Source organism: Bradyrhizobium sp., assembly GCF_016219575.1.
In the GTDB taxonomy this organism is placed as follows: Bacteria; Pseudomonadota; Alphaproteobacteria; order Rhizobiales; family Xanthobacteraceae; genus Bradyrhizobium.
Map to the genome: position 1 here is coordinate 1,240,321 of NZ_JACRMG010000009.1, position 47,937 is coordinate 1,288,257.

Sequence of the window (47,937 nt, forward strand, 5' to 3'; positions counted from 1 at the left end):
GCCGAGCTCTTCCAGCAGCCACAGGATTCGCTGCGAGCGGGAATCATTAAGATGATGGAGCGTGAGCATGGCGTTTCTTCCCCGGTCATTGTTGTCATTACCGCAGACTTAGCAGCCATAAGCACAGCCGTCATCGCCCGCGAAAGCGGGCGATCCAGTATTCCAGAGCAGTCGTGATTGACAGAGCGGCCGCGGCGTACTGGATGCCCCGCCTTCGCGGGGCATGACAAGTCGCGGCGAATGCGGTTACAGCCCCGTATACCCCGCCTTCACGGGATCGTTGCTGCCGTCGAGCTGGCGCAGATAGGTCAAGCCGCACACGGCGAGCCGGTGCTCGTCCTTCTCACCGGCGTCGAACAGGGTCTTGACGTACTCCGTCACCTTCGCGCGCGCCTCGGCGCTGGCGGCAGCGGTCTGGTTCACCAGCAGGCCGTAGGTCTGCATGATGCGGTCGATGGCGGCGTCCATGGATGGCTCCGTTGCGAGATCGGGCATGGCAGCGTCAGGCAATCAGCGTCTCGGCCTCGAATTTCGCGATCGCCTTGTTGGCCAGCCTGATCTTGTTGAACTCGCCGCGCTGGAACAGCTGCACGACGATGCCGAGCAGGCGTTCATTGGTAGCGATGGTGTCGGCGATCGCGCCGGTCCGGCGCAGATAGTTGGACGCGATGGCGTAGGCTTCGCCCACCGCCTCGACATTCATCACCTGCAAACCGCGTTCGACCAGCATGTTCGAGTCCTCCGCTTCGGACGGATAAAGCGGAGCGCACAAATTGGTTCCAAATCGGGACGCCGGGAATTTTCCACACAATAAACACAGGAGCGCACCGGGCCGGAAAAACCGGGTCCCGATGCGCTTTTTGGGAAGTATCGCCTGGTTTTGACGGCTGCCGGTCTTCTTTGCGGCCGGCTTGGCCGTCAATTCTCAGAGCCGATAGAGGATCTGGTCGGTCCAGAACCGCTCGAGGCGGTGCAGCGACTTGTTCAGCGTGGCGAACTCCTCGCTGGAGATGCCGCCGACCTGTTCCACGGTCTTGACGTGCTTCTGGTAGAGCGTGTCGACGATCTTGCGGATTTCCTGGCCCTGCGCGGTCAGACGGATGCGGACCGAGCGGCGATCCACGCGCGAGCGCTGATGATCGAGGAAGCCGAGCTCGACGAGCTTCTTCAAATTGTAGGAGACGTTGGAGCCGAGATAGTAGCCGCGCGTGCGCAGCTCACCGGCGGTCAGTTCCTTGTCGCCGATGTTGTAGAGCAGCAGAGCCTGCACCGAGTTGATGTCGGCGCGGCCGCGGCGGTCGAATTCGTCCTTGATGACGTCGAGCAGGCGGCGATGCAGCCGCTCCACCAGAGTCAGAGCTTCGAGATAGAGCGGCTGCACCCCAGACTGGCCTGCAGCGCGGTCAGCGGTCTCCACCGCCGTCGCAACGGCTTTCATCATGACACTTCCCCTGTTGTCGTTTTTTTTCGACACTTATTCGACGAAACTTTTGTCCCGTCTGATAGCTGCAACTTAGGGGGGCCGTTTGAAGATCAGCTTAAACAAGACAATAAAGAGATCATGAATTTAAGACAGTGAATCGCAGATTAAGCCTGTGCCAGAAGGGCTTTTCGCAATTTCTCGTTCACGCTGCGACGCACCTGTTCACGCTTCGTCTGCCCTCTTGCGTGCGCGCCTGTCGCGTTCCAGAACAGCCTTGCGCAGTTTCGAAACGACTGCGTAACAGGTGTGAGGGAACCCTTTAGGGTGACCGGAAAGTTACCGGCAAATTTCGCGAAAATCCGCTGCAATCGCGGTGAAGATTCCGTTCGCAGGCAGGTTGCGCATCCGCAACCGGGTTGCGCGCTCGCAACCGGGTTGCGCTACGGCGGGCGCTCGCGCGCGGCCATCCAGGCCAGCACGAGATAACCGGCCAGCATCAGCGCATCGATGACGACCACCAGGAGGCTGCCGCCATAGATGCCGGGAAACATCAGTTCGATCACCGCCATCGAGACCACGGTGGTGAGCCACACCACCGCTCCCCAGGGCGTGGCGAGCCACAGGCCCACGGCAGCGACGAGTTCGATCACGGCGAAATAGATCGTCGCGGTCTGCCAGGCCATGGTCTGGTTTTCGAAGGCCTCCTCCTCGCCGCCGACGAAGCCCGTCACCTGCGCCCAGTGATAGAGGCCCTTCAGGATCGAGAGCACCGCCATGACGCGCAGGAACAGCACCAGCCGCCGCGTCCACGCATTCTCGTCCGGCTCGATGCGCTCGGACGACAGCGCCGCCGCCGTCAGGGCGTCCCGCGATGGATCGCGCGTGGAGGTATCGGACATCGGGTTGGGCGCTCGTGGTGCTCGTTTCGGGAGGAATCCCCTCCCCGCGGGGGCAGTCTTGGCCCGGCCGATCGTTAAAATCAATTGGCGTTGCGTTGGATCAAGCGGCCGTGACGCCCCCGAGGCAAGCTGCTAGAATTGGTCCAATTCCAATCAGCCCGCCGTTAAGGAGCGTTCCATGGCGATCAAGTTCGGCCGTCCGATCGAAATGCGCGATGCGCCGCGCCGCCAGGCCGCCCTCTCCGCGCCTTCGCTCGATCTCGTGGTACGCCCGCGCCGCAACCGCAAGTCGGAATGGGCACGGCGGATGGTGCGCGAGAATGTCCTCACGACCGACGACCTGATCTGGCCGATGTTCGTGGTCGACGGCAACAACACCCGCACGCCGGTGGCCTCGATGCCCGGCGTCGACCGTCTCACCGTCGACCAGGTGGTGCGCGACGCCGAACGCGCCGCCAAGCTCGATATCCCCTGCATCGCGCTGTTCCCCTATACCGAGCCGTCGCTTCGCGACGAGCAGGGTTCGGAAGCGCTCAATCCCGACAACCTCGTCTGCCAGTCGGTGCGCGCGATCAAGAAGGAATTCCCCGACATCGGCGTGCTCTGCGACGTCGCGCTCGATCCCTTCACCAGCCACGGCCATGACGGGCTGATCGCCGACGGCAGGATCCTCAACGACGAGACGGTTGCGGTGCTGGTCAAGCAGGCGCTGACCCAGGCCGAGGCCGGCTGCGACATCATCGCGCCTTCCGACATGATGGACGGCCGCGTCGGCTCGATCCGCGAGGCGCTGGACGATTCCGGCTTCATCGACGTGCAGATCATGTCCTATGCGGCGAAATATGCCTCGGCCTTCTACGGCCCGTTCCGCGATGCCATCGGCTCGGCCAAGACGCTGACCGGTGACAAGCGCACCTATCAGATGGACAGCGCAAATTCCGACGAGGCGCTGCGCGAGGTCGAACTCGACATCGCCGAGGGCGCCGACATGGTGATGGTCAAGCCCGGCATGCCCTATCTCGACATCGTCCGCCGCGTGAAGGACACCTTTGCGATGCCGACCTTCGTCTACCAGGTGTCCGGCGAATACGCGATGATCGCGGGCGCGGCGCGCAACGGCTGGATCGACGGCGATCGCGCGATGATGGAAGCCCTGCTCGGCTTCAAGCGCGCCGGTGCCGACGGCATCCTGACCTACTTCGCGGCGCAGGCGGCCGAGAAGATCAAGGCGCAGCGCTAGGCTGTCGCCCGCGCTGCCGGTTTCGGACCGCACAACGGCCGCAGCGCCTCGCGCTGCTCCTGGGACAGCACGGTGAGCGGATAGATCGGCTCGCGCGTCTTCAGATGGAAGAACGGATGCGGCCAGGCGCGCCCGCGCAGCCGCCAACCCAGCACCTTTGTTATGGCGCGCAACAGCAGCGTCAAATTGATGCCGGTCGAGCCAGCCGGCGCCGGGCCGATGGCGTATTTGCCGAGGATGGCGCCAAGCGGGGCGCCGAACACGCTGTCTGCGGTTCGCGTGCCGCCTTCGAAGGTCTGGGCCACCAAGCCGACGAAGGGGATCGCCGGCCCCAGCGTGTTGCCGACCGGCGTGTTGCAGCAGGTCGTGTGCCAGCGGAACAGGCCCTTGGGCGTCAGGCGCAGTCCGGCGATGCGGTTCTGCCCCTTGGTGAACGTCAGCGAGGCCGGCGCCACCTGGACGATGTCACTGCCACCCTGCGCGTTGAGGAGGTCGGCGCGGCCGAGCTGGTGCGCGAACGCCTGGCAGTCGTCGCAATAGCAGACCACCCGGTTGACCTTCTGCGGCGAGGCATTGCTGACGACACCCACGACCTCCCCGCAGCGGCAGCGAACCTGCACTTCCCTCGCCATCTGTCCCCTCTCCGTCCGTTATTTCCGGCGGATGTTCGCCGGGATGAGTTCGACTCACAAGCGGCCGAGGCGGCCCGGCCGTGGTTTTGCCGGAATATTTCCGCCAGTTAATGTGCCCGGAGGCCCTTGCAGCCGGACAGCCGGTTCCCATGTCCTGCTCGAAATGCACGGAGGGATTGACGATGACCTATGGCGGTTCGGGTGATACCGGCGGCGCCTGGCGCAACGACGGCGGGGTGCAGCCGCATGCCTTCGATCCCCTCACGCAGCCGGAGCTGTTCAGCGGCGTGCTGACCAAGCGGAGCCTGGCGTTCCTGATCGACCTGATCGTGATCGCGGTCCCCGTGGTGCTCGGCTATCTCTTCATTCTCCTGTTCGGAATCCTGACGCTCGGCCTAGGCTGGATGCTGTTCTGGCTGGCGTGGCCGGCGACGGTAGTCTGGGCGATCGTCTACTACGGCGCCACCATCGGCGGGCCGCGTTCGGCCACGATCGGCATGCGGGTGATGGATATCGAGCTGCGCACCTGGTACGGCGCGCCCGGATATTTCGTGCTTGGTGCAACGCACGCCGTGCTGTTCTGGGTGTCGATCTCGTTCCTGACGCCCTTCGTGGTCCTGGTCGGCCTGTTCAACGGCCGCCGCCGCCTGCTGCATGACATCGTGCTCGGAACCGTGGTTATCAACAGCTTCGGGCGCACCCAGCCGGCGCATCCGGCACGGACATACTGACCCCGTAGCCTATCCGATTGACGGTTGGCCTGCGCGGCGCGATGCTGGTCACGGCTGCTTCGGAGGCCTGACGACGTAACGTGACCCAGCATTCGCGTGACACCCCGCAATTCTACCTGACGGCGCCCTCGCCCTGTCCCTATTTGCCGGGCCGGCACGAGCGCAAGGTGTTCACGCATCTGGTCGGCGACAAGGCGGCCGACCTCAACGACCTCCTGACCCATGGCGGCTTCCGCCGCAGCCAGTCGATCGCCTACCGGCCGGCCTGCGACCAGTGCCGCGCCTGCGTCTCGGTGCGAGTGGTCGCCAACGAATTCCGTCCCTCGCGCGGCTTCCGCAAGGTGATGGCGCGCAATGCCGACATCATTGGCGAGCAGCGCAGCGCGGTACCGACCTCGGAGCAGTATTCCGTCTTCCGCGCCTATCTCGACAAGCGGCACCGCCACGGCGGCATGGCCGATATGACCGTGCTCGATTACGCGATGATGGTGGAGGACAGCCATGTCGAGACCCGCATCATCGAATACCGCCGGCGCGGTCCGGACAGCGGCATCACCGGCCGCGGCGACGAGCTGGTGGCGGTTGCGCTGACCGACGTGCTCAGCGACGGACTGTCGATGGTCTATTCCTTCTTCGAGCCGTCGGAGCGCGACCGCTCGCTCGGCACCTTCATGATCCTCGACCACATCGCCCGCGCCCGCCGGCTCGGGCTGCCATACGTCTATCTCGGCTACTGGATCGATGGCTCCAAGAAGATGGACTACAAGGGCCGCTTCCTGCCGCAACAGCGGCTCGCGCCGAGCGGCTGGCTGCGCGTCGAGGCGACCGGCGAGGTCTTGTCCGAGCCGCAGGACTAGGTCAGCCGCCGAAGAACGTATCGAACAGCAGCTTCAGATTCAAGATTACGATCACGCCCGCGACGAACCAGGCGAGTGCGGCAACTGCGGTTGGAATGACGAACTGGCCCATCTTGCGCCGGTCGGAGACGAAGCGCACCAGCGGGATCACCGCGAACGGCAGCTGCATCGACAGGATGACCTGGCTGAACACCAGCAGCCGCGCCGTGCCGCTCTCGCCATAGAAAGCGGTGACGACGACGACCGGCACGATGGCGACGCCGCGGGTGAGCAGCCGGCGGGCCCAGCTCGGCAGGCTCAGATTGAGGAAACCCTCCATCACGATCTGGCCGGCGAGCGTCGCCGTCACCGTCGAGTTGAGGCCGGAGGCGAGCAGCGCCACGGCGAACAGAGTCGAGGCGATGCCGAGGCCGAGCAGCGGTGACAGCAGTTCGAAGGCCTGGCTGATCTCGGCGACATCGCTGTGGCCGCTCTTGTGGAAGGTGGCAGCCGCAACCACCAGGATCGCGGCATTGATGAACAGCGCCAGCATCAGCGCGATCGTCGAGTCCGTCGTCGCCCATTTGATGGCGTCGCGACGGCCCTCGTCGGTACGCTCATAGGCGCGGGTCTGCACGATCGAGGAGTGCAGATAGAGATTATGCGGCATCACGGTCGCGCCGATGATGCCGATGGCGATGTAGAGCATCTCCGAATTGGTGAAGATCTCGCTCGAGGGCACGAAGCCCCTGAGCATCGCCGCGACCGGTGGTGCTGCGGCCGCGATCTGGACCGCAAAGCAGACGGCGATGACGATCAGCAGCGCGATCACGAACGCTTCGAGGAAGCGGAAGCCGCGGTTCATCAGCAGCAGCAGCAGGAAGGCGTCCAGTGCTGCGATCAACGCGCCGCCGATCAGGGGAATGCCGAACAGCAGCTTCAGCGCGATCGCGGTGCCAATCACCTCGGCGAGGTCGCAGGCGATGATGGCGGCTTCGCAGGCCAGCCACAGCAGGAAATTGACCGGACGCGAATAGCTGGCGCGGCAGGCCTGTGCGAGATCGCGGTCGGTGACGATGCCGAGCCGCGCGGCGAGTGCCTGCAGCAGGATCGCCATCAGGTTCGACAGCAGGATGACCGACAGCAGCGTGTAGCCGAACTTGGAGCCGCCCGCGAGGTCGGTTGCCCAGTTGCCGGGGTCCATGTAGCCGACGGAGACGAGATAGCCCGGTCCGGCAAAGGCCAGCAGGCGGCGCCACCACAGCCCGCCGATAGCAGGCACGGCGACCGTTGCGTTCACCTCGGCCAAGCTCTTCAGCTTGTTGGTATCGTTGCGCCAACCTCCGGGGCTGTGGAGGGCATCGGGCAGGGTTTCTGAGCTCAAACTGGGGGCCTTTGCGTCCATTTCCGGCATGATGGCCCATTCTTCTCTTTATTGCAACTCATTTGCAACTGCATCTAGACGCTCCCAGGATCGAGTTGTCGGGAAGCGGGTGGTTCGGGCGTCGTCGCCGCGAAATATGCCCCAAGCCAAGAACCCGGATTTGCGCCATGTCACCCTCGCCCGCGATCGACCTGCCACCGACTTTCAACCGGCTCGCCTGGTCCAACCTTGCCGCGCAATCGGCCGAGCAAATTGCGCTGGCCGCAGCACCCATCGTCGCCGTGCTGCTGCTCGGTGTCGGCGAAGGCCAGACCGGCGCGCTGCAGACCGCACTGACGCTGCCCTTCATCCTGTTTGCGATCCCGGCGGGCCTGCTCGCCGACCGCATGTCGCGGCGTTTCCTGATGGCCGGCTCGGAAGCCGTGCGCGCGGCCGCGCTTGCTGCCATCCTGCTGCTGATCTGGCTGGGAGCGCTCAACCTGCCGCTGCTCGCCCTGCTCGGCTTTGCCGCGGTGTGCGGAACCGTCGTCTACAGCGTCGCCGCGCCCGCCCTGGTGCCTTCGCTCGTCGCCTCCGTCCAATTGCCGGCGGCCAATGCCCGGATTGAACTCGCACGCACCGTCGCCTTCGCCGCCGGTCCCGCGCTCGGCGGCGTGCTGGTCGGCTGGGCCGGCGCTGCGCCCGCCTTCGGCTTTGCCGCGGCGCTGTCCGTGGTTGCCGTGGTGCTGCTCTCCGGCATCCATGAACCGGTGCGCCAGCCCACGCCGCGCCGGCATCCCCTGAAGGAGATCGGCGAAGGCGCCGGCTTCGTAATGCGGCACGCATTGCTGCGACCGGTATTCGTCACCCAGTTCATCTTCAACACCGCCTCGTTCCTGCTGCTGGCGGTGTTCGTGCCCTACGCCGTGCGCCGTCTTGGCCTCAGCGCAGCCGGCGTCGGCGCCACGCTCGCGATGTACGGCCTCGGCATGGTGGTCGGCGCGCTGCTGGCCACGCGCGTGATGCGCTGGCTCGCCTTCGGCACCGTGATCGGCCTCGGGCCTGTCACCGGCTTCATGGCCGCCGCGGTCATGGCGCTGACGACGCTGGTGCCCTCGCCGTGGCTCGCCGGCCTCAGCTTCTTCCTGCTCGGCGCCGGCCCGATCCTGTGGGTGATATCGACCACCACGCTGCGGCAATCGGTGACGCCGCCGAGCCTGCTTGGCCGCGTCTCCGCCATCAACATCATGAGCTATGGCGCCCGCCCGCTCGGCTCCGCGCTCGGCGCCGTCTTCGGCGGCCTCTACGGCGCGGAAATGTGCCTTTATTTGACGGCCGCGATCTTCGCCACGCAGGCGCTGGTGATCTGGCTCTCGCCCGCCGTGGCGCTGGCGCGACAGCCGGAGATGGTGGGCGAACCCGCGCGGTGTTGAAGTTAACGGTATCAAGCTCGATTACCCCGCCACATAGCGAGCGTATTTCCCGGCGACGACCTCGTCGGTCAGGATGTCCGGATCCAGCGTGTAGAGATCCTGTGCGCCGCCGATGCCGCGCAGCGCAAAGCGGCCGGTAGAGACGAGGTAGTTTCGCCCGGTCGCGTCCAGGCCGTTGCGGAAGGCGGACGAGGTCAGGAGATCGCGGTCGACGGAGCGGCACATCGAGGCGATGCGGCTGACTTCGTTGACGGCAGGCCCCACCACGGTGAAGTCGAGGCGGTCGTCACTGCCGATGTTGCCGTAAAAGACCTCGCCGATGTGCAGGCCGACATGCGCCGTCGTGGTTGGCCTGCCCTCGGCCGAACGGCGCGCGTTCAGCACGTCCATGTTGTGGCGGAAGCGGTGCTCTGCACGCAATGCGTTGCGCTTGGCGACCGACATGTCTTCGTTGGTGAACATGGCGAGCACGCCGTCGCCGATCAGCTTCAGCACCTCGCCGCCGGCATCGTGGATCGCATCGATCGAGGCCTGGGCATAATCGTTCAGGAACGGGATGATCTCGCCCGGCTCCATCTGCGCGCTGATGGATGTCGACGAGCGAAGGTCGGAGAACCACAGCACCGTCTTGATCCGCTCGGTGATGCCGCGCGACATCTTTCCGCGCAACACCTGCTCGGAGGTCTCGCGTCCGAGATAGACCCGTCCCAGCGTTCGCGCGATATCGGCTTGCGCCGCGGACTTGATGGCGAGCCCGAGCACCGGCACGAGATCGCGCAGCGCAGCCAGGCCTTCTTCACCAAACCCGTCATCCCGACGCGTCGTCCAGTTGGAGTAGACGCAATCCATCTGGCCCATCGTGCCGGCCTCGCCGAAGCGGTGCACGAAGGAGGTCACATGCTTGTGACCCTGGGCGGCGAACTCCTCGAACCGCGAATAGCGGCGCGAGGCCGTGTCGGACAGGTCGATCACGCGCTGCTCGTGGCCCTGTTCGAGCATGTCGTAGAAGATCGAGCGGCGCCAGCCGTCCGCCACTTCGCCCTCCTCGGTCGGGCCATATTCGAAACTGTCGGGCTGGTTGGTCTCGGTGTCGTGCCAGCGGAAGCCGCGGCCCTCGAAAATCGGATGCAGCGTATCGATCACGACGAGCCCATACGAAATCGCGATCCCCTCGGCACAGCAACGCTCGCAAAAGCCGCGGACCAGGTCGCTTTCGGGCAGGCCGGTGAGACCCTGGCTGACCAGCCAGTTCACCAGGCGGAGGCGTGGAACGGGTTGCATGGGAGCAATTATGCCGCGCAATCAGCCGTGACGAAAGCGTGGCCCAGCAATGCCCCAATCACCTTGACGGCATGATTGCGAGCGCGGCAAATGCGGCTGCGCTTCAAGGAGAACCGGATGCAGCCGGCAGGAATCGGACTCACGAGGAAATGAACCCGCCGCAGCTTCCGATCATCCTGGCGCTCGGCACGACGCAGACGCTGGCCTGGGCCTCGAGCTATTACCTGCCCGCGATTCTGGCCGACCCGATCGGCCGCGATCTCGGCGTCTCCTCGAACTGGATCTTTGCAGCCTTCTCGGCCTCGCTGGTGCTCTCGGCGATTCTCGGGCCGCGCGTCGGCCGGCAGATCGACCTCGTCGGCGGCCGCTCGGTGCTGTGCATCTCCAATCTGACGCTCGCCGCGGGACTCGCCCTGCTCGGCTTCACCTATTCCATCCCGGTCCTCGTGATTGCCTGGCTGCTGCTCGGCATCGGCATGGGCATGGGCCTTTATGACGCCGCGTTCGGCGCGCTCGGCCGCATCTATGGCGACGCGGCGCGGCGCTCGATCACCGGCATCACGCTGATCGCAGGCTTTGCCTCCACCGTCGGCTGGCCGCTGACGGCGCTCGGGCTCGAGCAGATCGGCTGGCGCAACACCTGCTTTGCCTGGGCGGCGGCGCATATCCTGCTCGGGCTGCCGATCAATTTCTTCATGCTGCCGGCGGTGCACGGCGCCAAGGCCGCGATCGCCAATGCCGTGAAGCCGCATGTCCCGATCGACCGGGCCATGATCGTGCTCGCCTTCGTGTTCGCGGCGGCCTGGAGCGTCACCAGCGCGATGGCGGCGCACTTCCCGCGCATCCTCGAAGCGGCTGGCGCGACCTCGGTGCAGGCGATTGCGGCCGGCGCCCTGATCGGACCCGCACAGGTCGCGGCGCGGGTCGTGGAGGCGAGCGTGCTCAGCCGTTACCATCCGCTGCTCTCGACGCGCCTCTCCTGTGTCACGCACCCGATCGGGGCCGCCATCGTCCTCTTGTTCGGCGGCGCCTTCGCGAGCGTGTTCGCCGTTTTTCATGGAACGGGCAACGGCATCCTGACCATTGCGCGCGGCACGCTTCCGCTCGCCATCTTCGGCTCGCAGAACTACGCCTATCGGCTCGGCCTGCTCGGCGCGCCCTCGCGGATGGCGCAGGCCGCGGCGCCGCTGGCGTTCGGCCTGCTGATCGACGTCATGGGCAGCAAGGTGCTGATCGTATCCTCGGTGTTCAGCCTCGCCGCGCTTGCAGCGCTGTTCCTGCTCAACGCGAGATCCGCATCGTCGAGGACTTGACCGAACCGGGTTGTTGTTTTCCATAGACGGCTCAATCACGCGGAACGGCATCATGGACAACGAGACCAATCCGGGCCGAAGCTGGTGGAAATGGGCAATCACACCGCCGCAATCCTATGCGGTCTATCTTGCGTGCCTCGCCCTGGTGTTCGTGCTTTCCTTCTATGCCGGCACGATGAAGCCGAAGGGATCGGCCGGCATGGGACCGCCGCCCGCGCCCGTCCCTGCGGCGCCGCGCAACTGAATCTCACGGCCTCTCCGGCGTCGCGATCAAATGATGTGGAAAGCAAGCGGCGCCAGGACCATACGCCCACGTCGCGGAGCGGCTAGCGGGGAATGACGCGTGGAGCGCGCGCAAGTCGTCACCGCCCTGCCTTTCCCACTACCTCGCCATCCTCCTTCACGAAGGACGCCACGGGCTTGTCGAGCAGGTCGAGCACCAGCTCGGACGGCCGGCATATCCGCACGCCCTTGTCCGTCACCACGATCGGACGCTGGATCAGGATCGGATGCGCCAGCATGAAGCCGATCAGCTCGTCATCGCTCCATTTGGGATCGGCGAGATCAAGTTCGGCATAGGGCGTGCCTTTCTCACGCAGCATTGCGCGGACGGGAACGCCCATCGCCCTGGCCAGTTCAAGCAACCGCTCGCGGCCTGGTGGCGTCTTCAGGTATTCGATCACCTCGGGCTCCTCGCCGCTCTGCCGGATCATGGCCAGCGTGTTGCGCGACGTGCCGCAGGCGGGGTTGTGATAGATGGTGACTTTCACGGGCACAGTTCCTCACACGGGTTGACCGTCACACGGGCTACACCACTTCGTCCGGCGCAAGCGCACATCGCGTATCCTCGCTGATCTCGATCTGGAGCGTGGCGTGACCGATGGAAAAGTCGTGCGCAAGCCGGTGCGCGGTTTCGATGAGGAATCGATCGCCGGGGTGGCCTGCCGGCATCACCACATGGCACGTCAAGGCGGTCTCGGTCGTGCTGATCGGCCAGATATGCAAGTCGTGAACCTGCGTCACGCCCGGCTGCTTTCGCAGGAATTCCTTCACCGCTTCCGCACTGATCCCGGCCGGCACGGCGTCGAGCGACATGCTGACCGAGCTGCGGAGCAGGCCATAGGTGCTCCAGAAAATGACAGCGCAGATCAAAAGGCTCATCAACGGGTCGATCCACATCTGGCCGGTCCAGAGGATCAGGCCGGCCGCGATCACGACGCCAAGGGAAACGGCCGCATCGGCGGCCATGTGCAGGAACGCGCCCTCGATGTTGATGTCGCTCTTGCGTCCCTTTGCGAACATCATGGCGGTTGCGGCGTTGATGACAATGCCGATCCCGGCCACGACCATCACGGTCATCCCCGATACCGGCTCCGGGTTGAAGAAGCGAAGGACGGATTCCCAGCCGATCGCACCCACCGCGACCAGCAGGAAGACCGCGTTGAACAGGGCGGCGAGAATCGAGGAGCCGCGGAAACCGTAGGTAAAGCGGCCGTCAGGCGCCCGCTTCGACAGCGATGCGGCGCCCCAGGCGACGAAGAGGCCAAGCACGTCGCTGAGATTATGGCCCGCGTCGGCAATCAGCGCCGTCGAATTGCCGAGCCAGCCGAACACCAGTTCAGCCACGATGAAGGCGGAGTTCAGCGCAATGCCGACGGCAAACGCCCTGCCAAAATCGGCCGGTGCGTGCGCGTGCCCGCCGCTATGATCATGGCCGTGGTGGCTGTGCGCCATCGGACGTCTCCGGCTGATATTGGCGAGCCCTGTACGAGTCGCACACGAAGTCAGCCCGATATAGCGCTTGGCGAAGCGAATACTATCACAGGCGATGCAATCGTAGGATGGGTAGAGCGCAGCGAAACCCATCATGCCTCGGCAACGGGAAAGCGATGGGTTTCGCGGAGCTTGTCATCGGGCGCGCGTTCGCGCGACCCGTTGGCTCAACCCATCCTACGAACTGAACGAGCGGCCTACCCCTGCTCTTCCGGCGGCTTGACGTGGCGGAACGTGTACAGCAGCGCGAGATCGTAAGCGATCTTCAGCGCGCCGCAGACCACCAGCGGCAGGCCAGAAAAGCTCGTCGTCAGCAGCACGCCGGCGATCGCCGGGCTGATGCTGGAAGCGAGGCTGCGCGGCACCGCGGTGACACTGGCCGCCGCCGGCCGCTCCGCCGGCGTCACCACGGCCATGACGTAGGAGGTGCGGGTCGGCACATCCATCTGCGACAAGGCCGAGCGCAACAGCAAGAGCGCCAGCGCGACGTAGAGATCGGGCGCGAAGGCGGCCCCGATCAGGAAGATACTGGAGGGGATATGCGTGAACACCATGGTGTTGACGAGCCCGATCCGCCGCGAAATCCAGGCTGCGACCGGATAGGAAAAGGCCGACAGCGTCGAGGCCCAGAAGAAGAACACGCCGGCCGCCGACAGCGACAGATCGAAGCGCTGGAACAGCCAGAGCACCAGCAGCGATTGCGCGACGAAGCCGCCGGCGAAGGCGTCGACGGAAAACAGCGCCGCGAGCTTGTAGACCGTGCCGCGCGACGGGCCGAGCGGCGCATGCGCCTTCTCCTCCGCGTGACCATGCGGCGCCTGGCGATAGAGCAGCGCGCAGATCACGCCGAGCGCGGCATAGGCGTAGAACATCAGCCGGAAGGCACCGAGCTGGGTGCCGCCGGAGGCGACGAGAAAATCCGGCAGCGAGGCCGCCAGCGAGCCGGCGGCGGCGCAGAGCGCGCCGATCAGGCTGTAGCGTGCGAACACCTGCGTGCGCCGCTCGTCGGAGGCGGTGCGCGCCAGCACCGCGTGCTCCAGCGGCACGGCGACGCCGAGATCGCCGCCGGAGGGATTGACGGTGCCGACGAAGGCGACCAGCGCGATCAGGGTGAGATGCTCGACGTTGGGGAATGCGAGACCCGTTGCCGTCATCAAGGCCGCCCCGAACAGCAGCAGCGCGCGCAGGTCGAAGCGCGGCGCGATCCAGCCGATCAGAAGCGTGAGCAGCGCCGTGCCGAGCAGCGAGGCGGTGGCGACGATGCCGACCGCCGCCGCGTCATAGCCGAGCGCGGTCATGTAGGCCGGCAGGATGATGATGGCAAAGCCGTCGCCGAAGCCGCGCAGCGCGCGGGCCGCGTAGAGCAGCGCGATCAGCGAGGATCCCGTGGCCGATTCCGGTTGATTAATGGTGCCTGCGTCCATGCGCAATCCTCGAGACATCGAGTGGTGCGCAGAGCTTGGACGGCGGGCCGTCTGACGGGGAGCCTGCCTTGTCCCCGTGGCCATAAAAGTAGGTCGAATTGCATCCGTGCGCAAGGCGCGCGCGACGATCAGGCGCCCACTTGGCCCGTCATTCCGGGGCGATGCGTAGCATCGAACCCGGAATCTCGAGGTTCCGGGTTCGCGCTTCGCGCGCCCCGGAACGACGGGACAAGCTCACAGCGTGTAGGATGGGTTGAGCGAAGCGAAACCCATCGATCTTGTTGTGACATGATGGGTTTCGCTTCGCTCAACCCATCCTGCAAATTCCGCATAGCTACGGCAGCGCCACCGCGATCAACTCTTCCGGCAATCCGCCGCCGCCGACGGGAAAGGCGATGAACTGCTTGCCCGCCACCATGTAGGTGATCGGCGATCCCGTCGCGTTGGACGGCAGGGCGATGTCGGCAAGCTTCTCGCCGGTCGCCTTGTCGTACACCCACAAATGCGGATCGAGGGCGAAGAGATTGCGGATCAGACGCCCGTAGCGGGCATCCCAGCGCGGGGCGCTGGAGACGCCCATCTGCACGACGATCATCACGGTCTTGGTCACCAGCGCCCAGCTCCGCGTCATCACGCCGAGATTGTCGGCTACCGGCACGCCGGCCTGCCGGAACAGCGGCAGCGCGCCGGTGCGCCCGACGGGAATGCGCCAGCGGTGCTCGCCCGAATTCATGTCGATGGCGACGATGCTGCCGAACGGCGGCTTGAGCAGCGGCAGGCCGCGCGGCCCCGGCAGCCAGGTTTGCGCGTTGCCGACATAGTCATAGGTTCCTTGCCACGGCTCGGGCTTGTCGATCTTGATCAGCGACGGAACGCGGTAGGTGCCGACATAGAGCATGCCGGTCTGGGGATCGACGGCAGCGCCCGACCAGCTGGCGCCGCCGGCATTGCCGGGAACGACGATGGTGCCGCGCTGTGTCGGCGGCGTGTACAAGCCACCGCGATCGAAGACATTGGCGATCTCGACCGCCTCCTTGTGAAGCTCCGGCGTGATGTCGAGCAGGTTCTCGTCGCGCGCGCCCTGCAGGTCAAACGGCGCCGGCTTCGAGGGAATCGGCTGCGTCTTCGAAGCTACTTCGCCCGGCACGGTCGATGCGGGGACCGGCTGCTCCTCGATCGGCCACACGGGCTTACCCGTGACGCGATCGAACACGTAGAGGAAAGCCTGCTTGGTCGGCTGCGCCACCGCCTTGATCTTCCTGCCGTCAACCGTGACGTCGATCAGGTTCGGCGCGGCAGGCGGATCGTAGTCCCACAGGCCGTGGTGCACGAGTTGGAAGTGCCAGACTTTCCTGCCGGTCACAGCCTCGATGCAAACCAGGCTTTCGCCATAGAGCCCGTCGCCGGGACGATGGCCGCCGTAATAGTCGTTGCTCGGCGTGGTGACCGGCAGATAGACGTAGCCGAGTTCCTCGTCGGCGCTCATCGGCGCCCAGACATTGGCGTTGCCGGTTTCCTTCCAGGAGCCTTTCTCCCAAGTCTCGACGCCGGGCTCCTCGCCCTGCGGCACGGTGTGGAAGGTCCAGAGCTGGCGTCCCGTCACGACGTCAAAGCCCCTGACGTCGCCGGGCGGGGCCGGCCGCTTGCCCCAGAAATCGAATACGGACGACCCCACCACGATGACCCCGCGCACGATCACCGGTGGCGAGGTCATGGTGTAGTAGACGGGATCGACGGGAATGCGCAGGCCCTGGGTGAGATCGACGCGGCCGTCCTTGCCGAAGCCCGCGACCGGCTTTCCCGTCTTCGCATCCAGCGCAATCATCTGCGAAAATGCCGTCAGCATGATGATGCGTTCGTCGTCGCCATTCTTCCACCAGGCGACGCCGCGGTGCAGCCAGCCATTATTGGCGGGCGCGCCAAGGCCGTTGTCGTAGATTTTGGGGTCGAACACCCATTTGGTCTCGCCCGTGGCGGCGTCGATGGCGGCGACCTGCGACAGCGAAGTCGAGGTGTAGAGCACGCCGCCAACCATCAGCGGCGTCGATTCATTGGCAAGGCTCGGCGCGATGGTTTCCGGCCGCGTCGCGCGCACCGCCATGTCAGGTGACTTCCAGCGCCAAGCGACGCGCAGGTTTTTCGCGTTGTCTTTCGTGATCTGCGCCAGCGGCGAGTAGCGCGCGGCGGCATAGGTGCCGGCATAGGCCGGCCATTCGCCGGCAGAGAGTGCTTTGGCCGATTCAGGCAATGCACCGGGGATGGTCTGGGCGTGGAGTGCAGACGGCAGCAGCGCCAGGGCTGCGCCGAGAATTGCGACACGAGCAATCATGTCATCCTCCCTGCCCCAGCCAGCCTAACGCCTTGGCCGGGCCGCAACCAGTATTGACTATCGAGTACTATTTGTCTAGTGTACTAGTTAATGCATACAGACTTGCTCAAAGCCCTCCGCCTCGAAAGCTCGGGCGTCCCGATCTACGTGCAACTGCGCGAGCAGATTTTGCGGCATCTCGGCGGCGGCCTGCTCGCGCCCGGCGAGCAGATGCCGACCATGCGCGAAGTCGCCGTCGCACTGAAGGTCGACCTCAATACGGTGCGGCATGCCTATGACGAGCTGGAGCGGCTCGGCGCCATCACGCTGGTGCGCGGGCGCGGCAGCTTCGTCGCCAAGCCGCCGCCCGCCATGGGCGCGCGGGCGCAACAAGCCCAGACCGACAGTCTGGCAAAACAGGTTCTCGCTACGGCCGCGACGATGGGCATCGATCCCCTCGCCGTTGCCGACCGAATCAAAACCCTCGCAAAGCAGAAGGAATAGTCGTCATGAACAACTATTTTAAAGCAAAGGGTGTCAATCAACCGGCGATCGTCCTCGCAGTCCTCGTTGCAGCCGCCGCGGCATGGTGCGCATGGCAGGGAGAGCAGAGCGGCGCGCGCAGCTACTATTGGATCGCAGGCGTCCTCGCCGTCATTGCCGCGCTCATTCCGCAATCCCTGATGATCGCCGACCAGTGGGAACGCGCCGTGGTGCTCCGGCTCGGCAAGCTCACCGCCATCCGCGGCCCCGGCATGTTCGCCATCATCCCCTTCATCGACAGCGTGGCGTCCTGGCTCGACCAGCGCATCCAGACCACCGAGATCAACGCCGAGACCGCGCTGAGCAAGGACACCGTGCCGGTCAATATCGACGCCGTGGTGTTCTGGCAGATCCACGATCCCGAGCGCGCGGCGCTGGAGATCTCCAACTACCGCCAGGCCATCATGCAGGTCGCGCAGACTTCGCTGCGCGAGATCGTCGGCTCCTCACTGCTGTCGACGCTGCTCGCCGACCGCAAGCAGGGCGACATTCAGTTGCGCGAGGAGATCGGGCGCAAGACCGCCGATTGGGGCATCTCGGTGCTGTCGGTCGAAATCCGCGACATCGGCGTGCCGCCTGCGCTACAGGATGCCATGAGCCGGCAGGCGCAGGCGGAACGCGAGCGGTTGGCACGCGTGCTGCTCGGCCAGGCGGAACAGGAGATCGCGCAGAAATTCGTCGAAGCAGCCGAACTCTATGCGCGCAGCCCGGGTGCGCTGCAGCTCCGCGCCATGAACATCATCTACGAGACCACCAAGGAGCGCGGCGCCACCATCCTGATCCCGACATCGATGGTCGACGCCATGAACCCAGCCAGCGCACTCGGCGTCGTCGCGGGCGCAGGGAAAACGCAGGGGTAAACTCAAAATCCTCATCTGAGGAGCGCGCAGAGCGCGTCTCGGCGAGCGTGTCGGCACCCGGATGACGACGGGAAACCATGAAGGGGAGGTTGGAATGAGTTCGCAGCGAGTGTCGGGAACCGCCCTGCAACGAACCATTGCCGTCCTGGGCTCGGCGGTTTTCTTCGTGGTCGCCCCATGTACGCTGGCGGGGCTCGTTCCATGGTCGATCACGGGTTGGCAACTCCGGCCGCCGTTCCTTGGTCTGGAGCTGACGCGCGGCATCGGCGCGATAATGATTCTCGCAGGCGTGCCTGGGCTCGTTGACGCATTTGCGCGTTTCGCGCTGCAGGGTCTCGGCACCCCCGCGCCCATCGCGCCGACAAGGAATCTCGTGGTGACCGGTCTGTACCGTCATGTGCGCAATCCAATATACGTCGCGGTCGTTGCCATCATCCTGGGTCAAGCGGTGCTGATGGGCGATTGGCGCCTCATCGTCTACGGCGCGCTGTTGTGGCTCGCCTTCCACGCCTTCGTCGTAGCGTACGAAGAACCCACGCTCGAGCAAACGTTTGGGGGAGAGTACGAGGAGTTCCGCGCCGCCGTCCCGCGCTGGATACCGCGGATGACCCCATGGCGGCACCATTGATGTCGCCTGCATAGATCCATCGGATGCCAAACCGCGCGATCAATTTGCCTACAAATAACTGAACGCTCGCTCCAGAGAGTTGATCGGGATCACGGACGACGATCTCGTGCAACTTCCGCACAAAGCACCCCTCAAGCGGTCTAAGCCGCCTCTACTCCACCCCGCGGTTGAACTTGTTCGACTTTGGCAGGCCATGCGCGAGGCGGCCGGCGTCGGCACGGTTGCCGCGCCAGTCGGACAGCTCCTTCATGGTCATGCTCTGCTCGCGGCCGGCGGAGTCCTTCCACACCAGGCCCGCCTTGGCGTCGAACACGGCGATATCAGATAGCCTGCCGCCGGAATATTTTTGCAGGCGCACGCCGCGGCCGCGCGCCATCTCCGGCACCTGCTCCAGCGGGAACAGCACCATCTTGTGGTTGGTGCCGATCACGGCGACGGTGTCGCCCGCGACCGCCGCAATCGCGCAGGCTTCCACGGGCATGTCGACATTCATCACCTGCTTGCCCTTGCGGGTGTTACCGACGCAATCGTCCTCGTTGACGACGAAGCCCTGCCCGTCGCTGTTGGCGACCAGGAACTTGCGGCCGCCCTTGTTGGCGAACAGCGAGACGATCGAGGCCTCCTGCTCCATGTCGATGAACATGCGGATCGGCTCGCCATGGCCGCGGCCGCCCGGCAGCTTTGCGACGTCGAGCGAATAGAACTTGCCGTTGGTGGCGAACGCCAGGAGTTTCGAGGTGCTCTCGGCGAAGAATGCGTGCTCGAGCTTGTCGTCGGTCTTGAACGACAGGCCGGAGAGATCCTCCACATGGCCCTTCATGGTGCGGACCCAGCCCTTCTCGGACACCACGACGGTCACCGGCTCGCGCTCGACAAAGGCTTCCTCGATCGCGGCAAGATCGTGCTCGGGCGCGTCGGCAAATGTCGTGCGCCGCTTGCCGAGCGGCGTCTTCGGCCCGAACATGTCGCGGACCTTGGTGACCTGCTCGCTGACCTTCTTCCACTGCTCGGGCTCGGAGCCCAGCAGCGACTTGACGCCCTTCAATTCATTGCGGAGGTTCTTGTCCTCCGTCCTGATCTCCATCTCCTCGAGCTTGCGCAGAGAGCGCAGGCGCATGTTGAGGATGGCGTCGGCCTGCATTTCCGTGAGCTTGAACGCCTTGATCAGCGCCGGCTTCGGCTCGTCCTCGGTGCGGATGATCTTGATCACCTTGTCGATGTTGAGGTAGGCGATCAGGTAGCCGCCGAGGATCTCCAGGCGGTTCTCGATCTGGGCCTTACGGAAGTTGGTGCGGCGCACGAACACGTCGCGCAGATGGTCGAGCCATTCGCGCAGACATTCGGCGAGACCCACCACCTTGGGGATCCTGCCCTTGATCAGCACGTTGAGGTTCAGCGAAATGCGGCTTTCGAGCTCGGTGAGCTTGAACAGCGATTCCATCATCAGTTCCGGATCGACCGTTTTCGCACGCGGCTCGATCACAAGGCGGATGTCCTCCGCCGACTCATCCCTGATGTCGCCGACCAGCGGCAGCTTCTTCTCGTTGAGCAGCTCGGCGATCTTCTCGATCAGCCGCGACTTCTGCACCAGCCACGGAATTTCCGTGACGACGATGACCCAGGTGCCGCGGGCGCCCTCCTCCTGCTTCCACCTCGCGCGGGTGCGGAACGAGCCGCGCCCGGTGACGTAGGCCTCGGTGATCGCATCCTTGGAATCGACGACGACGCCGCCGGTCGGAAAATCCGGGCCCTTGACCCATTTCAGGAGCGACTTCGACTTGGCCTCGGGTTTCTCGATCAGGTGCAGCGCGGCATCGCAAAGCTCGGCGGCGTTGTGCGGCGGGATTGCGGTCGCCATGCCGACCGCGATGCCCTGCGCGCCATTGGCGAGCAGGTTCGGGAAGCCGCCGGGCAGCACTGCCGGCTCCTTCGACTTGCCGTCGTAGTTGGGACGGAATTCGACGCCGTCCTCGTCGATGCCTTCGAGCAGAAGTCGCGCGACTTCGGTCATGCGCGCTTCGGTGTAGCGGTAGGCGGCGGGGTTATCGCCGTCGATGTTGCCAAAGTTGCCCTGGCCGTCGACCAGCGGGTAGCGCGAGTTGAAATCCTGCGCGAGGCGCACCATGGCGTCGTAGATCGCCTGGTCGCCATGCGGATGGAACGAACCCATCACGTCGCCGACGATCTTGGCGGATTTCGTGAACGCGGCGTTGGGGTCGAGCCGCAGCAGGCGCATGCCGTAGAGGATGCGCCGGTGTACCGGCTTGAGGCCGTCGCGGGCGTCCGGCAGCGCGCGGTGCATGATGGTCGAGAGCGCATAGGCGAGATAGCGCTCTTCCAGCGCATCGCGCAGCATGACCTCGTGGACCTCGGCCGGTTCCGGCGGAGTGACTTGCTTTCCCATGGGTGCCGTTCTGGATTTTTGGTGGTCGAATCGGTTGCGAATCAGCAGCCCAATCTAGGCCGCACAAGGGCGCTACGGAACCGCGGAGGCCGCCCGCGCCCGATATTTCAGCACCGCGTTGATGAAGCCCTCGCGGGCGTCGGAATGGCCCTGCCCGCGCGGCTCCAGCACGTGGCGGAGCAGGAACAGGCCGGTGAGCCGGAAACCGTCCTGGATATCCTCGTCGGTGAAGCCGGCCGCAGCCGCCTCGCCCTCACGCAGGAAGGCCGGCAGCCGCAACAGGCGGTCGCGCCATGGCTCGCCGGCGCTGCGCGACACCGCGCCGCCGGATTTCGGCGAGACATAGATCAGTTCGTCGGTCTCGCCGGTGGCCGCACAGTTCGACAGGTCGAGCCCGAAGCCGAGCTCGGCGAGCATGGCGAGCTCGAAGCGCACCACATGCGCGGCCGCGCCGACGGCATCCTCGAAATCGTCCAGCGTCTGCCCGAGCATTTCGTAGATGTCTTCATGCGGGTCGCGCTCGGGCAGCAGGCGCACCAGCGCCGCCAGATGCGTCACGCCGTAGACCGCATGCGAGGATGCCAGCAGCGAGCCGGCGCGCAGCTCCGTGCCCTCGATCGTGTAGGTGCCGAGATGCTCGTCGAGCCGCGCCCGCCACACCGCGCGCACGCCGTTGCCGGGCTGCAGCAGCGGCCGCATCCGCGAGCCGGCGCCGCCGCGCACCAAGCCAAGGTGCCGGCCGTGCTCGCGCGTCATCAGCTCGGCGATGGCGGAAGATTCGCCATGCCGCCGCACGCCCAGCACGATGCCTTCGTCGGTCCATTCCATGTTGCAAAGCGTAGCATGTAGGGTGGGCAAAGCGTAGCGTGCCCACCTTCACGATCAACAGAAGCAGCGACTTTGTGGAGGCGGGCACGGCGCGTGCCGCGCCTTTGCCCACCCTACGCATCCTTACGCATCGAACCAGTCCCTGGCATCGCCCGTGAACGACAGATAGAGGCCCACGGCCGTCATCGCGCAGGAAACGGTGTCGACGAACACGTCGAATTGCATGCCGCGCTCGCCGATCACCTGCGCCAGCGAGACCAGGGACAGCACCAGCGCGCCCATCAGCGCCCAGCGCGGCCAGCTCTTCTTGCGGCGCGCGGCGAGCCAGACGCACCAGAACAGCAAGAGCAGCAGCGCCAGCGCCGTCAGCGTGGCGCCGTTGACCATCTGCTCGCTCATGCGCGCGCTCGGCGTGCGGTCCTGGAACGCGACCGAAAGCGCATCCAGCACCAGCGACGCATAGAGCAGGACTTCGAACCACCAGACGTTCTTCGGGATGTTCATGGCGAACTCGGTTAGTCCTTCTTCTTGGGCATGTTCTTTTCCGAGAACCGGTTCCCACTTTTCGGGATCATGCCCTATTCCTTGGGGAACTCGAGTCCCATTTCGCGGTAGCGGTCGGGATCGTCGCCCCAGTCCTCGCGCACCTTCACGAACAGGAAGAGATGCACGGGGTGGCCGACGATCTCGGCGATCTCCTTGCGCGCCGCCGCCCCGATCGACTTGATGGTGGCGCCGCCCTTGCCCAGCACGATCTTGCGCTGGCTTTCGCGCTCGACGAAGATCGTCTGCTCGATGCGCACCGAATTGTCCTTGCGCTCGGTCCAAGTGTCGGTCTCGACCGTCGACTGGTACGGCAGCTCCTGATGCAGCTGCTCGAATATCTTTTCCCGCGTAATCTCGGCGGCGAGATGGCGCATCGGCGCCACCGTCATCTGGTCCTCGGGATAGAAGAACGGCCCCGCCGGCAGCGCCGAGGCAAGCGCCTTGCGCAGGTCGGCGATGCCGTCGCCGGACAGCGCCGAGATCATGAAGGTGTGATCAAACTTCATGCGGTCGTTGGCGGCCTTGGCCAGCGCCAGCAGCTTCTCGCGCGCCACGAGGTCGATCTTGTTGATCACCAGCATCTTGGGATGCGGCACGTTGGCGAGCTTCTCGAAGATCGCCTCCGCCTCGGCATCGAGCCCGAGCTTGGCGTCGAGCAGCACGCAGACGAGGTCGGCATCGTGCGCGCCGGTCCAGGCGGTGATGACCATGGCGCGGTCGAGCCGCCGCTTCGGAGCGAAGATGCCGGGCGTGTCGACCAGGATGATCTGCGCGTTGCCCTCGATGACAATGCCGCGGATCAGCGCGCGCGTGGTCTGCACCTTGCGCGACACGATGGTCACCTTCTCGCCGACCAGCGCGTTGACCAGCGTCGACTTGCCGACATTGGGCGCGCCGATCAGGGCGACGAAGCCGCAGCGCGTCGCGGCCGGCGTCGCCGTCGTTTCTTCAGCCTTCATATTTGCCGCCGACTTCGCGCGCGAGCATCGCCAGCGCCGCGTTCTTTTCCGCCGCGCGCTTGTTGCCGCCGACGCCTTCCGCCGGCTCCAGCCCCGGCAGGCTGACCGCGACGCGGAAGTGCGGATCGTGGTGCGGCCCGGTGCGTTCGATCTCGCGATAGACCGGGGTCGGCAGCCCCCTGGATTGCGCCCATTCCTGCAGCGCGGTCTTGGCGTCGCGCATCGGACGACGGTTCTTGTGCATCCGCTCGGTCCAGTGGCGTTCGACGAAGGCGGCCGCCGCCGGATAGCCGCCGTCGAGATAGATCGCGCCGATCACGGCCTCGCAGATGTCGCCGAGCACGGACTCGCGCAAGCGGGCGGCGGCCGCGGAATTGCCGACAGCGCCGAGCTTGATGTCCTCGCCGAGCCCGAGCGATCTTGCCACCTCCGCGCAGGTCTCCCGGCGCACGAGGTCGGCGAGGCGCTTGGACAGCTCGCCCTCGTCGGCCTTCGGAAACGCCTTGTAGAGCATGTCGGAGATGACGAGGCCGAGCACGTGATCGCCGAGAAATTCCATGCGCTGGTAGCTGTCGGCGCGGTTGCGCTTGGCCTGGCTGAGCGCCGACACATGCGTCAGCGCCGTGACGAGGCCGGCGCGCTTGGCGAACTTGTGCCCGATGCGGGTCTCGATCGAATTCAGCGCCGCCGTCTTGCGGGCCCCGGCCCCCTGCTTCTTCTTCCGCGCAGCCTCCCTGGTGGGCGCAGAATCCGGCGCGGCGTCGGACTGCTGGCTTGCGTCGCCGGATCTGGCCGGTTTCTGGATGACGGGGGTGTCGTCGTTCATCGCACGATGGTGAAGAGGCGATTCCAGCGCACGGCCGTCGGCCAGCGCCAGAACATCCAGGCGTGTTCGCCCTCGGCAATCGAGAAGAAGATCATCTGGGCGCGGCCGATGATGTTCTGGTACGGCACGTATCCGACCGCCGACAGCACGCGGCTGTCGGTCGAGTTGTCGCGGTTGTCGCCCATCATGAAGAAATGGCCGGCCGGGACGGTGTAGACATTGGTGTTGTCGTAGAAGCCGACATCGACGCAATCGAGCGTCTCATAGCTGACGCCGTTCGGAAGCGTCTCCCTCCAGCGCTTGACGCGCGCGTTGGCGTCGGAGCCGCAGGGGTCTTCGCCGACGAAATCGGAAAGCCGCTCGCGCTTGACCGGCATGTCGTTGATGTAGAGCAGCCCCTCCTTCATCTGGACGCGGTCGCCGGGCAGCCCGATCACGCGCTTGATGTAGTCGGTGGAATCGTCCTTCGGCAGGCGGAATACGACGATGTCGCCGCGGGCGGGATCGGAGCCAAAGATGCGGCCGGAGAACAGCGGCGGCGACAGCGGGATCGAGTAGTGGCTGTAGCCGTAGGAATATTTCGAGACGAACAAATAGTCGCCGACCAGAAGCGTCGCCTTCATCGACCCGGAGGGGATGTTGAAGGGCTGGAACAGGAAGGTGCGGATCACCAGCGCGATCAGCAGGGCATGGATGACGACGCGGACGGTTTCACCAAATCCGCTCTCTGATTTAGTCCCTGAAGTCACGCTCATCGCTTTCCCAATTTCCGCACGCGGGAGCCCCGCGCGGTGGCAGAGCGTTTTCCTTGAGCGAATCGGTTACCCGTCCCGCTCGAAGAAAATGCTCTCTATTTCTGTTGTTGAGAACGCTTTCCGGCGCAAACCGGAACCGCTCCTCGCTCGACCTGATAACCCTGCGGCGTTTTAGACGGTTGTTCGCAGACGCGCAATCAAGGCTGCGAATAAAACTACGCAAATCATTGATATTACAATGACTTTTAGTTTTGCCCTTGCCTGGATGCGATTCCGACCGGAAGGCCTCAGGATTTGCCGGGGGCGACGGCCGAAATTATGACAAAGGCCTGCGCGAGCGGCCAATCGTCGGTGATGGAGAGGTCGATCCGGGCTTCCAGCCCTTCCGGCGTCAGGGCCTGCAGACGGGCCAGCGCGCCGCCCGTCAGCTGCACGGTCGGCCGGCCGCCTGGCAGGTTCACCACCCCCATGTCGCGCCACCACACCCCGCGCCGAATCCCGGTTCCCAGCGCCTTGGAACAGGCCTCCTTGGCGGCAAAGCGCTTGGCATAGGTGGCAACCACCATCTTCTCGCTCTTGGCGCGCCGCTCGGCCCTGGCGCGCTCGGCGTCGGTGAAGATGCGGTCGAGAAAGCGGTCGCCATGGCGCTCGATCACCTTGGCGACCCGGGTGATGTCGATCAGGTCGGAGCCGATTCCGATGATCATGCCGCGCCTTCCGCCTTCTGCCGCCCCCGCGCCATCGCAGCACGCATCTGGCGGACGGTCTCGCCGATGCCGACGAAGATGGCCTCGCCGATCATGTAATAGCCGATGTTGAGCTCGACGATCTCGGGCAGCGCGGCGATGGTCTCGGCGGTCGCATAGTCGAGCCCGTGGCCGGCATGCACCTCGAGCCCCGCGGCGCGCGCCAGTTTCGCACCGGCCACGATGCGCTGCCATTCGGCACCGGCCCTGGCGGTGTGGCCGTCGACGACGGCGTCGCACCAGGCGCCGGTGTGGATCTCGATCACGGGCGCGCGCAGCTTCGCCGCCATCTCGATCTGGCGCGGATCGGCGGCAATGAACAGCGAGACCCGGATGCCGGCATCGTTGAGCCTGGCGATGAAGGGCTGCAGCACATTGTGCTGGCCGGCGACGTCGAGCCCGCCCTCGGTGGTGAGTTCCTCGCGCCGCTCCGGCACCAGGCATACTGCGTGCGGCTTGGTCGCGAGCGAAATCCGCAGCATGTCGTCGGTCGCCGCCATCTCGAAATTCAGCGGTTTCGAGATTTCGGCCTTCAGCCGCGTCATGTCCTCGTCGCGGATATGGCGGCGGTCCTCGCGCAGATGGGCTGTGATGCCGTCGGCGCCGGCCTCGATGGCGGCTAGCGCCGCGCGCACGGGATCGGGACGCTGCCCCCCGCGCGCATTGCGCAGGGTGGCGACGTGATCGACATTGACGCCGAGGCGCAGCGGCGGAGGTTTGGGCATCGTTTCAACTCGTAGACTAATCCGGTGGACGACCCCTCATCCTGAGGAGCGCGGAACGCGCGTCTCGAAGGATGCGGGCCCCAATGTGACCTCATGGTTCGAGACGGCGCAAGGGCGCCTCCTCACCATGAGGGTCTACCATACGTGAAAAATTATCCGTTGACGCGCTCGACCCGCGCGACGACCGCCTTTGCACGGAGTTGCGCGATAATTGCACTGAGATGCTTGAGGTCGTAGACCTCGAGGTCGATGGTGAGCTCGGTGAAATCGGGCGAGCGGCGGTACATGCTGATGTTGTCGATATTGCCGTCGTGCTCGGCGATGACGGTGGCGACCTGTGCGAGGCTGCCGGGCTCGTTGACGTTGTCGACGCGGATGCGCGCCGGGAAGCGCTGCGGCGTGGTCTCGTCGATGTCCCAGCGCACGTCGAGCCAGCGCTCGGGCTCGTCCTCGAAATCCTTCAGCGCCGGCGCCTGGATCGGATAGATCGTGATGCCCTCGCCCGGCGTGATGATGCCGACGATGCGGTCGCCCGGCACCGCGCCGCCATTGGGCGCGAACTTGATCGGCAAATCGGCCTTGCCGGTGCCCCCGACGGGAATCACGGCGCTGGAGCGCGACGGATGGTGCGGCTGGGCCTGCTTCAGCTTGTCGGCGAGACCTTTCTTGAGGCCATAGCGCGCGACCCGCTCCTCCTTGTAGTCGGGATACATCGCCCGGGCGACGTCGGAGGCTTTCAGTTCGCCACGGCCGACCGAGGCCATCACCTCCTCGATGGAGGTTCGCGCCAGCCGCGCCAGCGCGCCCTTCAGCTTGTCGTCGGCATAGTCGATCTTGGCGCGCGCAAACAGGCGCTCGATGATGCGCCGGCCGAGCCCGGCATACTGGTCGCGCACCGCGGTGCGGGTGGCGCGGCGGATGGCAGCGCGCGCCCTGCCCGTCACGGCCAGCGTTTCCCACGCCGACGGCGGCGCCGACTGCGCCTCGGAGGTCAGCACCTCGACCTCGTCGCCGTTCGCAAGCTCCGACGACAGCGGCGCGAACTTGCCGTTGATCTTGCAGCCGACCGCGCTGTTGCCGACGTCGGTATGCACGGCATAGGCGAAATCGATCACGTTGGCATGGCGCGGCAGCGCGATCAGCTTGCCGCGCGGGGTGAAGCAGAACACCTGGTCGTGGAACAGCTCGAGCTTGGTGTGCTCGAGGAACTCTTCCGGGTTGGCGCTCTCCGACAGCATGCCGATGGTGTGGCGCAGCCAGGCAAATGCGTTGGACTCCCGCTTCAACAGCTCGGTCGGCGAGCCAACGCCGTCCTTGTAGAAGGCATGCGCGGCGATGCCGAATTCGGCGATCCGGTCCATCTCCTCGGTGCGGATCTGCAGCTCGACGCGCTGGTTGCCCGGACCGATCACGGTGGTGTGGATCGAGCGGTAGTCGTTCTGCTTGGGCGTCGAGATGTAGTCCTTGAAGCGGCCGGGCACCACCGGCCAGGTGGTGTGGACGACGCCGAGCGCGTGGTAGCAGGCTTCGACGCTGTCGAGCACCACGCGGAAGCCGAAGATGTCGGACAGTTGCTCGAAGCCGACCGACTTGCGCTCCATCTTGGTCCAGATCGAAAACGGCTTCTTGCGGCGGCCATAGACGTGGGCGACGACGCCGTTCTTCTGCAGGTTCTTGTGCAACTGGCTTTCGATCTCACCGATCAGGTTGCGGTTGCGCTCGGCCAGCGCATCGAGGCGCTGCTTCACCACCGCATAGGCTTCCGGATCGATGCTGCGGAAGGAAAGGTCTTCCAGCTCCTCGCGCATCTCCTGCATGCCCATGCGGCCGGCGAGCGGTGCATAGATGTCGAGCGTCTCCTCCGCGATGCGACGTCGCGAGGCCGGCGGCACGAATTCCAGCGTGCGCATGTTGTGCAGGCGGTCGGCGAGCTTGATCAGGAGCACGCGGACGTCGTCGGCGATGGCCAGCAGCAGCTTGCGCAGGTTTTCCGCCTGCTTGGCCTCGCGCGAGACCAGTTCCAGCCGCTTCAGCTTGGTGAGGCCCTCGACCAGCGCGCCGATCTCGTGGCCGAAAACCTGGTCGATCTCGGCCCGTGTCGCCTCGGTATCCTCGATGGTGTCGTGCAGCAGGGCCGCGACGATGGTGGCGTCGTCGAGCTTGAGGTCGGTGAGGATCGCCGCGACCTCGAGCGGATGGGAGAAATAGGGATCGCCGGAGGCCCGGGTCTGGGCGCCATGCGCCTTCATGGCGTAGACATAGGCGCGGTTGAGCAGGTCCTCGTTGGTGTCCGGGTTGTACGACCTGACTTTCTCAACCAGGTCGTATTGCCGCATCATGCCGGCACGCGGCTTGGCCGGCCGGGCGGGCGCAGGCGCAGCGGCGGGCGCCACCGCAACCTGCTCGGTTGCGGCCTGCATCTGCCGTGTACTGCGACGCCAAAACACCATCCGATTCGCCGTCTGCTATCGCCTGCCCATGGACTTGCTGCACACCCCTCATCCGGTGTTCGAGCCAGAATGCACCCAACCGGGTATAGATGGCCCGCCCGCCGTCTAAAGAACGCATCCTAACCAAAAAAATGTCAACAAAAGCAAAGGCCCGAACAATTGTCCGGGCCTTTTCGTAAAATTGCGGTGTGACGGTATGGGTTACTCGTCTTCTTCCGGCTGTTCTTCCGGGGGCGCGAGGCCCTCGAGGCCCTTGAGCAGCTCCTCTTCGGTCATGCGCTCGACCGCGACCTCGGTGTCGTCGGCATCGACGCTGGCGCCGGCCGAGCCGATCAGCGGCACAGTGTCGGGCTCGGGCTCGTCGACCTCGACGAACTTCTGCAGGGAATGAACCAGCTCTTCCTTCAAATCCTCTGGGGAAATCGAGGATTCCGCGATTTCGCGCAGCGACACGACCGGGTTCTTGTCGTTGTCGCGATCGACTGTCAGTTGCGAGCCCGACGAGATCATGCGCGCGCGATGCGCTGCCAACAGAACCAGGTCGAACCGGTTGTCCACCTTGTCAATGCAGTCTTCCACGGTGACGCGCGCCATCTGCTGTCGCTCCGTTAAATGGGGCCGAAATTGCTGATTGTTGGCCGTTAGTTATAGGCGTCGGCAGGAATACGCAAGGCCAAATTGTGATTTGGCGTTACAGCCCCCCTCTGCTAACCCCTCGCCGGGGCCAGGAGGCCGGAGCGTCCAGAGACAGGCCCAGGTGCCGTCCAGGACAAGCCAAAACACTAGATTGCAGTGTCAAAAGTCTGGGTTTTTCGCCCTCGCCGTACCACAATTGCAGTGGTGACTGTCGGGGGGATGGATTCACCGAACTTTAGGCGCATGGCGTGAAACTGCGCGCAGCTCTTTGCAGCTGCGCGAAAACGCGATAACAACTACCAAGCGAAAAGGCTTTTGATGTCGACACCCGTTTCCAACAAGATTGCGCTCTTCATCGATGGCGCCAACCTGTATGCCACAGCGAAGACGCTCGGCTTCGATATCGACTACAAGCGCCTGCTGAAGGAATTCCAGGGCCGCGGCACCCTGCTCCGCGCCTTCTATTACACCGCCATCATCGAGGATCAGGAATACTCCTCGATCCGCCCGCTGATCGACTGGCTCGACTACAACGGCTACACCGTCGTCACCAAGGCAACCAAGGAATTCATCGACGCCTCCGGCCGCCGCAAGGTCAAGGGCAACATGGACATCGAGCTCGCGGTCGACGCCATGGAACTGGCCGAGCACATCGACCAGATGGTCTTGTTCTCCGGCGACGGCGATTTCCGCTCGCTGGTGGAGGCGGTGCAGCGCCGGGGCGTCCGGGTGACCGTGATCTCGACCATCGCCAGCCAGCCGCCGATGATCGCCGACGAATTGCGCCGCCAGGCCGACGTCTTCACCGATCTGGTGGAACTGCAGTCCAAGCTCGGCCGCGACCCCTCCGAGCGGCCCGCCCCGCGCGAGCGCGGTGAGCGCGGCGAATCGCGTCACCACGCGCCGCAATTCCTGCAGCGCGCCACCACCATGGCGCCCCGTGGAGCCGGTGACGATTTCGAAGACTAGTCTCGGCCTCTCCCCGACCGAACCCGACCTCGACTGTCCGCTCTGTCCGCGGCTGGCGGCGTTTCGCGCCGAGGCGCGGGCGCGGGAACCGAATTGGCATAACGCGCCGGTCGCATCCTTCGGCGACCCGGGTGCACGCGTGCTGATTGTCGGACTCGCTCCTGGGTTGCAGGGCGCCAACCGCACCGGACGGCCCTTCACCGGCGACTATGCCGGCGACCTCCTCTATTCGACGCTGCTCGATTACGGCTTCGCCAAAGGCAAATACGAAGCGCGGCCGGACGACGGCCTTGCGCTGGTCGATTGCCGGATCAGCAATGCGGTGCGCTGCGTGCCGCCGCAGAACAAGCCGCTGCCGGCCGAAATCAACACCTGCCGGACGTTCCTGGCTGCCACCATGGCGACAATGCCGAAGCTTGCGGGCGTCGTGCTGCTCGGGCGGGTCGCCCATGATTCGACGCTGAAGGCGGTGGGCCTGAAGGCCGCCGCCGCGCCCTTTGCGCACGGGGCCGTGCACAAGGCCGGAAACATCCGCCTCTACGACAGCTATCATTGCTCGCGCTACAACACCAACACGGGCGTGCTGACGCCAAAGATGTTTCGCGACGTGTTCGCGCGGGTACGGAAGGACCTGGGCTGATCGCCACAGACTTTGCAGGGTGGGCAAAGCGAAGCGTGCCCACCTTCACGAGCGCGAACGTAATGGTGGGCACGGCGCGAAGTGCGCCTTTGCCCACCCTACAAGTCAGCGCGGATTTTCCTTCAGCCACGCCAGCACGTCGCCGGCGTTCCGGTCCGGCGGAAACACCGGATAGAACACGTGGGTGATGCGGCCGTCGTCGACGACGAGCGCGAGGCGCTTGATTAGCGTAAGACCCGCCACCTCCATGGTCGGCAGTTGCAGCGCCTCGGTCAGCCTCAGCTTCTCGTCGGACAGCACCGGAAACGGCAGATGCAGCCGCGCGGCCATCTCGGCCTGGTATTCGTTGCTCTGCGTCGACAGGCCGAAGACCTGTTTGGCGCCGGCTGCCTTCAACTCCGCAAAGAGATCGCGAAACGAGCAGGTCTGCGGCGTGCAGCCGCGGGCGCCCGGGATCATGTCCCAGTCGTCGACCAGGCTGACCTTGCCGGGCTCGCCGGTCCGGGGATAGGCGAACACGACGGTGCGGCCCGCAAGCTGCGACAGGTCGACGGCGGTGTCGTTGGTGGCGCGCAGGCTAACGGAAGGGACTCTTGTCCCCTTCAAATGCGCCGCGCCGCCGTCGTCCGTCGGCGCCGGGATCTTGCTCCAGTCGACTTCCAGCAGGTTCTTCTGGTTCATCTCGTCGATCTCCAAGGCCGCGAATAGCGAGTGGCGAATAGCGAATGGCAGCGCACCCGGCCGAACACTACGCTACTCGCCATTCGCCACTCACCATTCGCCAATCTATCCCCGCGCGCGCATGAGCCGGCCCTTCTCGCGGCTCCAGTCACGCTTCTTCGCGGTCTCGCGCTTGTCGTGCAGCTTCTTGCCCTTGGCGATCGCCAGCAGCAGTTTTGCCCGCCCGCGCTCGTTGAAATAGAGCTTCAGCGGGATCAGCGTCATGCCCTCGCGGTCGACCGCACCCATCAGCTTGTTGATCTGCTTGCGATGCAGCAGCAGCTTTCGCGGCCGCTTCGGCTCGTGATTGAAGCGGTTGCCCTGCAGATATTCCGGGATGTTGGCGTTGATCAGCCAGAGTTCGCCGTCCTTGGAATCGGCATAGGATTCCGCGATCGTGCTCTTGCCGCTGCGGATCGATTTCACCTCGGTGCCGGTCAGCGCGATGCCGGTCTCGATCGTGTCTTCGATCGCATAGTTGAAACGGGCCTTGCGATTTTCGGCGGCGACCTTGATCGGGCGTTCGTTCTTCTCGGCCACGTTAACCCTTCTTGAGGAGATCGCGGATCTCCGTCAGCAGTTCTTCCTGCTTCGTGGGCTTGGGCGGCGCGGCGGGCGCGGCCTCTTCCTTGCGCTTGAACTGGTTCATGGCGCGGATCACGAGGAACAGCACGAAGGCGACGATCAGGAAGTTCAGCGTCAGCGTGAGGAAATTGCCCCAGGCCAATACGGCGCCTTGCTTTTTGGCATCGGCCAGATTGGTCGCCGTGACCGACTTCGACAGGCCGGTGAAATAGTTGGAGAAGTCGAGCCCGCCGGTGATGGCGCCGATGATCGGCATGATGATGTCGCCGACCATCGAGGTGACGATGGCGCCGAAGGCCGCGCCGATGATGACGCCGACCGCGAGGTCGACGACATTGCCCTTCATCGCAAATTCCTTGAATTCCTTCAGCACGGCGAATCCTCCCCTGCGACGGCGGGCTTATTCAGAAGCCGAAAATGCGGCAGACTCTTGATTTGACGCGTTTCCTTCACGCGAACCGGTGCCCACTTCGCTTCAAAACGCTTCAGTTGATCAGGCCGGCATGCACCATGGCGCTGCGCACGGCGGCGCGGGTCGATTCCTGCACCGGCACCATCGGCAGCCGCAGCTTCTCGTCCATCTTGCCGAGCAGCGACATCGCATACTTGATCGGCGACGGGCTGGTTTCCATGAACAGGTTGATATGCAGCGGCATCAGCTTGTCGTGAATCTTCAGCGCGGCTTTGACGTCGCCCTTCTGCCAGGCCAGATGGAATTCCGAGCAGAGCCGCGGCGCAACGTTCGACGTGACGGAGATGCAGCCGTGGCCGCCATGGGCCATGTAGCCGATGATGGTGGCGTCTTCGCCGGAAAGCTGGTTGAAATCCTCGCCCATCGCGGCGCGCTGCTGCGATACCCGCACCATGCTGGCGGTGGCATCCTTGACGCCGGCAATGTTCTTCAATTCCCACAGCCGCTTCATGGTGTCGACCGACATGTCGATCACCGAGCGGCCCGGAATATTGTAGATGATGATCGGGATGTTGATGGCGTCGTTGATCGCCTTGTAGTGCTGGTACATGCCCTCCTGCGTGGGCTTGTTGTAGTAGGGCGTGACGATCAGCACGGCGTCGGCGCCAGCCTTCTCGGCATGTTGCGACAGCTCGACCGCTTCCTTGGTGGAGTTGGAGCCTGCGCCCGCGATCACGGGCACGCGGCCCTTGCTCTCCTCGATGCACCATTCGACCACGCGCTTGTGCTCGTCATGGCTGAGCGTCGGGCTCTCGCCGGTGGTGCCGACCGGCACCAGGCCGTGGGTGCCCTCGGAAATCTGCCAGTTCACCAGGGAGCGGAACGCAGCCTCGTCGAGCGAGCCATTCTTGAAGGGCGTGACCAGAGCGGTGAACGACCCCCTGAATTTTGTCTTGGCTGCCATGGACTTCCTCCGGAACTTGCGCGCGACAGGTGAACTGAAAGGCATTCATATCGGGTCTGAAGTCGCGGCGAAAGGGCCGTACCGGCCCTGTTCCATCCTCAGTCAGCCGCGATTTCGCCGCGGTATTGGCGCACAGAGCGCTGGGCCCACAGGGGTCTATTAGTATTTTGTCCACATATTCAATCAAATAGACCTAAGGCTTGTCTGGTTGAACGATTCGCCGCGAAGGAACGCCGTGATCCGAACCGTGCGCGCAGCAGCGTTGCGATCCACCGCTTTGGCAACGTGCCTGGCGCTGGCGGCAGCGTTCTCGATTCCCGCGGAAGCCGCTCCCAAGGTCCCGCTGCCAAAGCCGCGGCCGATTGCGCGCAATGCCGCGCCCGCAACGACCTCGGCGATTGCGCCGGCATCGCCGAAGGGCGTGGACAAGAGCGTCGCTGCCGCCCCCGTTCACACCGCGCATGCAGGCCCCGCGGCCGCGCCGCCTGGTCCGCCGCCCCGCCCGGCAGCGGTGACGGCGCGCAAGCACATCACGCCAGCGGCAGTGGCTGCGACATCGACCACCTCGCAGGCCGACAAGGACGCGCTGGAGAACGTCATCGAGCTCCTGCGCAAGCGCAAGCCCGACGATGCCACGCAGGCGGAGGCTGCGATCTCCGATCCGGTGGCACGCAAGCTGGCGGAATGGCTGATCCTGCGCAGCGACAACAACAACGTCACCGTCGAGCGCTACCGCGCCTTCATCTCGGCCAATCCGAGCTGGCCCTCGCAGAGCTTCCTGCGCCGGCGGCTCGAGGCCGCGCTGTGGGACGACAAGCGCGAGGATGCCGCGATCTGGTCGTGGTTCGAGAACGAATCGCCGGTCTCGGCAAAGGGACGCCTGGCGCTGGCGAAGGCGATGATCGCCCGCGGCGACCGCAGCAATGCCGAGCGGCTGGTGCGCCAGGCCTGGCGCAACGATCCGATGTCGGAGGACACCGAGGGCAACGCGCTCGACATGTTCGGCGCATTCCTGAGCGGAGGCGACCACAAGGCGCGGATGGACGCCCTGCTCTACGGCACCGAGAACGAGGCGGCGGGCATGCGCGCCGCCAAGCGCCTGGGCTCGGGCCACGTTGCGCTCGCCAAGGCGCGCATCGCGGCGAACCGCAAGGGCGGCAATCTCAAGGCCCTGCTGGATGCCGTGCCGCGCGAGCTGCATTCCGATCCCGGCTATCTCTTCGCGAAGATCCAGCTGCTGCGGCGCGACGAGAGATTCGCCGAGGCCGCGCAGTTGATGATGAGTGCGCCAAAGGATCCGGGCCGGCTGCACAATCTGGACGAATGGTGGATCGAGCGGCGGCTGCTGGCGCGCAAGATGATCGACGTCAACGAGTTCCGCACCGCCTATCTGATCGCGCGCGATGCCGCGCTGCCGGCCAGGGACATCTACAAGACCGAGCAGGAATTCACCGCCGGCTGGATCGCGCTGCGTTTCCTCAGCGATCCCGCGGTGGCTTCGCAGCATTTTGCGCGCATCGGCGTCGGCAGCGTCAATCCGACCGCGCTGGCCCGCGCCGGCTATTGGCAGGGCCGCGCCGCGGAGGCCGCCGGCCGCGCCCAGGAGGCCCGCGCCGCCTACACCCGCGCCGCCGAGCAATCGACCAGCTATTACGGACAGCTCGCCCGCGCCAAGCTCGGCCTGCCCCAGATCGAGCTGAACGGCGCGCCGTCTGCGCGCGGCCGCAGCCCGGAGCGGCTCGAGATCGTGCGGGCGGCGCAATTGCTCTATGAGCTCGACGAGGGCGACATCGCGGTGCCCCTGCTCGCCGACATGGGCGAGAACGGCGACCCCGAGGCGCTGGTCGGGCTCGGCGAGATCACCGCCCGCTATGCCGATGCGCGCGGCATGCTGCTGATGGGCAAGGCCGCGCTCAACCGCGGCCTGCCGTTCGATTTCTACGCCTATCCGGTGAACGGGATCCCGCCGTTCAAGGCGATCGGGCCCGAGGTCGAGAAGAGCATCGTCTACGCCATCGCCCGCCAGGAAAGCGCCTTCAACCCGTCCGTGGTGTCGCCGGCCCAGGCCTACGGGCTGATGCAGGTGACGCCGGATGCGGCGCGCTATGTCTGCAAGCGCCACGGCGCCACTTACGACCTCGCCCGGCTCAAGAACGATTCGGCTTACAACGCCACGCTCGGTGCCGCCGAGCTCGGCGGACTGCTGGAGGACTACCGCGGCTCCTACATCATGACCTTTGCGGCCTACAATGCCGGCCGCGGCAGCGTGAAGAAGTGGATCGAGCGTTATGGCGATCCGCGCGACCCCAAGGTCGATGCGGTCGACTGGGTGGAACTGATTCCCTTCTCCGAAACACGCAACTATGTGCAGCGGATCATGGAGAACCTGCAGGTCTACCGTGCCCGCTTCGGCGGCGGCACGAAGCTGCAGATCGAGGCCGACCTGCGGCGCGGCACCAGCACGGAATAGCCAGCCTTTATCACCAGCAGCGATGATCTCAGGCGATTCTCCGGGGCCTCGGGATCCCGCGCCCTCGCCATTGGCCGGCGGCGCCGGTCTGCAGCGCTTGGATGATACTTGGGATCGGAATCACCGAGCTGCCGGCGCTTTGATGGACTCCAGATTTTCGGGTTTCTCTTGAAACCCGTGGTGGGATAGACTGAGATGAACGACGCGAGCTGGCTCCATTTTGGGATCGGGTATCTCGGCCTCGTTGAATTCGAGCGGAAGGTGGAATTCGCTTAGTGGTGCGGCAACAAGCGGGCAGCAGTGCAAACGGCGGCCACCGTGCAGAAGCGAGAGATTCAGGGAGCCACTGAACATGAAACTGCCCCACGCAATTGCCGCCATAGCTTCGACGGCTATCGCCGCGCTGGTTTCGCTGCCCCCGACGGTGCAGGCGCAGACCTACGACCCGAAATATCCAGTTTGCCTGCAGATCTACCAAAGCATGGCGGATTACTACTTCGAGTGTGCCTACACCTCGATGCCGCAGTGCCAAGCATCGGCATCGGGCCGCAACGCCTCATGCGTCATCAATCCCTATTATGGCGGGAAAACGAGGGCCAGCACGCGCAAGAAACGGCCTCGAACACAGTGATGGACGGCTGGTTTCCGCAGGGCCGTCGCGGGCGGAACCAGAACGTCGCCCTTACCCCGGAAGCAGCACCGCGACCCCGCGAGCTGCTCACCATGAGCAGACTGGCCTTCCCGTTCCTTTGCATTGCGACGCCTGCTTCCGCGCAGCACCTCCAACGCCAGACCGGGAAATTCTTCTTTGGCCGGCGCTGTGTGTAAGGGCTTGTCCGCCCCGCCTTCAACATGCCGTCGTCGCTATCGGGAGCTGCCGTCAGAGTGCAGGGTCCTTCACGCGCACGTTCAATAGTCGCATTTTGAGCGATCAAAAGAAAACCCCCGGCAGTTGCCTGCCGGGGGTTCCGAGTGTTTCAAGTCGTTCAGGATCAGAAGTTACGCCGAGCCTGGAAGTTCAGGTAGACGGTGCTCTGGTCCCGGAACTCGTACCGAGCGACCGGCTTCGGAGCCGTGGGCGTCAGCAGCATCGAACCAGTCATTTTCTGGTCGAGGAAGATTGCGCCGACTTCACCCGAGAACGTCAGGTTCGCGACGGGGGTCCAACGGGTGACCATACCGACCTGGGCAACGTTGAAGTCCGGGTTGCAGACGTAGTCTGCAGACGGAGCCTTCGCTGCGGTGGTGTAGTTAGCACACCACTGGCCCTTGGCCGTCGTCAGGTCGCCCACGGTGCCGCTGTAGCGGACTGCCGAATAGGCACCCCACAGGCTCGTCGACCACTGGGGATCCCAGTTGTGGTTGAACGCACCACGGACACCCCAGGCATCCACCAGCTTCAGCTGACCGTCTCCACCGGCGAACACCGGCAGGTAGGTCGCATCAGCGGTTTGACCGAAACCGATGCTCTGATAGGCACCAGCGAGGCCCGTTCCACCGAACATAACGAAGCTCGGGGAAGGAGCGCTGGTCGCGATCACGTCCTTAACAGCACCCTTGGTGTAGCTGGCGTCGATCTTGATATCGTCGCCCGCTCCGGTCGGGATGTTCTTGATCTGCAAGGCGGCCATCACCGACCCGCCCCACTTGGAATCGGGGTGACCAGAGATCTCCGACACATTGTTCGGAACGCCAGTGCCAGCCGTCAAGATGTTATAGGACGGCACCACTTCGTGCGCCCGGCCCGAAATCTGGAACAGACCCCAAGCCTGGTCGACGCGGACGTTACCGACGATGTCGGGAGCATGCGTGCCGCCATAGGCACCCACACCCGCGGCGTTCGACGCGACGGTCGGAACAAACGCCATGTTGAGCACGGCAGTACGGTCATACACGGACGGGTCTTCGAGGCCGATGGTGGCCGACACGCCGTTGCCGAACTGCGCCTGGTACTGGATGTTGTTGACGCCGGTGACGCTGTCGTTGCCACCCATCAAGAACGACGTGTTGTTGCCGGGATAGCCATGCCACGGGGTCGAATAGGCCGAGGCAGACCGACCGAACGTGAATCCGGCAAATTGGATGAACAGAAGGTCGACGGAGACATAGCCGCCGCCAGGCCCCATGAGGCCGGTCGTGCTGGAGGCCGGGAACGTGCCGAGAGTCGTAGCATTGGCGGTGCCATTGTTCTGGAACTGCCAGTTGCTCAGACCGAAGGTACGGACCACGCCGTATTGGGTGGCAGTGCGGGTATCGACCGTCAACTGCATACGGGAACGGGCGCCGAAATAGTCACGATAGCGGTTGGTCTGACCGCCGTCACCGTTCCAGAACGGAGCGCCGTAGACGCCACCGTTGAACGTGACGTCAGCGCGCAGATAACCACCCAGCTTGATGCAAGTGTCAGTGCCCGGGATGTAGAAGAATCCGGCACCATACAGGGAGCAAATCTTCACGTATTCGACCGCTTTGGCCTTCACGGGAAGATCAGCAGCCTGTGCCCCACCCATGGCGAGAAGACCCGCCGCTGAGCCGAGGATAAGGCTCTTAATCGTCTTCATGTTAAACCTCCAAGTTGCTCCAAAGGGAAGGTTCCGGATCCGCTGGGTGAGACACCCTAAGGTTGGTTCCCTTGTCCCTATTTCACCGCTTAGCCGCTTCGCGCCTTCGGACACACCCGCTGAACGCGAGGGACTTAAGCGAACCACCTAATACGGGGCGACCTCGGGATGCCCCCCTCCGTCGCACGGTCACAATTACCGATGCATTCTGCACACGCAACAAAGGAACCGCTCCAAACGGGGGGAGTCAGGTCCTTTTTGGGTGGGTGTTGCACAAATAACACGCAGCCAGCATGAAAATATCCCCATAAGTAATTGTTCTGAAAAGATTTTTTCAAAAAGTTCCATTTGGTCTCGCTTGCACTGCGAAGACCGGCGCCGACCTCGTATTTCCACCCAATATAAGGTGTCGCGCGCAGAATCCTGCGCGGGAATCGATTGCGCAAACGCGCGCAACCACACAGCCGCGGGAACTTGAACGCGCACAGGCGCGGCTCGAATCCACCACCGCGTCTCGCGGAGGAAAATGCGAGAAAGCCTTATTTTGCAGGACTAACTTGAATCTCGCGCGTGACGAAGTTCCGAGCCGCGCGCCAACCGAGAATCGAATCTCGGGCGAAAGCGATGCGCGAACGATTCCTTCAGCGGCCCAGCCAGGCAAATCTCGTCGTCGCATCCTCGCCAAATCGATCCGCCACAGGCGGGCGAGCGACGCGAAGTGAGCGGGTTGGCCGTATGACGGCCGTTATCAATGCAAGTGTCGCATTTTAGACACGCTTCGGCCACGCCTGGCGGGCGGTTCAAGGGCCCCATGTCAGGACTAACGCCCCGTTCGTATCTGTCGCTTGCGGCTCGCCCCCGCGTCGGGCATATCGACCCATAACGGAGACGTGGCCGAGTGGCTGAAGGCGGCGGTTTGCTAAACCGTTATAGGCTTGTAAAGGCCTATCGAGGGTTCGAATCCCTCCGTCTCCGCCATCCACAGAGCTGAAGCCAAGGCACGCAGCCTCGAACGCTACTTCAAGTCGGGTTCCGGGACGGCGTTCGCCAAGAAGCGATTTCTTGGGGCTGCAAAGCGACGGATCAAAGATCGACATGATCGAAATGCTGCCCGTCCTGATGGAGCATCGCATTCTTCTTCGGACTCCGCGATTGATTAGGGAAGACCGATCGCGGTGAGAGGACTTGCAACCACCCTGCCCGCAAAGGATTCGCCGAGCTGTGTGAGCATCGGCCGGCCCGTACCGCTGCGCGGCGCTCGCGCGGGTGTGCGCATTGCAAGATAATGTGTGATGAGCGGGTCGGTGCCGCGCGAGAGTTCTGGCGATGACGTCGACCAACTCTTCTCTGATCCGCCGTACAACGTCGTCGATACCGGCGCGTGAGCATCGGTGAAGCCGGTCGAAGGATTTCTCCGCGCGCGGCCGGATCGGCGAAGCATCGCAAGCTCCGCATCGAGGACCACCGGCGATCGTCACGGTCGCCGGCGTTTTGGCGCTGAACCTAGTGTTCCGTCATCCAGGCGCGCGCTTCGCTGAGTGCGGCGGCGATTTCGATCTCGCTCATCTGCTCGGCCACTTCGCGGCGGAGCGCGATCGCATCCGGGCGGCCCTTCAGCGCGGCGAGGTTGAACCATTTGTGGGCGGCGACGAGATTGACGACGCCCGAACGGCCGCTCGCCCAGTAAAGCCCGCGCTCGAACAGCACGTCCTGGATCGCGGTTTCCGCAACCGGCACTGCGCCGTCCAGATCCAATGTTCCCTGAAACATGTTCGGTCTCCCCTTTTATTGTCGTTGGCCGCGTTCTCCCCCGAGTGCGGCCCCTGTCCCAACTATTAGACGCTATTCCCCACTGCCGTTTGCCGGCTTGTTGAGGCGAATATGGACGGACAAATTTGAAGGGCAGTTTAAGTATCGCGATGAACGGCATGTAAACGCGCGCGACCGGCATCCCGTGGCAGAATCGAAAAAGTGCCTGTGCCGCAGGCATTTCCCTGCAATCGCAAATTCCGGTTTACCGTCGCGCTTGGGACAACGATAACCATTTCCGCAGGGTACCACGCCGCTGTGTCCGGCCGCCGCGTGCACGGACGAACCCGGCAGCAGCGGGCGAAAGCCCGTGCAAGCCCCCCCCCTTGCGGGGACGAGATCGTACCAACGATGTCAGGGCATAAAAAAAGCCGGGGCGATCCCCGGCGGGCTTGAACGAGGGCGTCGGCGAACACGTCAGGACCAGATCCCAGTCCGTGGCCGCAAGGGCCCCGGGTGAAACTGCGGAACGAGCGTTCCGCAACGAACGAAGAAAGACCGTTTCTTCTGCCGTACCGCGCTTCGAAGTTCGAAAGTTCGATCCGGCCGTTGACCTGATGTCTCGCCGACACCCTCTTTCGTCGACCAGAGCTTTAGGAAGAAACCGGCTTTCGCAAGTCTGCCGCCTGAAGGCTCTCGTGACGCGCCGGCATCAAGGACACCGGCATCCTCTCAAAGGCGAGAGTTACTTCTTCTTCTTGGAGACCTTGCGGGTCTTCTTCGCAGTCTTCTTCACTGCGCTCTTCGCCTTCTTCGCCTTCTTCGCTTTCTTGGCCATGTTGCCCTCCTAATGTAGTGAGATGGCTTTGAGTTGCTGCGTGCACTCGGGAATCGAGATGCACGTCATCCCGAATACACCAACGAAATCAAAAAAACAGTGTCCCCCTTAAGGAAGTGTTGACGCGCCGCCGCGCGAGCGCATCGCGCGCATCGTTCGAAGATGCGACGGCGCACGCGCATCACGATGCGGGAAATGCCCGCGCCGTCCGCAGGGCATTTGCCGGGATTGCAGGAAATGCCTGTGCCGCAGCGATTTCCTTGATTCACGTTCGATGCATTCTTCGCGCGATGAAAGCGCGCGCGAAGCGCGCAACGTAGTTAACGACGGCGTTCGCGGACTCTGAGTCGCGAACTTTGGCAATGAAAATATTTTCGTGCTCACTGGCATGTTCGCTCGCTCGCGCGCGCCGAACGTCACCGCTGTTGCGAATCATCGCTGACCGATTCGCAACACGCATATCGCTTTGCGAACGTCGCTCGCGATCGGTTTGCGATGAAAAGGGGATGCGAAGTTGGCAACGCGCGCCGCCGCCGCGCGCGATCGTCAGAGTCCGAGCTTGGACTTCAGGAGATCGTTGACGGCTTGCGGGTTCGCCTTGCCGCCGGACGACTTCATCACCTGTCCGACGAACCAGCCGAGCGCCTGCGGCTTGGCTTTTGCCTGCGCGACCTTGTCCGGATTAGCCGCGACGATCTCGTCGACCACTTTTTCGATCGCCGAGAGGTCGGTGACCTGCTTCATGCCGCGCGCTTCGACGATCTGGCGGGGGTCGCCGCCCTCCTGCCAGACGATCTCGAACAGGTCCTTGGCGATCTTGCCGGAGATGGTGCCCTCCCCGATCAGGTCGACGATGGCGCCAAGCTGCTCGGCGGAGACCGGCGAGCCCTTGATGTCCCGCCCTTCCTTGTTGAGACGGCCGAACAGCTCGTTGATCACCCAGTTCGCCGCCACCTTGCCGTCGCGCTTCTTGTCGGAAAGCTTTGCAAGCACGGCTTCATAGAAGTCAGCGCTTTCGCGTTCGGCAACCAGCACGCCGGCGTCATAGGCAGACAGCTCGAAGTCGCCGACGAAGCGCGCCTTCTTCTGGTCCGGCAGCTCCGGCAGGTGCGCCTTTAGGTCGTCGACAAAGGACTGGCTGAATTCCAGCGGCAGCAGGTCGGGATCGGGGAAATAACGATAATCGTGCGCCTCTTCCTTGGAGCGCAGCGAACGCGTCTCGCCCTTGTTGGGGTCGAACAGCCGCGTCTCCTGCTCGATCTGCCCGCCATCCTCGATGATCTCGATCTGGCGTCGCGCCTCTACCTCGACCGCCTGGCCGATGAAATTGATCGAGTTCAGGTTCTTGATCTCGCAGCGGGTGCCGAGCGGCCCGCCTGGCTTGCGCACGGAGACGTTGACGTCGGCGCGCAAGGATCCCTTCTCCATGTCACCATCGCAGGTGCCGAGATAGCGCAGGATCGAGCGCAGCTTGGTGACATAGGCCTTGGCCTGCTCGGCATCGCGGATGTCCGGTTTTGAGACAATCTCCATCAGCGCGACGCCGCAGCGGTTGAGATCGACCAAGGACTGCGACGGTAACTTGTCGTGCTGCATTTTTGCCGGGTCCTGCTCCAGATGCAGTCGCTCGATGCCGACGGTGGCGGTCCGGCCGCCCTCGAGCTCGACGAGCACTTCGCCCTCGCCGACGATCGGCGACTTGTACTGGCTGATCTGGTAGCCCTGCGGCAGGTCCGGATAGAAATAGTTTTTCCGGTCGAACACCGAGCGCAGATTGATCCTTGCGTTGAGCCCGAGCCCGGTGCGCACCGCCTGCCGGACGCATTCCTCGTTGATGACAGGCAGCATGCCCGGCATCGCGGCATCGACCAGCGAGACCTGGCTATTGGGATCGCCGCCGAACGCGGTCGAGGCGCCGGAAAACAGTTTTGAGTTCGAGGTGACCTGGGCATGGATTTCCATGCCGATCACGACTTCCCAGTCGCCGGTTGAGCCCTTGATCAGCTTGCCAGACTTGGCTGCCTTGGTCTGTACGAAGGCTAGATGAGCCTCAAAGACTTGCAAAACTAACCCATCGATCTGTGCAAGAGACGCTTCCGTTCCCGGCAAAAGGTCTAGGACGCCGAGAATCATTATTGCATTCTCGTTAGGGAACCGCTCGTCCGTAAATTGATAGACCTCGGCCTGTTTGTCGAACGTACCGAACATGAGGTTGTGTCCGAGGCCGTTCGGATGGCAGCGCTCCGAAAGCTGCTCATAATACTTCCGAATGCCGGGCACTAACTTGTCCAGCTTGCCAACGTTGGTCAGAACGTTCTTGGCTTCGACGTGCGGGGCTTGCGTTAATACTTCCGGATCACGGCTCGCGAAAAATCCCTGCTCAACAAGTACCTTTAATTCTTCTAGTTTCCTCTCGGCAAGAAGGGTGGTTACGCTCTCTTCAAGTTGCGCAACAACAGCAACCGTTTCGACTAGGGCACGAGCGGAAAGGAAGGCCGCCAAGGTGCTTCGGCTATTCCATGCGTTCGCAATTCCGTCTACGAGCGCTACGACGCGGAACAGAAGCGCCTGACGATATGCAGCTAGTTGCCACGCAATCTCGGATCGATGTGGACCTGCACGCGTCACCTCATCGCGTCGGAGAGTGCTCAGCCGATCCAAGCAATCGTTAATCTGCGCGATCGAGGCCTTTTCCTTCTCCTCAAGTCTGTCATCCCAAGCGAAATGCATGGGTTGCCTTAGAGGGCGCTTGCTCAAGTTAGCATCGGCGGCGTTCATGATTTGCTACCCTCGATCAGCGCGAAAACGATCCGCCCCCACTCGGCTTCCAGCGCATCCTTGGCGACCGGCTGGCCGGCCTGCCGGTACCAGTAGCCGGCATTGCCGAGATCGCCCTCGACGCGGTGCAGATAGGCGTGCACCCAGGCGGCATCCTTGCCGGATTCATCCTGGACGATCTTGTGCGCTTGATCCCAATCGCCCTTCGCGGCCCACCACATCGCGGCAAGCGGTGGACTCAGCGCCGGCGCCGGTTGTGCGTCTGAAAGGCTGGCTTTCAGGTCCGCCATGCTCACCACCATCTTGGCGCGGTGAAGCGGCCGGCGGCCTGCTCGATCACCTCGCCGAGCGAGAACAGGGTTTCCTCGTCGAAGGGACGGCCGATCAGCTGCAGACCGAGCGGCAGGCCTTGCGAGTCCTTACCCGCGGGCACGGCGATGCCCGGCAGGCCCGCCATGTTCACGGTCACCGTAAAGATGTCGTTGAGGTACATCTCGACGGGATCGGCGCCACCCTTCTCGCCGACGCCGAAGGCCGCCGACGGCGTTGCCGGGGTCAGTATCGCGGTGACGCCCTTGGCGAAGCAGTCCTCGAAGTCCTTCTTGATCAGCGTGCGCACTTTTTGGGCACGTATATAATAGGCGTCGTAATAGCCGGCCGAGAGCACATAGGTGCCGATCATGACGCGGCGGCGCACTTCCGCGCCAAAGCCGCTCGCGCGGGTGTTCTCGTACAACTCGATGACATTGCGGCCCTGCTCGCGCAGGCCGTAGCGCACGCCGTCATAGCGCGCGAGGTTGGAGGAGGCTTCCGCCGGCGCCACGATGTAGTAGGCCGGCAGCGCATATTTGGTGTGCGGCAGCGACACTTCGACGAGTTCGGCGCCGGCCGCCTTCAGCCAGGCTGCGCCCTCGCTCCAGAGCTTTTCGATCTCCGCGGGCATGCCGTCGAGGCGATACTCCCTGGGAATGCCGATCTTCATGCCCTTCACGGACTTGCCGATCGCGGCCTCGTAATCGGGCACAGCGATGTCGACCGACGTCGTGTCCTTCGGATCATGGCCGGCCATCGAACGCAGCAGGATCGCGGCATCGCGCGTGGTGCGCGCGATCGGCCCGGCCTGGTCGAGCGAGGAGGCAAAGGCGACGATGCCCCAGCGCGAGCAGCGGCCATAGGTCGGCTTCACGCCGACGGTCGCCGTGAACGCCGCGGGCTGCCGGATCGAACCGCCGGTGTCGGTCGCGGTCGCCCCCATGCACAGCAGTGCCGCCACGGCGGACGCCGAACCGCCCGACGAGCCGCCCGGCACCAGCGCGGTGTTAGAGCCTTCGCGCCGCCACGGATTGACCACCGGGCCGAAGCACGAGGTCTCGTTCGACGAACCCATCGCGAATTCGTCATTGTTGAGCTTGCCGAGCATGACCGCGCCGTCGCGCCAGAGCTGCGAGGTGACGGTGGACTCGTAGGGCGGCACGAAATTGCCGAGGATTTTCGAACACGCGGTGGTGCGGACGTCCCTGGTCGCGAAGAGATCCTTGATCCCCAGCGGAATGCCGGCAAGCGGCCCCGCCTCACCCTTGGCAATCTTCGCATCGGCGGCCTGCGCCATGGCGCGGGCCTGGTCCGGCGTCTCCAGCACGAAGGCATTGAGCGAACGCGCGGCCTCCATCGCGGCCAGATGCGCGTCGGTCAGCTCACGCGACGTAAAGGACTTTTTCGCGAGGCCGTCGCGGGCCTCGGCGATCGTCATCGATGTCAACGTTGTCATTTATTGATCGGGCTGCAGAAGAACGGAGAAAGCGTCTTGTCGTTGGCGGGGTCGTCCTGCTTGGGGCGCGTCAACTCGCTGGCCTCGAGCGCGTCGAGCACCGCGTCAATCGCCTTGTCGGGATCGGCCTGTTTGCCCTGCTTCTCCATGGCATCCAGGAAATCCATATAGGCCTTGTAGGCCTTCTCATCGTCGCAGAGCAGACACATTGGATCTCGCCACTCTTTGGTTTGACGCGTTTTCTTTACGCGAACCGGTACCCACTTCGCTTGAAAACGCTATGTTACTCAACGACCTTCGGCACCAGAAAGAAGTGATCTTCCGTTGCCGGCGCATTTTTCAAGATGTCGTCGGCGATGTCGCCGTCGGTGACGACGTCGGCCCGCTTCTTCATCTCCATCGGCGTCACCGAAGTCATCGGCTCGACGCCGTCGACATTGACCTCCGACAACTGCTCGACAAAGGCCAGCATCGCGTTCAGCTCGCCCTGCAGATGGGGAACTTCGGCGTCGGTGACCGCGATCCGCGCCAGATGCGCGATACGGCGAACGGTCGTGGCGTCCACGGACATTAATATATGGCCTCAACGGGGGAATTCAGCCCGCCGTATAGCAGAGGCCGCTTTTGCGCCGCAACCGAGCTAACAGGCCCCTCAGCCGGCCATTTGGCGCATCCGGGCCAGCGCCGCGCCGGCCAGGGCCCGGGTCAGCTCCGCCGCCGGCATCTCCCGGCCCATCCCGACTGCCTGCCCTGCCCAAAGATTGGTGAAATCGACCCTTCCGAGCTTCTCGGCGGCCACCTTCAACGGCCCGAGCGCGGTGGCGGCATGGGGGAATGCCGGGGCATCCGGCGAGATCGGGCCGACCTCGCGCATCACGCGGTTGGCGACGCCGCGCGCCGGGCGGCCGGTCATCACATTGGTGATGACGGTGCTCTCGTCGGTTGCCTGCGCCAGCACCGCGCGGGCCGCCGCGGTCACCTTCGATTCGGGGCAGCGCAGATAGGCGGTGCCGATCTGCACGCCGGAGGCGCCGAGCGCCAGGGCCGCCGCGATGCCGCGGCCGTCGGCGATGCCGCCGGCAGCGATGACCGGCACCTTCACGGCATCGACGACCTGCGGCACCAGCGCGAAGGTACCGGGCTGCTCGGCGATGTCGTCGGTCAGGAACATGCCGCGGTGGCCGCCGGCTTCCGCGCCTTGCGCGATGATGACGTCGGCGCCGTTCTGCTCCAGCCAGATCGCCTCCTTCACTGTCGTCGCCGACGACACCACGATGGAGCCCGCCGCCTTGACGCGCCTGACCAGGTCCGGCGACGGCAGGCCGAAATGGAAACTCGCCACCTCGGGCTTCAGCTCCTCCACCACGGCGCAGAAGGCGGCATCGAACGGCGCACGATTGGCGGCGTTGATCGGTGCGGCGGGATCAATGCCGAATTCCCCGTAGTAGGAACCAAGCCGCGCCTTCCAGGCGGCCTCGCGCGCGGGATCGGCGTCGACAGGCTTGTGGCAGAAGAAGTTCATGTTGACCGGCGCGGAAACGCGCTGGCGGATGATGTTGACCTGCTCCCGCGCCTTCTCTGCCGGGATCATCGCGCAGGGCAATGAGCCCAGCGCCCCGCCCTGCGCCGCGGCAATCACCAGATCGGCATCCATCACGCCCGCCATCGGCGCCAGCACGATCGGGAATTCGGTCTTGAAGAGGTCGAGAAGTCGGCGGTCCGGCCACATGGTTTTTCTCTCTTGTCAGTTCAATTCTTGCACTGCTGCACCCTCTCCCCTAGTGGGCCTGTTGCGTAATTGGACTTATTGGCCGTGAGAGGGAAGAGGGACGTCTTTCGGATTGGGGCTGAAGGCTAGGTGGCTGTGTTCGGGGTGAAGCTTATGCTGCGATTGTCGCCCATCGGCGCATGTTGAACGCGA

Annotated in this window: 47 protein-coding genes and 1 tRNA gene (1 of these 48 only partly in view); 14 read left to right on the plus strand and 34 right to left on the minus strand. The window is 64.4% G+C overall.

The genetic code is table 11. The features are described 5' to 3' along the window. From HZB49_RS10990 to HZB49_RS11010, 5 genes are all read right to left on the minus strand, one after another. Positions 1-69: the 5' portion of a glutathione S-transferase gene (locus tag HZB49_RS10990; protein ID WP_291610997.1), read on the minus strand. It extends 558 nt beyond the left edge of the window; 69 of the gene's 627 nt are visible here — the first part of the coding sequence; the start codon lies at positions 67-69; its stop codon lies off the left edge, out of view. 177 nt (positions 70-246) lie between these two features. Then, complete coding sequence (locus HZB49_RS10995; protein WP_291611187.1) at positions 247-468, minus strand: hypothetical protein; 222 nt, start codon at positions 466-468, stop codon at positions 247-249. 34 nt (positions 469-502) lie between these two features. Then, positions 503-730 carry a hypothetical protein gene (locus HZB49_RS11000; RefSeq protein WP_291610998.1) on the minus strand — a complete coding sequence of 76 codons (228 nt, stop codon included), beginning with the start codon at positions 728-730 and terminating at the stop codon, positions 503-505. A gap of 195 nt (positions 731-925) precedes the next feature. Then, positions 926-1,441, minus strand: a complete 516-nt coding sequence (locus HZB49_RS11005; protein WP_291611001.1) for a MarR family winged helix-turn-helix transcriptional regulator — start codon at positions 1,439-1,441, stop codon at positions 926-928. Positions 1,442-1,863: 422 nt separating this feature from the next. Next, positions 1,864-2,322, minus strand: a complete 459-nt coding sequence (locus tag HZB49_RS11010; protein ID WP_291611004.1) for a DUF6163 family protein — start codon at positions 2,320-2,322, stop codon at positions 1,864-1,866. 178 nt (positions 2,323-2,500) lie between these two features. Here HZB49_RS11010 and hemB point away from each other — a divergent pair, with 178 nt between their 5' ends. Next, positions 2,501-3,562 (plus strand): porphobilinogen synthase, encoded by a 1,062-nt coding sequence (gene hemB / locus HZB49_RS11015; RefSeq protein ID WP_291611006.1) that lies wholly within the window; start codon positions 2,501-2,503, stop codon positions 3,560-3,562. On the opposite strand, the gene HZB49_RS11020 is transcribed toward hemB, so the two are convergent. Then, complete coding sequence (locus HZB49_RS11020; protein ID WP_291611008.1) at positions 3,559-4,194, minus strand: DUF6151 family protein; 636 nt, start codon at positions 4,192-4,194, stop codon at positions 3,559-3,561. The genes hemB and HZB49_RS11020 overlap by 4 nt on opposite strands. 182 nt (positions 4,195-4,376) lie before the next feature. Between HZB49_RS11020 and HZB49_RS11025 the strand changes: the two genes are divergently transcribed. Together HZB49_RS11025 and HZB49_RS11030 are read left to right on the plus strand one after the other, a co-directional pair. Then, positions 4,377-4,925 carry an RDD family protein gene (locus HZB49_RS11025; protein ID WP_291611010.1) on the plus strand — a complete coding sequence of 183 codons (549 nt, stop codon included), beginning with the start codon at positions 4,377-4,379 and terminating at the stop codon, positions 4,923-4,925. Between the two features lie 80 nt (positions 4,926-5,005). Continuing rightward, complete coding sequence (locus HZB49_RS11030) at positions 5,006-5,782, plus strand: arginyltransferase (RefSeq protein ID WP_291611011.1); 777 nt, start codon at positions 5,006-5,008, stop codon at positions 5,780-5,782. A gap of 1 nt (position 5,783) precedes the next feature. Here the strand turns inward: HZB49_RS11030 and HZB49_RS11035 are convergent, their stop codons facing one another. Continuing rightward, entirely contained in the window at positions 5,784-7,166 is a 1,383-nt protein-coding gene (locus tag HZB49_RS11035; protein ID WP_291611189.1) for an Nramp family divalent metal transporter, read from the minus strand. A 146-nt stretch (positions 7,167-7,312) separates the two neighbouring features. Here HZB49_RS11035 and HZB49_RS11040 point away from each other — a divergent pair, with 146 nt between their 5' ends. Next, on the plus strand, positions 7,313-8,557 hold the full coding sequence (locus tag HZB49_RS11040) for an MFS transporter (RefSeq protein WP_291611013.1): 1,245 nt from the start codon (positions 7,313-7,315) through the stop codon (positions 8,555-8,557). 21 nt (positions 8,558-8,578) lie between these two features. On the opposite strand, the gene HZB49_RS11045 is transcribed toward HZB49_RS11040, so the two are convergent. Then, positions 8,579-9,838 (minus strand): adenylate/guanylate cyclase domain-containing protein, encoded by a 1,260-nt coding sequence (locus tag HZB49_RS11045; RefSeq protein ID WP_291611015.1) that lies wholly within the window; start codon positions 9,836-9,838, stop codon positions 8,579-8,581. Positions 9,839-9,987: 149 nt separating this feature from the next. Here HZB49_RS11045 and HZB49_RS11050 point away from each other — a divergent pair, with 149 nt between their 5' ends. Together HZB49_RS11050 and HZB49_RS11055 are read left to right on the plus strand one after the other, a co-directional pair. Next, positions 9,988-11,151 carry an MFS transporter gene (locus HZB49_RS11050; RefSeq protein WP_291611017.1) on the plus strand — a complete coding sequence of 388 codons (1,164 nt, stop codon included), beginning with the start codon at positions 9,988-9,990 and terminating at the stop codon, positions 11,149-11,151. Positions 11,152-11,203: 52 nt separating this feature from the next. After that, the gene (locus tag HZB49_RS11055) at positions 11,204-11,395 is read left to right on the plus strand and encodes a hypothetical protein (RefSeq protein WP_291611019.1); all 192 of its coding nucleotides are present in this window, start codon (positions 11,204-11,206) and stop codon (positions 11,393-11,395) included. A gap of 118 nt (positions 11,396-11,513) precedes the next feature. On the opposite strand, the gene arsC is transcribed toward HZB49_RS11055, so the two are convergent. The 4 genes from arsC to HZB49_RS11075 all read right to left on the minus strand — a co-directional run bounded on the left by arsC (position 11,514) and on the right by HZB49_RS11075 (position 16,677). Next, positions 11,514-11,921: an arsenate reductase (glutaredoxin) gene (gene arsC / locus HZB49_RS11060; protein WP_291611021.1), complete on the minus strand. Its 408-nt coding sequence runs from the start codon at positions 11,919-11,921 to the stop codon at positions 11,514-11,516. Between the two features lie 37 nt (positions 11,922-11,958). After that, positions 11,959-12,885 carry a cation diffusion facilitator family transporter gene (locus tag HZB49_RS11065; protein WP_291611023.1) on the minus strand — a complete coding sequence of 309 codons (927 nt, stop codon included), beginning with the start codon at positions 12,883-12,885 and terminating at the stop codon, positions 11,959-11,961. A gap of 236 nt (positions 12,886-13,121) precedes the next feature. Beyond that, positions 13,122-14,348 (minus strand): MFS transporter, encoded by a 1,227-nt coding sequence (locus HZB49_RS11070; RefSeq protein ID WP_291611025.1) that lies wholly within the window; start codon positions 14,346-14,348, stop codon positions 13,122-13,124. Positions 14,349-14,682: 334 nt separating this feature from the next. Continuing rightward, a complete protein-coding gene (locus HZB49_RS11075) occupies positions 14,683-16,677 on the minus strand; it encodes a pyrroloquinoline quinone-dependent dehydrogenase (RefSeq protein WP_291611027.1) in 1,995 nt (664 codons plus the stop codon). Positions 16,678-16,779: 102 nt separating this feature from the next. Between HZB49_RS11075 and HZB49_RS11080 the strand changes: the two genes are divergently transcribed. From HZB49_RS11080 to HZB49_RS11090, 3 genes are all read left to right on the plus strand, one after another. After that, positions 16,780-17,160 carry a GntR family transcriptional regulator gene (locus HZB49_RS11080; RefSeq protein WP_291611030.1) on the plus strand — a complete coding sequence of 127 codons (381 nt, stop codon included), beginning with the start codon at positions 16,780-16,782 and terminating at the stop codon, positions 17,158-17,160. 5 nt (positions 17,161-17,165) lie between these two features. Beyond that, on the plus strand, positions 17,166-18,059 hold the full coding sequence (locus HZB49_RS11085) for a slipin family protein (protein ID WP_291611032.1): 894 nt from the start codon (positions 17,166-17,168) through the stop codon (positions 18,057-18,059). Positions 18,060-18,153: 94 nt separating this feature from the next. Next, a complete protein-coding gene (locus tag HZB49_RS11090) occupies positions 18,154-18,687 on the plus strand; it encodes an isoprenylcysteine carboxylmethyltransferase family protein (protein WP_291611034.1) in 534 nt (177 codons plus the stop codon). A gap of 151 nt (positions 18,688-18,838) precedes the next feature. Here HZB49_RS11090 and parC read toward each other — a convergent pair whose 3' ends face one another. The 10 genes from parC to rpoZ all read right to left on the minus strand — a co-directional run bounded on the left by parC (position 18,839) and on the right by rpoZ (position 29,520). Then, a complete protein-coding gene (parC, locus tag HZB49_RS11095; protein ID WP_291611035.1) occupies positions 18,839-21,091 on the minus strand; it encodes a DNA topoisomerase IV subunit A in 2,253 nt (750 codons plus the stop codon). A gap of 72 nt (positions 21,092-21,163) precedes the next feature. Beyond that, positions 21,164-21,919 (minus strand): DNA repair protein RecO, encoded by a 756-nt coding sequence (recO, locus tag HZB49_RS11100; protein WP_291611037.1) that lies wholly within the window; start codon positions 21,917-21,919, stop codon positions 21,164-21,166. A 123-nt stretch (positions 21,920-22,042) separates the two neighbouring features. Next, positions 22,043-22,423: a hypothetical protein gene (locus HZB49_RS11105; protein ID WP_291611039.1), complete on the minus strand. Its 381-nt coding sequence runs from the start codon at positions 22,421-22,423 to the stop codon at positions 22,043-22,045. A gap of 74 nt (positions 22,424-22,497) precedes the next feature. Then, positions 22,498-23,424: a GTPase Era gene (gene era / locus HZB49_RS11110; protein WP_291611041.1), complete on the minus strand. Its 927-nt coding sequence runs from the start codon at positions 23,422-23,424 to the stop codon at positions 22,498-22,500. Then, positions 23,414-24,250 (minus strand): ribonuclease III, encoded by an 837-nt coding sequence (gene rnc, locus HZB49_RS11115; protein WP_291611043.1) that lies wholly within the window; start codon positions 24,248-24,250, stop codon positions 23,414-23,416. The genes era and rnc overlap by 11 nt, the downstream gene beginning before the upstream one ends. Then, positions 24,247-25,005 (minus strand): signal peptidase I, encoded by a 759-nt coding sequence (lepB, locus tag HZB49_RS11120; RefSeq protein ID WP_291611045.1) that lies wholly within the window; start codon positions 25,003-25,005, stop codon positions 24,247-24,249. Before lepB ends, rnc begins: the two co-directional genes overlap by 4 nt. Positions 25,006-25,292: 287 nt before the next feature. Next, positions 25,293-25,712, minus strand: a complete 420-nt coding sequence (gene acpS, locus HZB49_RS11125; RefSeq protein WP_291611047.1) for a holo-ACP synthase — start codon at positions 25,710-25,712, stop codon at positions 25,293-25,295. Then, on the minus strand, positions 25,709-26,476 hold the full coding sequence (locus HZB49_RS11130; RefSeq protein ID WP_291611049.1) for a pyridoxine 5'-phosphate synthase: 768 nt from the start codon (positions 26,474-26,476) through the stop codon (positions 25,709-25,711). Before HZB49_RS11130 ends, acpS begins: the two co-directional genes overlap by 4 nt. Before the next feature lie 152 nt (positions 26,477-26,628). Then, positions 26,629-28,926 carry a bifunctional (p)ppGpp synthetase/guanosine-3',5'-bis(diphosphate) 3'-pyrophosphohydrolase gene (locus HZB49_RS11135; protein WP_291611051.1) on the minus strand — a complete coding sequence of 766 codons (2,298 nt, stop codon included), beginning with the start codon at positions 28,924-28,926 and terminating at the stop codon, positions 26,629-26,631. Between the two features lie 201 nt (positions 28,927-29,127). Continuing rightward, positions 29,128-29,520, minus strand: coding sequence for a DNA-directed RNA polymerase subunit omega (gene rpoZ / locus HZB49_RS11140; RefSeq protein ID WP_291611054.1), 393 nt, complete (start codon positions 29,518-29,520; stop codon positions 29,128-29,130). 360 nt (positions 29,521-29,880) lie between these two features. On the opposite strand from rpoZ, the gene HZB49_RS11145 reads away from it, so the two are divergent. Both HZB49_RS11145 and HZB49_RS11150 read left to right on the plus strand, forming a co-directional pair. Then, positions 29,881-30,531: an NYN domain-containing protein gene (locus HZB49_RS11145; protein ID WP_291611056.1), complete on the plus strand. Its 651-nt coding sequence runs from the start codon at positions 29,881-29,883 to the stop codon at positions 30,529-30,531. Further along, entirely contained in the window at positions 30,512-31,171 is a 660-nt protein-coding gene (locus tag HZB49_RS11150; protein WP_291611058.1) for a uracil-DNA glycosylase, read from the plus strand. The genes HZB49_RS11145 and HZB49_RS11150 overlap by 20 nt, the downstream gene beginning before the upstream one ends. Before the next feature lie 105 nt (positions 31,172-31,276). Here the strand turns inward: HZB49_RS11150 and HZB49_RS11155 are convergent, their stop codons facing one another. From HZB49_RS11155 to dapA, 4 genes are all read right to left on the minus strand, one after another. Further along, a complete protein-coding gene (locus HZB49_RS11155) occupies positions 31,277-31,852 on the minus strand; it encodes a peroxiredoxin (RefSeq protein ID WP_291611060.1) in 576 nt (191 codons plus the stop codon). A gap of 105 nt (positions 31,853-31,957) precedes the next feature. Then, on the minus strand, positions 31,958-32,431 hold the full coding sequence (gene smpB, locus HZB49_RS11160; protein ID WP_291611062.1) for an SsrA-binding protein SmpB: 474 nt from the start codon (positions 32,429-32,431) through the stop codon (positions 31,958-31,960). Between the two features lies 1 nt (position 32,432). Further along, complete coding sequence (mscL, locus tag HZB49_RS11165; protein WP_291611064.1) at positions 32,433-32,849, minus strand: large conductance mechanosensitive channel protein MscL; 417 nt, start codon at positions 32,847-32,849, stop codon at positions 32,433-32,435. A 112-nt stretch (positions 32,850-32,961) separates the two neighbouring features. Then, a complete protein-coding gene (gene dapA / locus HZB49_RS11170) occupies positions 32,962-33,852 on the minus strand; it encodes a 4-hydroxy-tetrahydrodipicolinate synthase (protein WP_291611067.1) in 891 nt (296 codons plus the stop codon). Positions 33,853-34,087: 235 nt separating this feature from the next. Between dapA and HZB49_RS11175 the strand changes: the two genes are divergently transcribed. After that, positions 34,088-36,322 (plus strand): lytic transglycosylase domain-containing protein, encoded by a 2,235-nt coding sequence (locus HZB49_RS11175; RefSeq protein ID WP_291611069.1) that lies wholly within the window; start codon positions 34,088-34,090, stop codon positions 36,320-36,322. A 352-nt stretch (positions 36,323-36,674) separates the two neighbouring features. Then, positions 36,675-36,953 carry a DUF3551 domain-containing protein gene (locus HZB49_RS11180; RefSeq protein ID WP_291611071.1) on the plus strand — a complete coding sequence of 93 codons (279 nt, stop codon included), beginning with the start codon at positions 36,675-36,677 and terminating at the stop codon, positions 36,951-36,953. A gap of 361 nt (positions 36,954-37,314) precedes the next feature. Here the strand turns inward: HZB49_RS11180 and HZB49_RS11185 are convergent, their stop codons facing one another. Next, a complete protein-coding gene (locus HZB49_RS11185; RefSeq protein ID WP_291611073.1) occupies positions 37,315-38,883 on the minus strand; it encodes a porin in 1,569 nt (522 codons plus the stop codon). Between the two features lie 884 nt (positions 38,884-39,767). On the opposite strand from HZB49_RS11185, the gene HZB49_RS11190 reads away from it, so the two are divergent. Next, positions 39,768-39,861, plus strand: a tRNA-Ser gene (locus HZB49_RS11190). 525 nt (positions 39,862-40,386) lie between these two features. Here the strand turns inward: HZB49_RS11190 and HZB49_RS11195 are convergent. The 7 genes from HZB49_RS11195 to HZB49_RS11225 form a co-directional block, all read right to left on the minus strand. Then, on the minus strand, positions 40,387-40,653 hold the full coding sequence (locus HZB49_RS11195; RefSeq protein ID WP_291611075.1) for a hypothetical protein: 267 nt from the start codon (positions 40,651-40,653) through the stop codon (positions 40,387-40,389). Positions 40,654-42,016: 1,363 nt separating this feature from the next. After that, on the minus strand, positions 42,017-43,534 hold the full coding sequence (gene gatB / locus HZB49_RS11200) for an Asp-tRNA(Asn)/Glu-tRNA(Gln) amidotransferase subunit GatB (RefSeq protein ID WP_291611191.1): 1,518 nt from the start codon (positions 43,532-43,534) through the stop codon (positions 42,017-42,019). 710 nt (positions 43,535-44,244) lie between these two features. Further along, a complete protein-coding gene (locus HZB49_RS11205) occupies positions 44,245-44,550 on the minus strand; it encodes a hypothetical protein (protein ID WP_291611077.1) in 306 nt (101 codons plus the stop codon). Continuing rightward, positions 44,541-46,016 carry an Asp-tRNA(Asn)/Glu-tRNA(Gln) amidotransferase subunit GatA gene (gatA, locus tag HZB49_RS11210; protein WP_291611079.1) on the minus strand — a complete coding sequence of 492 codons (1,476 nt, stop codon included), beginning with the start codon at positions 46,014-46,016 and terminating at the stop codon, positions 44,541-44,543. Before gatA ends, HZB49_RS11205 begins: the two co-directional genes overlap by 10 nt. Then, positions 46,013-46,225 carry a hypothetical protein gene (locus HZB49_RS11215; RefSeq protein ID WP_291611082.1) on the minus strand — a complete coding sequence of 71 codons (213 nt, stop codon included), beginning with the start codon at positions 46,223-46,225 and terminating at the stop codon, positions 46,013-46,015. The genes gatA and HZB49_RS11215 overlap by 4 nt, the downstream gene beginning before the upstream one ends. Positions 46,226-46,299: 74 nt before the next feature. Continuing rightward, positions 46,300-46,587: an Asp-tRNA(Asn)/Glu-tRNA(Gln) amidotransferase subunit GatC gene (gene gatC / locus HZB49_RS11220; RefSeq protein WP_291611084.1), complete on the minus strand. Its 288-nt coding sequence runs from the start codon at positions 46,585-46,587 to the stop codon at positions 46,300-46,302. Positions 46,588-46,668: 81 nt separating this feature from the next. After that, positions 46,669-47,745, minus strand: a complete 1,077-nt coding sequence (locus tag HZB49_RS11225) for a nitronate monooxygenase family protein (RefSeq protein ID WP_291611086.1) — start codon at positions 47,743-47,745, stop codon at positions 46,669-46,671. Positions 47,746-47,937: the final 192 nt, after the last annotated feature.

Excerpts from the sequence above, each read along its gene's own strand:
- parC (WP_291611035.1), bottom strand. The coding sequence starts at position 21,091 with ATGGGAAAGCAAGTCACTCCGCCGGAACCGGCCGAGGTCCACGAGGTC.
- HZB49_RS11180 (WP_291611071.1), top strand. The coding sequence starts at position 36,675 with ATGAAACTGCCCCACGCAATTGCCGCCATAGCTTCGACGGCTATCGCC.
- HZB49_RS11055 (WP_291611019.1), top strand. The coding sequence starts at position 11,204 with ATGGACAACGAGACCAATCCGGGCCGAAGCTGGTGGAAATGGGCAATC.
- HZB49_RS11185 (WP_291611073.1), bottom strand. The coding sequence starts at position 38,883 with ATGAAGACGATTAAGAGCCTTATCCTCGGCTCAGCGGCGGGTCTTCTC.
- HZB49_RS11025 (WP_291611010.1), top strand. The coding sequence starts at position 4,377 with ATGACCTATGGCGGTTCGGGTGATACCGGCGGCGCCTGGCGCAACGAC.
- rnc (WP_291611043.1), bottom strand. The coding sequence starts at position 24,250 with ATGAACGACGACACCCCCGTCATCCAGAAACCGGCCAGATCCGGCGAC.
- HZB49_RS11065 (WP_291611023.1), bottom strand. The coding sequence starts at position 12,885 with ATGGCGCACAGCCACCACGGCCATGATCATAGCGGCGGGCACGCGCAC.
- HZB49_RS11155 (WP_291611060.1), bottom strand. The coding sequence starts at position 31,852 with ATGAACCAGAAGAACCTGCTGGAAGTCGACTGGAGCAAGATCCCGGCG.
- HZB49_RS11050 (WP_291611017.1), top strand. The coding sequence starts at position 9,988 with ATGAACCCGCCGCAGCTTCCGATCATCCTGGCGCTCGGCACGACGCAG.
- HZB49_RS11130 (WP_291611049.1), bottom strand. The coding sequence starts at position 26,476 with ATGCCCAAACCTCCGCCGCTGCGCCTCGGCGTCAATGTCGATCACGTC.
- dapA (WP_291611067.1), bottom strand. The coding sequence starts at position 33,852 with ATGGCAGCCAAGACAAAATTCAGGGGGTCGTTCACCGCTCTGGTCACG.
- recO (WP_291611037.1), bottom strand. The coding sequence starts at position 21,919 with ATGGAATGGACCGACGAAGGCATCGTGCTGGGCGTGCGGCGGCATGGC.
- HZB49_RS11215 (WP_291611082.1), bottom strand. The coding sequence starts at position 46,225 with ATGTGTCTGCTCTGCGACGATGAGAAGGCCTACAAGGCCTATATGGAT.
- HZB49_RS11000 (WP_291610998.1), bottom strand. The coding sequence starts at position 730 with ATGCTGGTCGAACGCGGTTTGCAGGTGATGAATGTCGAGGCGGTGGGC.
- gatA (WP_291611079.1), bottom strand. The coding sequence starts at position 46,016 with ATGACAACGTTGACATCGATGACGATCGCCGAGGCCCGCGACGGCCTC.
- hemB (WP_291611006.1), top strand. The coding sequence starts at position 2,501 with ATGGCGATCAAGTTCGGCCGTCCGATCGAAATGCGCGATGCGCCGCGC.
- HZB49_RS11070 (WP_291611025.1), bottom strand. The coding sequence starts at position 14,348 with ATGGACGCAGGCACCATTAATCAACCGGAATCGGCCACGGGATCCTCG.
- HZB49_RS11020 (WP_291611008.1), bottom strand. The coding sequence starts at position 4,194 with ATGGCGAGGGAAGTGCAGGTTCGCTGCCGCTGCGGGGAGGTCGTGGGT.
- HZB49_RS11135 (WP_291611051.1), bottom strand. The coding sequence starts at position 28,926 with ATGGTGTTTTGGCGTCGCAGTACACGGCAGATGCAGGCCGCAACCGAG.
- gatC (WP_291611084.1), bottom strand. The coding sequence starts at position 46,587 with ATGTCCGTGGACGCCACGACCGTTCGCCGTATCGCGCATCTGGCGCGG.
- HZB49_RS11075 (WP_291611027.1), bottom strand. The coding sequence starts at position 16,677 with ATGATTGCTCGTGTCGCAATTCTCGGCGCAGCCCTGGCGCTGCTGCCG.
- HZB49_RS11045 (WP_291611015.1), bottom strand. The coding sequence starts at position 9,838 with ATGCAACCCGTTCCACGCCTCCGCCTGGTGAACTGGCTGGTCAGCCAG.
- HZB49_RS11225 (WP_291611086.1), bottom strand. The coding sequence starts at position 47,745 with ATGTGGCCGGACCGCCGACTTCTCGACCTCTTCAAGACCGAATTCCCG.
- HZB49_RS11105 (WP_291611039.1), bottom strand. The coding sequence starts at position 22,423 with ATGAACATCCCGAAGAACGTCTGGTGGTTCGAAGTCCTGCTCTATGCG.
- HZB49_RS11005 (WP_291611001.1), bottom strand. The coding sequence starts at position 1,441 with ATGATGAAAGCCGTTGCGACGGCGGTGGAGACCGCTGACCGCGCTGCA.
- HZB49_RS11090 (WP_291611034.1), top strand. The coding sequence starts at position 18,154 with ATGAGTTCGCAGCGAGTGTCGGGAACCGCCCTGCAACGAACCATTGCC.
- acpS (WP_291611047.1), bottom strand. The coding sequence starts at position 25,712 with ATGATCATCGGAATCGGCTCCGACCTGATCGACATCACCCGGGTCGCC.
- era (WP_291611041.1), bottom strand. The coding sequence starts at position 23,424 with ATGAAGGCTGAAGAAACGACGGCGACGCCGGCCGCGACGCGCTGCGGC.
- HZB49_RS11195 (WP_291611075.1), bottom strand. The coding sequence starts at position 40,653 with ATGTTTCAGGGAACATTGGATCTGGACGGCGCAGTGCCGGTTGCGGAA.
- HZB49_RS11010 (WP_291611004.1), bottom strand. The coding sequence starts at position 2,322 with ATGTCCGATACCTCCACGCGCGATCCATCGCGGGACGCCCTGACGGCG.
- HZB49_RS11205 (WP_291611077.1), bottom strand. The coding sequence starts at position 44,550 with ATGGTGGTGAGCATGGCGGACCTGAAAGCCAGCCTTTCAGACGCACAA.
- lepB (WP_291611045.1), bottom strand. The coding sequence starts at position 25,005 with ATGAGCGTGACTTCAGGGACTAAATCAGAGAGCGGATTTGGTGAAACC.
- HZB49_RS11085 (WP_291611032.1), top strand. The coding sequence starts at position 17,166 with ATGAACAACTATTTTAAAGCAAAGGGTGTCAATCAACCGGCGATCGTC.
- HZB49_RS11145 (WP_291611056.1), top strand. The coding sequence starts at position 29,881 with ATGTCGACACCCGTTTCCAACAAGATTGCGCTCTTCATCGATGGCGCC.
- HZB49_RS11035 (WP_291611189.1), bottom strand. The coding sequence starts at position 7,166 with ATGGACGCAAAGGCCCCCAGTTTGAGCTCAGAAACCCTGCCCGATGCC.
- HZB49_RS11040 (WP_291611013.1), top strand. The coding sequence starts at position 7,313 with ATGTCACCCTCGCCCGCGATCGACCTGCCACCGACTTTCAACCGGCTC.
- HZB49_RS10995 (WP_291611187.1), bottom strand. The coding sequence starts at position 468 with ATGGACGCCGCCATCGACCGCATCATGCAGACCTACGGCCTGCTGGTG.
- rpoZ (WP_291611054.1), bottom strand. The coding sequence starts at position 29,520 with ATGGCGCGCGTCACCGTGGAAGACTGCATTGACAAGGTGGACAACCGG.